The 41,766-nt window shown below is 74.8% G+C and carries 51 protein-coding genes and 2 pseudogenes; 24 read left to right on the top strand and 29 right to left on the bottom strand.

Annotated elements, in window-relative coordinates; genetic code table 11:
- The first annotated feature begins 153 nt into the window (after positions 1–153).
- The 3 genes from AB0O09_RS34455 (at position 154) to AB0O09_RS34445 (ending at position 2,371) form a co-directional block, all read left to right on the top strand.
- A complete protein-coding gene (locus AB0O09_RS34455) occupies positions 154–900 on the top strand; it encodes an alpha/beta fold hydrolase (protein WP_363548788.1) in 747 nt (248 codons plus the stop codon).
- Positions 901–954: 54 nt separating this feature from the next.
- A complete protein-coding gene (locus tag AB0O09_RS34450; RefSeq protein WP_363548787.1) occupies positions 955–1,551 on the top strand; it encodes a hypothetical protein in 597 nt (198 codons plus the stop codon).
- Positions 1,552–1,717: 166 nt separating this feature from the next.
- Positions 1,718–2,371, top strand: coding sequence for an HAD-IA family hydrolase (locus tag AB0O09_RS34445; protein ID WP_363548785.1), 654 nt, complete (start codon positions 1,718–1,720; stop codon positions 2,369–2,371).
- A 68-nt stretch (positions 2,372–2,439) separates the two neighbouring features.
- On the opposite strand, the gene AB0O09_RS34440 is transcribed toward AB0O09_RS34445, so the two are convergent.
- Positions 2,440–2,952, bottom strand: coding sequence for an NUDIX domain-containing protein (locus AB0O09_RS34440; RefSeq protein WP_363548784.1), 513 nt, complete (start codon positions 2,950–2,952; stop codon positions 2,440–2,442).
- Between the two features lie 381 nt (positions 2,953–3,333).
- On the opposite strand from AB0O09_RS34440, the gene AB0O09_RS34435 reads away from it, so the two are divergent.
- Complete coding sequence (locus tag AB0O09_RS34435) at positions 3,334–3,891, top strand: DUF3291 domain-containing protein (protein WP_363548783.1); 558 nt, start codon at positions 3,334–3,336, stop codon at positions 3,889–3,891.
- A gap of 35 nt (positions 3,892–3,926) precedes the next feature.
- On the opposite strand, the gene AB0O09_RS34430 is transcribed toward AB0O09_RS34435, so the two are convergent.
- The 3 genes from AB0O09_RS34430 to AB0O09_RS34420 are packed head-to-tail and all read right to left on the bottom strand — an operon-like array spanning position 3,927 to position 5,401.
- On the bottom strand, positions 3,927–4,427 hold the full coding sequence (locus tag AB0O09_RS34430; protein WP_363548781.1) for an NUDIX hydrolase: 501 nt from the start codon (positions 4,425–4,427) through the stop codon (positions 3,927–3,929).
- 22 nt (positions 4,428–4,449) lie between these two features.
- Positions 4,450–5,133, bottom strand: a complete 684-nt coding sequence (locus AB0O09_RS34425; protein WP_363548780.1) for an HAD family phosphatase — start codon at positions 5,131–5,133, stop codon at positions 4,450–4,452.
- 49 nt (positions 5,134–5,182) lie between these two features.
- A complete protein-coding gene (locus AB0O09_RS34420; protein ID WP_363548779.1) occupies positions 5,183–5,401 on the bottom strand; it encodes a hypothetical protein in 219 nt (72 codons plus the stop codon).
- Between the two features lie 91 nt (positions 5,402–5,492).
- On the opposite strand from AB0O09_RS34420, the gene AB0O09_RS34415 reads away from it, so the two are divergent.
- Together AB0O09_RS34415 and AB0O09_RS34410 are read left to right on the top strand one after the other, a co-directional pair.
- The gene (locus AB0O09_RS34415; RefSeq protein ID WP_344628237.1) at positions 5,493–5,849 is read left to right on the top strand and encodes a metalloregulator ArsR/SmtB family transcription factor; all 357 of its coding nucleotides are present in this window, start codon (positions 5,493–5,495) and stop codon (positions 5,847–5,849) included.
- Positions 5,850–5,958: 109 nt separating this feature from the next.
- Positions 5,959–7,329, top strand: coding sequence for an MFS transporter (locus AB0O09_RS34410; RefSeq protein WP_363548778.1), 1,371 nt, complete (start codon positions 5,959–5,961; stop codon positions 7,327–7,329).
- A 383-nt stretch (positions 7,330–7,712) separates the two neighbouring features.
- Here the strand turns inward: AB0O09_RS34410 and AB0O09_RS34405 are convergent, their stop codons facing one another.
- On the bottom strand, positions 7,713–8,216 hold the full coding sequence (locus AB0O09_RS34405; protein WP_363548776.1) for a DUF1203 domain-containing protein: 504 nt from the start codon (positions 8,214–8,216) through the stop codon (positions 7,713–7,715).
- Positions 8,217–8,446: 230 nt separating this feature from the next.
- Between AB0O09_RS34405 and AB0O09_RS34400 the strand changes: the two genes are divergently transcribed.
- Entirely contained in the window at positions 8,447–9,073 is a 627-nt protein-coding gene (locus AB0O09_RS34400; RefSeq protein ID WP_363548775.1) for a GPP34 family phosphoprotein, read from the top strand.
- A gap of 25 nt (positions 9,074–9,098) precedes the next feature.
- Here the strand turns inward: AB0O09_RS34400 and AB0O09_RS34395 are convergent, their stop codons facing one another.
- Both AB0O09_RS34395 and AB0O09_RS34390 read right to left on the bottom strand, forming a co-directional pair.
- Complete coding sequence (locus AB0O09_RS34395) at positions 9,099–9,434, bottom strand: hypothetical protein (protein ID WP_363548773.1); 336 nt, start codon at positions 9,432–9,434, stop codon at positions 9,099–9,101.
- 131 nt (positions 9,435–9,565) lie between these two features.
- Positions 9,566–9,790, bottom strand: coding sequence for a hypothetical protein (locus tag AB0O09_RS34390; protein WP_363548772.1), 225 nt, complete (start codon positions 9,788–9,790; stop codon positions 9,566–9,568).
- A gap of 485 nt (positions 9,791–10,275) precedes the next feature.
- On the opposite strand from AB0O09_RS34390, the gene AB0O09_RS34385 reads away from it, so the two are divergent.
- The 3 genes from AB0O09_RS34385 (at position 10,276) to AB0O09_RS34375 (ending at position 12,694) form a co-directional block, all read left to right on the top strand.
- Entirely contained in the window at positions 10,276–10,479 is a 204-nt protein-coding gene (locus AB0O09_RS34385) for a cold-shock protein (RefSeq protein ID WP_363548770.1), read from the top strand.
- Positions 10,480–10,794: 315 nt separating this feature from the next.
- Positions 10,795–12,258 (top strand): DEAD/DEAH box helicase, encoded by a 1,464-nt coding sequence (locus tag AB0O09_RS34380; protein ID WP_363548769.1) that lies wholly within the window; start codon positions 10,795–10,797, stop codon positions 12,256–12,258.
- A gap of 58 nt (positions 12,259–12,316) precedes the next feature.
- The gene (locus AB0O09_RS34375; protein ID WP_363548767.1) at positions 12,317–12,694 is read left to right on the top strand and encodes a CBS domain-containing protein; all 378 of its coding nucleotides are present in this window, start codon (positions 12,317–12,319) and stop codon (positions 12,692–12,694) included.
- Positions 12,695–12,990: 296 nt separating this feature from the next.
- On the opposite strand, the gene AB0O09_RS34370 is transcribed toward AB0O09_RS34375, so the two are convergent.
- Positions 12,991–13,302, bottom strand: a complete 312-nt coding sequence (locus AB0O09_RS34370) for a hypothetical protein (protein WP_363548765.1) — start codon at positions 13,300–13,302, stop codon at positions 12,991–12,993.
- A 273-nt stretch (positions 13,303–13,575) separates the two neighbouring features.
- Between AB0O09_RS34370 and AB0O09_RS34365 the strand changes: the two genes are divergently transcribed.
- Entirely contained in the window at positions 13,576–13,743 is a 168-nt protein-coding gene (locus tag AB0O09_RS34365) for a hypothetical protein (protein WP_363548763.1), read from the top strand.
- A 137-nt stretch (positions 13,744–13,880) separates the two neighbouring features.
- On the opposite strand, the gene AB0O09_RS34360 is transcribed toward AB0O09_RS34365, so the two are convergent.
- Positions 13,881–14,384 (bottom strand): GNAT family N-acetyltransferase, encoded by a 504-nt coding sequence (locus tag AB0O09_RS34360; protein ID WP_363548761.1) that lies wholly within the window; start codon positions 14,382–14,384, stop codon positions 13,881–13,883.
- 584 nt (positions 14,385–14,968) lie between these two features.
- Between AB0O09_RS34360 and AB0O09_RS34355 the strand changes: the two genes are divergently transcribed.
- Entirely contained in the window at positions 14,969–15,469 is a 501-nt protein-coding gene (locus AB0O09_RS34355) for a DUF5709 domain-containing protein (RefSeq protein WP_363548759.1), read from the top strand.
- A 45-nt stretch (positions 15,470–15,514) separates the two neighbouring features.
- On the opposite strand, the gene AB0O09_RS34350 is transcribed toward AB0O09_RS34355, so the two are convergent.
- The 6 genes and pseudogenes from AB0O09_RS34350 to AB0O09_RS34325 all read right to left on the bottom strand — a co-directional run.
- Complete coding sequence (locus tag AB0O09_RS34350) at positions 15,515–17,788, bottom strand: catalase (RefSeq protein WP_363548757.1); 2,274 nt, start codon at positions 17,786–17,788, stop codon at positions 15,515–15,517.
- Positions 17,789–17,870: 82 nt separating this feature from the next.
- Positions 17,871–18,353 (bottom strand): hypothetical protein, encoded by a 483-nt coding sequence (locus tag AB0O09_RS34345; protein WP_363548755.1) that lies wholly within the window; start codon positions 18,351–18,353, stop codon positions 17,871–17,873.
- Positions 18,350–20,833 carry a nitrate reductase gene (locus AB0O09_RS34340; protein ID WP_363548753.1) on the bottom strand — a complete coding sequence of 828 codons (2,484 nt, stop codon included), beginning with the start codon at positions 20,831–20,833 and terminating at the stop codon, positions 18,350–18,352. The genes AB0O09_RS34345 and AB0O09_RS34340 overlap by 4 nt, the downstream gene beginning before the upstream one ends.
- Positions 20,834–20,908: 75 nt before the next feature.
- A complete protein-coding gene (locus tag AB0O09_RS34335; RefSeq protein ID WP_363548789.1) occupies positions 20,909–21,277 on the bottom strand; it encodes a hypothetical protein in 369 nt (122 codons plus the stop codon).
- 45 nt (positions 21,278–21,322) lie between these two features.
- Positions 21,323–21,436: pseudogene (locus AB0O09_RS34330) on the bottom strand (hypothetical protein); the annotation flags it as partial.
- Positions 21,437–21,495: 59 nt separating this feature from the next.
- Positions 21,496–22,026: pseudogene (locus AB0O09_RS34325) on the bottom strand (PAS domain-containing protein); the annotation flags it as partial.
- Positions 22,027–22,334: 308 nt separating this feature from the next.
- Here AB0O09_RS34325 and AB0O09_RS34320 point away from each other — a divergent pair.
- Positions 22,335–22,955 (top strand): L-threonylcarbamoyladenylate synthase, encoded by a 621-nt coding sequence (locus AB0O09_RS34320; protein WP_363548751.1) that lies wholly within the window; start codon positions 22,335–22,337, stop codon positions 22,953–22,955.
- 72 nt (positions 22,956–23,027) lie between these two features.
- On the opposite strand, the gene AB0O09_RS34315 is transcribed toward AB0O09_RS34320, so the two are convergent.
- Both AB0O09_RS34315 and AB0O09_RS34310 read right to left on the bottom strand, forming a co-directional pair.
- On the bottom strand, positions 23,028–23,462 hold the full coding sequence (locus AB0O09_RS34315) for an SRPBCC family protein (protein ID WP_363548749.1): 435 nt from the start codon (positions 23,460–23,462) through the stop codon (positions 23,028–23,030).
- A 120-nt stretch (positions 23,463–23,582) separates the two neighbouring features.
- Entirely contained in the window at positions 23,583–23,915 is a 333-nt protein-coding gene (locus tag AB0O09_RS34310) for an STAS domain-containing protein (RefSeq protein ID WP_363548747.1), read from the bottom strand.
- A 126-nt stretch (positions 23,916–24,041) separates the two neighbouring features.
- Here AB0O09_RS34310 and AB0O09_RS34305 point away from each other — a divergent pair, with 126 nt between their 5' ends.
- Together AB0O09_RS34305 and AB0O09_RS34300 are read left to right on the top strand one after the other, a co-directional pair.
- Entirely contained in the window at positions 24,042–25,118 is a 1,077-nt protein-coding gene (locus tag AB0O09_RS34305) for an NAD(P)-dependent oxidoreductase (protein ID WP_363548745.1), read from the top strand.
- Positions 25,115–25,777 (top strand): hypothetical protein, encoded by a 663-nt coding sequence (locus AB0O09_RS34300; protein WP_363548743.1) that lies wholly within the window; start codon positions 25,115–25,117, stop codon positions 25,775–25,777. Before AB0O09_RS34305 ends, AB0O09_RS34300 begins: the two co-directional genes overlap by 4 nt.
- Before the next feature lie 78 nt (positions 25,778–25,855).
- Here AB0O09_RS34300 and AB0O09_RS34295 read toward each other — a convergent pair whose 3' ends face one another.
- The 3 genes from AB0O09_RS34295 to AB0O09_RS34285 all read right to left on the bottom strand — a co-directional run bounded on the left by AB0O09_RS34295 (position 25,856) and on the right by AB0O09_RS34285 (position 28,120).
- Positions 25,856–26,719, bottom strand: coding sequence for a glutathione S-transferase C-terminal domain-containing protein (locus AB0O09_RS34295; RefSeq protein ID WP_363548741.1), 864 nt, complete (start codon positions 26,717–26,719; stop codon positions 25,856–25,858).
- A gap of 98 nt (positions 26,720–26,817) precedes the next feature.
- Complete coding sequence (locus AB0O09_RS34290) at positions 26,818–26,976, bottom strand: hypothetical protein (RefSeq protein ID WP_363548739.1); 159 nt, start codon at positions 26,974–26,976, stop codon at positions 26,818–26,820.
- 151 nt (positions 26,977–27,127) lie between these two features.
- Positions 27,128–28,120, bottom strand: coding sequence for a TIGR03557 family F420-dependent LLM class oxidoreductase (locus tag AB0O09_RS34285; RefSeq protein ID WP_363548737.1), 993 nt, complete (start codon positions 28,118–28,120; stop codon positions 27,128–27,130).
- 192 nt (positions 28,121–28,312) lie between these two features.
- Between AB0O09_RS34285 and AB0O09_RS34280 the strand changes: the two genes are divergently transcribed.
- On the top strand, positions 28,313–28,783 hold the full coding sequence (locus AB0O09_RS34280) for an STAS domain-containing protein (protein WP_363548735.1): 471 nt from the start codon (positions 28,313–28,315) through the stop codon (positions 28,781–28,783).
- A 25-nt stretch (positions 28,784–28,808) separates the two neighbouring features.
- On the opposite strand, the gene AB0O09_RS34275 is transcribed toward AB0O09_RS34280, so the two are convergent.
- From AB0O09_RS34275 to AB0O09_RS34255, 5 genes are all read right to left on the bottom strand, one after another.
- Positions 28,809–29,081, bottom strand: coding sequence for a DUF4235 domain-containing protein (locus tag AB0O09_RS34275; protein ID WP_363548733.1), 273 nt, complete (start codon positions 29,079–29,081; stop codon positions 28,809–28,811).
- 261 nt (positions 29,082–29,342) lie between these two features.
- The gene (locus AB0O09_RS34270; RefSeq protein ID WP_363548731.1) at positions 29,343–29,486 is read right to left on the bottom strand and encodes a hypothetical protein; all 144 of its coding nucleotides are present in this window, start codon (positions 29,484–29,486) and stop codon (positions 29,343–29,345) included.
- 114 nt (positions 29,487–29,600) lie between these two features.
- Positions 29,601–29,855, bottom strand: coding sequence for a hypothetical protein (locus AB0O09_RS34265; protein ID WP_363548730.1), 255 nt, complete (start codon positions 29,853–29,855; stop codon positions 29,601–29,603).
- A 41-nt stretch (positions 29,856–29,896) separates the two neighbouring features.
- A complete protein-coding gene (locus tag AB0O09_RS34260) occupies positions 29,897–30,166 on the bottom strand; it encodes a hypothetical protein (RefSeq protein ID WP_363548728.1) in 270 nt (89 codons plus the stop codon).
- A gap of 173 nt (positions 30,167–30,339) precedes the next feature.
- Complete coding sequence (locus tag AB0O09_RS34255; protein WP_363548726.1) at positions 30,340–30,804, bottom strand: Lrp/AsnC family transcriptional regulator; 465 nt, start codon at positions 30,802–30,804, stop codon at positions 30,340–30,342.
- An 88-nt stretch (positions 30,805–30,892) separates the two neighbouring features.
- On the opposite strand from AB0O09_RS34255, the gene AB0O09_RS34250 reads away from it, so the two are divergent.
- The 3 genes from AB0O09_RS34250 to AB0O09_RS34240 all read left to right on the top strand — a co-directional run bounded on the left by AB0O09_RS34250 (position 30,893) and on the right by AB0O09_RS34240 (position 33,252).
- Positions 30,893–31,810, top strand: a complete 918-nt coding sequence (locus AB0O09_RS34250) for an SMP-30/gluconolactonase/LRE family protein (protein ID WP_363548724.1) — start codon at positions 30,893–30,895, stop codon at positions 31,808–31,810.
- Positions 31,811–31,863: 53 nt separating this feature from the next.
- Entirely contained in the window at positions 31,864–32,502 is a 639-nt protein-coding gene (locus tag AB0O09_RS34245; RefSeq protein WP_363548722.1) for an MBL fold metallo-hydrolase, read from the top strand.
- A 186-nt stretch (positions 32,503–32,688) separates the two neighbouring features.
- Positions 32,689–33,252, top strand: a complete 564-nt coding sequence (locus AB0O09_RS34240; protein WP_363548720.1) for a hypothetical protein — start codon at positions 32,689–32,691, stop codon at positions 33,250–33,252.
- 55 nt (positions 33,253–33,307) lie between these two features.
- Here AB0O09_RS34240 and AB0O09_RS34235 read toward each other — a convergent pair whose 3' ends face one another.
- Positions 33,308–34,630, bottom strand: a complete 1,323-nt coding sequence (locus tag AB0O09_RS34235) for an MFS transporter (RefSeq protein ID WP_363548718.1) — start codon at positions 34,628–34,630, stop codon at positions 33,308–33,310.
- Between the two features lie 53 nt (positions 34,631–34,683).
- On the opposite strand from AB0O09_RS34235, the gene AB0O09_RS34230 reads away from it, so the two are divergent.
- Positions 34,684–35,568: a winged helix-turn-helix transcriptional regulator gene (locus tag AB0O09_RS34230; RefSeq protein ID WP_363548716.1), complete on the top strand. Its 885-nt coding sequence runs from the start codon at positions 34,684–34,686 to the stop codon at positions 35,566–35,568.
- 57 nt (positions 35,569–35,625) lie between these two features.
- Here the strand turns inward: AB0O09_RS34230 and AB0O09_RS34225 are convergent, their stop codons facing one another.
- Complete coding sequence (locus tag AB0O09_RS34225) at positions 35,626–35,925, bottom strand: WhiB family transcriptional regulator (RefSeq protein WP_363548714.1); 300 nt, start codon at positions 35,923–35,925, stop codon at positions 35,626–35,628.
- Positions 35,926–36,093: 168 nt separating this feature from the next.
- Here AB0O09_RS34225 and AB0O09_RS34220 point away from each other — a divergent pair, with 168 nt between their 5' ends.
- The 3 genes from AB0O09_RS34220 to AB0O09_RS34210 are packed head-to-tail and all read left to right on the top strand — an operon-like array spanning position 36,094 to position 39,547.
- Positions 36,094–37,788, top strand: a complete 1,695-nt coding sequence (locus AB0O09_RS34220; protein ID WP_363548712.1) for a diacylglycerol kinase family protein — start codon at positions 36,094–36,096, stop codon at positions 37,786–37,788.
- Complete coding sequence (locus AB0O09_RS34215; RefSeq protein WP_363548710.1) at positions 37,788–38,756, top strand: YihY/virulence factor BrkB family protein; 969 nt, start codon at positions 37,788–37,790, stop codon at positions 38,754–38,756. Before AB0O09_RS34220 ends, AB0O09_RS34215 begins: the two co-directional genes overlap by 1 nt.
- On the top strand, positions 38,753–39,547 hold the full coding sequence (locus tag AB0O09_RS34210; RefSeq protein WP_363548708.1) for a phosphatase PAP2 family protein: 795 nt from the start codon (positions 38,753–38,755) through the stop codon (positions 39,545–39,547). The genes AB0O09_RS34215 and AB0O09_RS34210 overlap by 4 nt, the downstream gene beginning before the upstream one ends.
- A 315-nt stretch (positions 39,548–39,862) precedes the next feature.
- Here the strand turns inward: AB0O09_RS34210 and AB0O09_RS34205 are convergent, their stop codons facing one another.
- A complete protein-coding gene (locus tag AB0O09_RS34205) occupies positions 39,863–40,363 on the bottom strand; it encodes a DUF3618 domain-containing protein (protein ID WP_363548706.1) in 501 nt (166 codons plus the stop codon).
- Entirely contained in the window at positions 40,360–40,821 is a 462-nt protein-coding gene (locus AB0O09_RS34200; protein WP_363548704.1) for a phage holin family protein, read from the bottom strand. Before AB0O09_RS34200 ends, AB0O09_RS34205 begins: the two co-directional genes overlap by 4 nt.
- Before the next feature lie 438 nt (positions 40,822–41,259).
- Between AB0O09_RS34200 and AB0O09_RS34195 the strand changes: the two genes are divergently transcribed.
- The gene (locus tag AB0O09_RS34195; protein ID WP_363548702.1) at positions 41,260–41,715 is read left to right on the top strand and encodes a hypothetical protein; all 456 of its coding nucleotides are present in this window, start codon (positions 41,260–41,262) and stop codon (positions 41,713–41,715) included.
- Positions 41,716–41,766 lie beyond the last annotated feature (51 nt).

The raw sequence follows: 41,766 nt of genomic DNA, 5'->3' as shown, positions 1-41,766 counted from the left end.
CGAGGAGACCGCCGTCTCCGTCGCCGCCGAGATCGTCGCCCACCGCCGCGGCGGCAGCTGCCTGCCCCTCTCCACCGGCGACGGCCCCATCCACCGCACCACCCGCCCTGCCGCGCCGCCGGCGCCGCTCCGGCAGCTCGTCGGAGCCAGACCGTGAGACTCCTCGAACTGCACGCGCCGCACGCCCCCGAGCTGACCCTCGTCCTGCTGCACCACGCCGGCGGGTCGGCCGCCGGCTACCGCGACTTCCTCGGCCATCTGCCCACCCACTGGCGGGTGCTGGCGCTGGAACTCCCCGGCCGGGTGCACACCTCCAAGCAGCGCGGCTGCCGCTCGGCCGCCGAGGTGATGGAGTTGCTGCTGCCCGTCCTGGAGTCCGAAGTCGCGGGCCACTACGCGGTGTTCGGACACAGCATGGGGGCGCTCGTCGCCTTCGAACTCGTCCGCGTGCTGGAACGGCTGGGCCGGGCACCGCTCTGGCTCGGCCTCTCCGGCAGCCCCGCCCCGGAGACCGGCCCGCCGGCCACGGAGCAGCGCCACACCTGGCCGCACGAACGGCTGGTGCACTTCATGCGGCGGCTCGGCGGCACCCCGGAGGGCGTCTGGCACCACCCCGTGCTCGCCGAGCGGATGGTCCGCACCATGCGCTGGGACCTGGAGGTCGTCGACACCTACCGCCACCCCGGCGGCCACCCGCTCGCCACCCCCGTCTCGCTCTTCGCCGGCGAGGCCGACCCGCTCGTCCCGCCCGAGCGCATCCGCCGCTGGCGCGCCCACCTCCACAACGCCGTCGCCTTCCACAGCCTCCCCGGCGGCCACTTCTACCTCTTCGAGCACACCGCCGACCTCTGCCGCCGCATCGTCCACGACATCACCAGCAGCCGCCCCACGAGCTCCTGAGCGCCCGTCGATCTTGTACGATTCGCCACCGACCGAAGCGACCTGGGGGCGTACATGAACGGCCGGGGTGCCCGCACGACCGGAACGGCCGCCCTCGCGGCGGCCCTCCTCCTCGCCTGCGCCTGTTCCGCCACGGACGGCGGCGCAGCGAGGACCTCCGCGGCGCCCGCCGCCGTCACGGCGCAGACCCTGTGCGACGCGCTCCTCACCGCCCGGGACGTTCCCGCCGGCTTCCGGAGCCGGGCGGCCGGCTCCCCGTGCGACTTCGAGGACCCCGGCACCCGCGACGTCCTCCAGTCCGTCGCCTTCGACGGACGCGAGGACACCGAGGAGATCGACGAGGAACTCGAACTCCCGGGCACGGAGGCCGACGCCGTCTCCCGCTACCCCTCGTGGGTCGCCAACCTCAGCGAACACGGCCACCGGGTGTACGAGCAGAACGCCGCCCCGTTCCGCGACCTCGGGGACGACGTCCGGCACTTCCTCGTCCATGACACCGCACACGGGGCCGACGTGTACGTCAACCAGCTGTACGTCCGCCGCGGCCGGCTCCTGGTCTTCCTGAACGTCACGAGCCTCGGCGCCTTCCCGCCCGCCGACCTGCACCGCTTGGCGTCGAAGGCACTGGACCGCACCGCGGCCCTCAGGTAGCACCGGGCGCCGAGGTGCACGCACCACCAGCCGGTGACAACTCGGTCCGCGATGGACCTGGTCATTCTCGTCCGGCCTGCGGCAGGAAGATCGAATGACTCGTCTCCCTGCCTGCGGGCCTGAAGGCCCCGTCCGCACCAGGACCACTTCGCAGGCGCCGCCGCCCGTGCGGGCCGTCCTCTTCGACTTCTCCGGCACCCTGTTCCAGATCGGCACGTATGCGGACCGGATTCGAGCGGCGATGGCCGCACCCGTGGACGAGGCAGCGATGGACGTCATGCTGAGCGGGCTCGAAGCCGGCCTGTCGGACCCCGACGTGGTCGAGGCCCAGCGTGGCCGCGACGTGTCCTCACGAGCACACCGTCATGCCTTCACCACCTGGTACGCCTCGGTTCCCGAGCTGGCACCGGTCGCCGACGTGCTCTACGAGCAACTGCAGGCCCCCGAGCACTGGGTGCCTTACACGGACACCGAGTCCACACTGGTCCGGCTGACTCAGAGCGGTGTGACTCTGGGGGTGGTCAGCGATGTGGGTTGGGATCTGCGGGCCACCTTCGCCCATCACGGCCTTGACCACTACTTTTCGTCGTGGGTGCACTCCTACGAACACGACACCGAAAAGCCGGACCCGTTGCTGTTTCAGCATGCCTGTCGTGAACTGGGCGTCACCCCGGACGGGACGCTGATGGTGGGTGACCATCCCGCGAAGGATGGTGGCGCGGCCGGCGCGGGACTGCGCTCGTACGTACTGCCCGGTCGAGCCACCCCCGGTTCATGCCGCGGGCTGGATGCAGTGCTCCGCCTGGCCGATCTGGTGTGACCGAGCAGTGGGCCCGCACGGGCCCAGGCTTGCGTCACAACTTGCCCGACCTGTGCGGCCCGTTCGCGTCACGGCCCGATCCGGGGCAGGTCGTGGCGACGCTTGAGATAGCGATCGAACGCCTCCTGCCCGTCCGGAATGAAGCGCCACTGCCGCACGGCCTCCCGCAGCTCCGCCTCCGTCAGCCAACCGTGCCAGGCAACCTCTCTCGGGTCAGGCGTCACCTCGCCCGTGATCACGGTCTCATGCACACCGAGCCAGTAGGGACTGATCGCCCCCCGGCACAGGAACTTGAACAAGAAGCGCACTGGCACATGAATGCCCAGCTCCTCGGCCAACTCCCTGGCCGCCGCCTGCTCGTAGGACTCGCCCACGTCCACAGCGCCGCCGAACATCACCTCGTGGTGGCCGGGGAACCGGGGCAGGTTCTCGGGCCGCCGATAGACCAGAACCCGCCCCTGCTGATCACGGCAGACCGTCGTCGCGATGCGGTGGAGCCAGCCTCGACGGACCGCCTCACTGCGGTCCACCACCGCCAGCACCCGGTCCTGATCATCTACGCGCTCCACCAGTTCATCCACGGCACCCACGATCGCACGACCCCCGTCAGGAATCTCCCCCTGTCAAGACTCACGTTCCCGGCCGAGTCCCTACAAGCTCCCGAAGGCCGCAGCCCGCCGTCGCGCACCAAGTCGTAAGGGGTCGGCGCCGTGGATCCTTCCGGAGGTGTTCGCAAGGACCGGTGCAGGAGGCCACTTCGACCGGGAAAACGCAACTTCGACATGGCTCGCCGAGGCGGCTACCTTCAGCTGGTCTTCGGCGATCGCCCACGGTCGCACCGGAGTTCCTCCGGGCTGAACCGCCCGCGACGGAACGAACCGGTCACGCCCCACGAATCCTCGTTCCGTGCGCGAGCCACCGGACCGGGTCCACACCAGGCACCCCCGACCAGGGAGAGACGCATGCCCCGTCTTGCGCTGTACACGTTCGGCGTTCTGAAGTCACCCCTCGCCGATCCCGGACCTCTCACGCGCCAGCTCTACGACACTGGCGAGGCCGTCTACCGGAGGATCGGTCAGCACCCCGGGTACCTCGCGCATGCCGAACCGGCGGATGCCGACCGGGGCATGCTCTTCGGTGCGGACTGGGGTGCCTGGGGAGAGTTCGCCGTACCGACCTGGTACGGCAAGGGCCGGACGCCGGAAACCACCGCCCTGGCCGCGACCCTCTCGCTCTGGACCGACCTGCGCCCAGCCTTCGACGCCGTCTACACCGGTCTGCACCGTGCGGCGCTGAACAGGCGTCACGACTGGTTCGAGAGGACCGGACACCCGAGTCACGTGGTCTGGTGGGTCTCCGACGGCGTGATACCCACCTGGCAGGACGGGGTCTCCAGGCTGGAGCACCTCCACGACCACGGCTCCGCGCCGCACGCCTTCACCTTCCACCACTCGTTCGCCCCGGAGGGAACTCCGACCAGGACCGACGGCATCGGGACGAAGAGCGACCGGGTCCGCTGACGAGGAAGCCGGGGGCGTCGCCCGCCGGGGGCCGGTCAGCGCCAGCGGTAGGTCGTGTCCGTCATCGGCGGCAGCAGCACGGGCCGGGTCCGCGGGGCCGGGTCGGTGGCGGCCCGGGCGAGGGCGCCGCCGAGGGCCGGGTAGAGGTGCAGCCGGGCCGCGCGGGCCGGGTCGCACCACACCACGGCCGTCGGGTCCGCCGCGTCCAGTTCCACGGCGGCGAGTCCGTCCCGGGCCGTGGTCGGCAGGCGGAGGACGAAGACGAGGTGCCGCCGCCGGAAGACCCCGTCGCGGCCCGGGCGGGTACCGGCCTGGTCCTGCACCCATCGCAGCACCGGTGCCGCGGGGGCCGCGGTGGCGTCCAGCCCGAGTTCTTCGCTCAGTTCCCGGTGCAACGCCGAGAACGCGTCCTCACCCGCCTCGACGAGGCCACCGGGCAGTGAGTGCTGCACTCCGTCCGGCCGTTGCCGGCGGATCAGGCACACGGCGTCACCGGCGACCAGCAGTGCCCCCACCCTCACCTGCGCCCGTTGCACGGCTCCACCTCTCCTCTGCCGTTCAGCGGACGTTTCCGTGAGATCGGATCGGTCGGGCCACGTGGTCGAGGACCTGCCGGAGTTCGCCGATCAGCGCGGTCGCGCCGGCGGCGGCGAGGCGGTCGGCGGGCATCAGTGCGGTGTAGCCGAGGACGTCCATGCCCGCGGCCCGTGCGGCGAGGACGCCGTTGGGGCTGTCCTCGACGACCAGGCAGTCCTCGGGGGCCACGCCCATCGCCCGGGCCGCGTGCAGGAAGAGGTGCGGGGCGGGCTTGCCGATCCCGGCGACGTCCTCGGCGCTGAAGACCAGCGGGGCGGGCAGGTACGGGCGCAGGCCGGAACGGTCCAGGGTGAGGTCGATCCAGGCGTGGTCGGAGGAGGAGGCGAGGCAGTAGCGCAGCTCGCGCCGTTCCAGTTCGGCGAGGAGCTCGGCCGCGCCGGACGAGGCGTCGACGCCCTGCTGGAACGCGGCGAAGACGCGCTCGTGGCAGCGGCCGGTGAAGTCCTCCGGCAGGGTGCCGCCGTAGCGGTCGGCGACGACGGTGTGCACGTTGCGTCCGGCGTTGCCGAGGAAGTGGTGGAACGACTCTTCGAGCGTGGTCGGGTAGCCGAGCTCGGTCAGGTAGCCGGCGAGCACGCGGTGCGCGGTGTGCTCGCTGTCCACGAGCGTCCCGTCGTTGTCGAAGATCACCATCTGGTAGGCCACCCCGGCAGGTTACCGGGCGGGTACCGAGCCCCGATCACGTGACCCTCCGTCAGGCGTCGGCGCCACCCGGCCGCATCGGGTGCCGGACCCGGACGTCGGGTTCGACGTGGACCGCCCGGTCGTGGGCGAGGTCGACGTGCACGGGCACCGGCGCGTCGGTCACCTCGGCGGCGCCCGCGCGGTCGAAGGGCAGGCCGGTCCGCTGCCGCCACTGGTCGAGCGACCCGCCGACGGTCATGGACGCCGGCGCGGCCACTCGTTTCCGCATGCGTTTTCGCATTCGTTTTCCGCAGGCCGGCGCCGCACCATCCGCAACATGTGCGCACCTGCGCAAGGGCGGCTGCCCCTACGATGTCCCCATGGACTCACGCGCGCCGCTCGCAGATGCACACCGCTCGCAGCAGCACTCCGCGGGCGAGCGCCTGGAGGTGGCGGCCTCCGTCCTGGCCCTGCTGGCCGACCGCACCCGGCTCGCCCTGATGGAGCGGCTCGGCCGCGGCGAGGCGGACGTCACCACCCTGGTCGAGGCGACCGGGGCCGCCCGGCCGTCGGTCAGCCAGCACTTGGCGAAGCTGCGCCTCGCCGGGCTGGTGTCCACGCGCAAGGACGGGCGGCGGGTCGTCTACTCGCTGCGCCACGGCCATCTGCGGCGACTGGTCGACGAGGCGTTGAACGTCGCCGACCACCAGATCGGTTCGCTGGCTCCGCACGACTGACCGGCCCCGCGCCCGGTGCCGTCCCGCTCCACGAGCAACATGTGCGCGAGTACGCACATGTTGCTTATGATGGCCGGGTCGCACCACGCCGAGCGAGGGGCCGGGGCCGATGCTGTCCGTTCTGCGCAACCGCACCTACCGACACCTCTTCACCGCCCAGGTCGTCGCCCTGGCCGGCACGGGGCTGGCGACCGTGGCGCTCGCCCTGCTGGCGTACGACCTCGCCGGGGCCGATGCGGGCACGGTGTTGGGCACGGCCCTGGCGATCAAGATGGTCGCCTACGTGGCGATCGCGCCGCTCGCAGGAGCGCTCGCCGGACGGGTGCCGCGCCGGGCCCTGATGGCCGCCATGGACCTCACCCGGGCCGGCACGGCACTGGCACTGCCGTTCGTGGACCGGGTGTGGCAGGTCTACCTGACGGTGTTCCTGCTGCAGGCGGCCTCGGCCGTGTTCACCCCGACGTTCCAGGCGACGATCCCGCAGGTGCTGCCGGCCGAGCGGGACTACACCGGCGCCCTGTCCATGTCGCGGCTCGCCTACGACCTGGAGTCGCTGGTCAGCCCGGCGCTGGCGGCCGTGCTGCTGACCGCGGTGAGCTACGACTGGCTGTTCGCCGGTACGGCCGTCGGCTTCCTCGCCTCCGCCGCCCTGGTCGTCTCCGCCGTCCTGCCGAAGGCTCCCCCGGTCGAGCGCGCCGGGGGCGTCCGCGCACGGGCGGTGTTCGGCTCGCGGCTGTTCCTCGCCACGCCCAGGCTCCGCGCCCTGCTCGCCCTCGATCTCGCGGTCGCGGCGGCGGGGGCGATCGTCTTCGTCGACAGCGTCGTGGTGGTGCGCGAGCACTTCCACCGGCCGGCCGCGGACCTCTCGCTTGCGCTCGGCGCCTACGGTGCCGGCTCGATGGCCGCCGCCCTGCTGCTGCCCCGGGTACTGGCCCGGGTGGGCGACCGGACGGTGATGCTGCCGGCCGCGCTCGCCCTGCCCGCCGCGCTCGCCGCCGTCGCCGCGGTCACCGCCGCACCGCCCGGCGGATGGAGCTGGTCCACCCTGCTGGCGGCCTGGGCGCTGATCGGCGCGGCCGGCTCGGCGGTCCTCACTCCCGGCGGGCGCGTGATCCGCCGATCGGCGGCCGAGGCCGACCTGCCGGCCGCGTTCGCCGCACAGTTCTCCCTCTCGCACTCCTGCTGGCTGCTGACCTACCCGCTGGCCGGCTGGCTCGCCGCCGCGGCCGGCCTGCCGGCCACCGCCCTCACCCTCGGCGTCCTCGCGCTCGGCGCCACGGCGGCCGCCGCCGTGCTGTGGCCCCGCCGGGACCCGGACGCACTCCGCCACGAGCACACCGACCTGCCGGCCGGCCACCCCCACCTCTCCGGCGCCCACCCCTCCCGGGCCGGAGCCTGGAGCCACGGCCATCACTACGTCATCGACGAGCACCACCGTTCCTGGCCCCGCGCCGGACGCACCGGGGCCGCCGCACACTGACCTCCGCCGTCGGGACACGGCGAGCGGCGGGGCCAGTGGCAGGCGGCAGGCGGCAGCACTTGAGTCTCCCGTAGGTGGAGACGCCACGACGGGGCCATGAACGGCGACACGCTCCACGGCCGACCCGGTCGTCGCCGTGCTCGCGGCCGACTGCGCCCGGGGGGTGCGGCCGGCCCGACGACACCGGGCTCCGCCGTCGGCTGCTGCTCCGGCTGCTGCTCCGGTTGGAGAGCGTGAACGACCCGCGCGGGGAGCGCCACCTCCGCCTCCTCGCAGTGATCAACGGCTGGCCCGTGCAGGAGGGGCCGGCACCGGCGCTCACTTGGGCGGCCGAGGCGGTGCGGGCCCGCCTGCAGCCGTAGCCGCGCCGCGCCGACCGGCCGTCAGGGCCGGTCGACACGGAAGTGGTAGCAGCCGTACTCGACCGCCCGGACGTGCACCTGGGCGGTCCCCGGGTCGGCGAACGCCTCCGCGAGGGCACGGTCGAAGCAGGCGTCGGCGTCCTCGGTCAGCTCCACCAGGCGACCGCCCGTGATGTGCCCGCGGCCGTCGTAGCGGCGGAAGGCGCGCAGGGCGCCGGGGCGGGCCCACGGGTAGCCGGTGGAGTCCGCGTCCGGACCGCCGCAGTCCTCGGCGTGGATGAAGACCGGTCCCTGCTCGTCGTACGCCCCGGGCTCGGCGCCCGTCTCCGCCGCCCAGCGGCGCAGCGGGGCGTAGCTGACGAGGGCGATCCGGTCGCCGACGGCGCTCGGGCGCAGGCAGCAGCGGAGCGGGGAGCCGCCTTCGCCGTCCGGGTAGGGGGTCGTCGGGCGGCCCGCGTCGTCGCGGACGCGGAGCTGGTTCAGGGCGGCGGGGGTGATGGGCTGCGGTCGGTAGGTGTTGGTCATGTGCGTCAGCATCGCGCGGTGGGCCGGGGGGTTGCTGGCGGGAATCCGACGGCGCCTTCGGCCGTCCCGGGCGAGCGTGCGCGAGGGATGCTGGGCCCGGTGCCGGACGCGGCTCCCGGTGTGGCGCCGGCGCCGAAAATCGGCCCCCGGTGGGTGGCCGGGGAGGCAGACTGGCAGCAGGCACTGCACCACGCGCCGCACTCACCGATCCGCCGGACGTTGGGCCACCGATGGACACCACACCGCAGGACCTGCTGGTCGTCGCCGTCGAGGCGGGGGCCGGCCCCCGCCCGGAGCAGGGCGAGCTGTCGCTGGCGCTCGCGGGCGCGGAGCTGATCGACCTGCTCGACGTGCGGGCCGTCCAGCTGGACGACACCCGGATCCTGCCGGGCGGTCCGGTGGCCGTGGCGGACCGGTTGCTGGCCGAGGCCGCGGAGGCGGTCCTCCGGCAGCCGCCGTTCGAGTCGGTCGAGGACTGGCTGTGGCGCCGGGGCCGGGGGCTCGCGGCGGCCTACGCGGCCCTGCTCGGGACGGGCGGTCCGGTCCGGCGTCCGCGCTTCCACCGGGCGCACGGGACGCCGGAAGCGCAGGCCGGTGGCCCGGTGCCGGCCGAGTCCGCCGGTCGCCGTGCGGCGGTGGACCGTTGGGTGTCGCGCGAGCCCGTGCTCACCGCCCTCGCGGCGGCCGTCGACATCGGCGGGCTGCCCCCGGGCGAGCAGCCGGACATCGCCGACGACGACGTGGCGACCGTCCTCGCCGCGGTGAACGACGCGGTCCGGGAGCTGGACGCCGTGCGGCGGCGCCGCGCCGTCGAGGAGGCGGCGTTCAACAACATCTGGCGCGGTGCGGTCGGTTGAGGGGCCGCCCCGGCGTCACGGTGCGTCAGCGGGGCAGGGTGCGCAAACGCGCCTTGTGCAGGTCGAGGAACCGGTCGCACACCTCGCCGATCGGGCGGCCCTCGTGCTCGTGGCCCTCGCCCGTCGGGACGGCGTGCGCCAGTCGGTCGCCGAGGTTCGGCGCGTCGTAGCGGGCACGGTTCCACGGCTCGGCGGCGGGATCCCCGTCCGGCCGTTCCGGCCCGTCCTCGTCGCGGGTGTCCGCCACCGCCGCCGTGTCCTCCGACGCGTCGGCCGGCCGGACGAAGGAGCGCTGCAGCACGTCCGCGTTCTCGCCGAGGTCGGGGCCGTCCAGGCCCGGGCAGCTGCGGCGGTGCTCCATCGCGTACCGGTACCACGACGGTCGTCCAGGACCGCGTAACGCAGGCGGCCCGCGGGGTCCCGGACGGTGCCGGGTGAGGTCGAGGCGTTCCCACTGGTCGATTCGGGCGGCTTCCCGGGGGCGCGATGTGGTCAGAGTTTGTACATGGAGGTGTACGGAGGGGTGATCCGCTGCTGCCGCGACCCGAAGTCGACGAGGACAGCCGTGTCGCTGCCACCTTCGACGCCGATGACACGGCCGAGGCCGTGCGCGTCGTGGGTGACGCGGTCGCCGACGGCGAACCGCTTGGGCGGCGCCTCCGTCCGCGCCTTGAAGGGACTGGTGGGCAGGGGGCGGCGGGCTGCATATTCGGTCATTCCTTCGAGTATGACGAGGGGATGACCTGTTCGGAAGCACTCCGACACGCGAAATATCGCACTCATGGGGTGGATGCGGAAAGCCCCGGCGCGCCGACCGCGCAGGGCGCCGTGGCGAAACGGCGGCGACGTGGGAAGCGCCACACCCGTCGGCAGGCGCCTTTCGCGAAAAACCTCAGCTCGGGCGAGACCGCCATCCCGGCATCAACTGGCTTGCTCCGAAGGGACGTTGACGGATCCTGCGGTTGGGGATCAGAGGATGCGGCCGAGACCTCCGCAAAACCGGGGGCGAAATATTGACCCGCGACAGGCCTCCACCTGCTACAGTCGTTTTAGTTGCAGTAGTGGTTCCCATGAACTTTGTGTGCGCCTGCTGATGTATCGCAGGCGCATTTCTGTTTCCCGGCTCTTTCGGGTGGGCGCTCCGCGGCGACCCGACGCCCGCGTTGTGCGGGCTTCGAACAGCCCTTTTTAGGAGATTTTTTATGGCTAATGGCACTGTGAAGTGGTTCAACGCGGAGAAGGGCTTCGGCTTCATCGAGCAGGAGGGCGGCGGCCCGGACGTCTTCGCCCACTACTCGAACATCAACGCCAACGGCTTCCGTGAGCTGCTCGAGGGCCAGAAGGTCGAGTTCGACGTCACGGCGGGCCAGAAGGGCCCGCAGGCCGAGAACATCCGTCCGCTGTAGTTCTTCCTGCCACGGCACCCGCCCGGCAGCGAGGGGCCCGCACCGCGTACATGCCCGGTGCGGGCCCCTCGGCGTTGTCCAGGGGGCGTTCGCCCCACCCGTCCACGGCCGACGGCCGGTCCGGGTCGAGTGCGGTCTCCCTGGCCGGGGTTCGCCCGCGGTGACGCACGGGTGGGGGATGGTGCTCCCGGCGTCCCGGGACGCAGCACCTGCACGCCCCTCTCACGGTTCCGGCCTGTTGCCTTGCGGTCTTCGCCGGCGCGCCTGCGCCCCGCGGCCCTCTTCGTGGCTCGCCGCTCAGCAGAAGGCTTCCTCATGAACCGCTTTCCCGGCCCCTCCTCGTCGAGCACCCCGAGCCGGCCGCTCCAGCCGGCCGGCGGCCGACACTTCACGGAACGGGGCGGCCGTCCGGACATCCCCCCGCAGGGCGATCCCGCAGCGCACACCGTCCGGGCGGCACGGCCCGCCGTCGCGTCCTTCGACGAACTGGACCTGCCCAGGCCCCTGCTGACGGTACTGACCCGTCAGGGCCTCACCGCGCCGTTCCCCATCCAGGCCGCAACGCTGCCCGACTCACTGACCGGTCGCGACGTACTGGGACGGGGCCGCACCGGCTCCGGCAAGACCATCGCCTTCGGTCTGGCCGTCCTGGCCCGGCTCGCCGGAAGAAGAGCCCGCCCCCGCCACCCACTCGCCCTGGTACTGGTCCCCACGCGCGAACTCGCGCACCAGGTCGCCGAAGCCCTCACCCCGTACGCCCACGCCGTACGCCTGCGCACGGCCACCGTGGTCGGAGGGACATCGATCGGCCGCCAGTCCCAACGGCTCGGCCACGGCGCCGAGGTCGTCGTGGCCACCCCCGGCCGGCTGCGGGACCTCGTCCACCGCGGCGACTGCCATCTCGACGACGTCACCGTCACGGTGCTCGACGAGGCCGACCAGATGGCCGACATGGGCTTCCTCCCCCAGGTCACCGACCTGCTCGAACAGGTCGTCCCGAATGCCCAGACCCTGCTGTTCTCCGCCACCCTGGACCGCAACGTCGAACGCCTGGTGCAGCGCTTCCTGAAGGACCCCGTCACGCACTCGGTGGACCCGTCCACAGCCGCGGTCACCACGCTGCAACACCACGTGCTGCACATCCAGAACTTCGACAAGAGCGCCACCATCGCCCACATCGCCTCCCGCGACGGCAAGGTGATCATGTTCACCGACACCAAGCACGGCGCGGATCGCCTGGTCGACGACCTGCTCGCGAACGGGGTCAAAGCCGCCGCCCTGCACGGCGACAAGACCCAGCCCGAGCGTGTCCGCACACTGGAGCAGTTCCGCACCGGCCAGGTGACCGCGCTGATCGCCACCAACGTCGCCGCCCGCGGCATCCACGTCGACGGCCTCGACCTGGTCGTCAACCTGGACCCGCCGACCGACCCCAAGGACTACCTGCACCGCGGCGGCCGGACAGCCCGGGCCGGCGCGTCCGGCACCGTCGTCACCCCCGTCCTGCCCAAACAGCGCCGCCACATGGCGCGCACCGCGACCGCGGCCGGAATCACCCCCGTCACCACCAAGGTCCGCGCCGGCGACGACGAGCTGGCCCGCATCACCGGAGCCCGCGTCCCCAGCGGCGTGCCCGTCCTGATCGCCCGACCCGCCGGCCGACGACCGCGTCCGACCTCCTCCACCGCCGGCCGCGGCCGCCACTCCTCAACCCCCCGCCCACGCGCCACCAACAGCCCCCAGGAGGCCCAACCCAGGCACACCGCTCTCCCCGAGTAGGACAACGCCGAGCCCCGACCACCGTCACCGCGACGGACAGACGCAGAGGAGCCCGCCCATGCCCACCCTCATCGACCACCACCGAGCCCCCACCGTCCGAGACCGCATGCAACGACCGGAGCTGCAGATCAGCGACGACGCCATGGTCGACACCGCCCTGGACGTCCTGCGAAGCTCCGGCGCGGACCACCTCCTCGTCCGCGCCGACGACGGCCGCTGCGCCGGTCTGCTGACCCGCCTGCACCTCGCGCCGTTCCAGGCCCGGTCCTGGTACACCGAACGCACCCCCGTACGCGACATCGTCCTCGACCGTGCCCCGTTCGCCACCCCCGAGATGCCCCTCACCACGGCAACCGCCGCCATGCGCGCCCGCAACCTGGACGCCTGGCCGGTCGTGGACAACGACGGTCACGTCATCGGCCTGCTCTCCCTCTAGGCCCCGCTACCGGGCACGGGTTCGAGCCGGCGTACGGCGTGTCCCCCGGGCGTCGCACAGATGCAACCGCGCCCTGTCCCCTGTCTCCCCGCCCCTTCGAGCACCCGGCCGTCCGCTCAGTGCCCCACGGGTGCCGGCTCGCGAAGCCGAGCACCGGACCTTCCTCACCTCGCTTCCTCCACGAAGCGATGACCCGAAGGGCCCGGCGCCGTCTGAACGCGGAACCGGTCGTACGGGCGGGCTGACGGTCGCGGCCGTGGCGGCGTGCGGGGGCGGCTGCCGGCGGTGCTGTCGGATCAGAACGGAGCGGGGCCGCTGCCACGGATGGTGAGCGTTGCGGTCGGGCGGTCGAGGTCCTCGACGAGGAACGCGGCTTCGGGCCCGTCGACGACCAGGCCCGGGGCGTCGGCGTGCAGGACGGTTTCGGCGTCGGCGTCGGCGTCGAAGCGCAGACGTCCGGTCCACTGCTCCAGGCCGCCGGGACGGGATGCGCCGCCAGAGGTGCGGGTCTGGATCCGGTCGGTCCAGCAGCGCAGGTTCGCCCGGCAGCGGTAGACGTCCCCGTCGGCGTGGACCGTGGCGTCACCTTCGTGGAAGCGAGGTTCCATGGACCCCAGTCTCTGCCTGCCGGCCCCGGTCCGCCTTCCCGCTGCGGTGGGCCGGGCATCGACGGTTCGACCTGGCCTCGATCTTTCGTGACGGTCCGCCTCACCGGCGGGAGCACGCCGACCCGGCGTGGAACCCGACGTCCGAAGTCGGGGACGAAACGCCCGGTGCGGCACCGTTCCTCCGGCGGACCGACGGGGCCGGTTCTCCGTGTGGCGGCCGGGGAACGGGGCAGCCGCCCGGTAGCCCTGCTCGGACCAGGAGAGGACGAGGTCATGACCACACCCGATGACGACCGGGCGCACCCCGACGAGGAGACGCGGGAGCGTTCCGCGGAGGAGCGCAGCATCACGGCTCCCACCCCGGCGGACGTCCGGGCCAAGGGCGAGGACGACGACGGGGAGGAGCCCGAGCCGCCTGCCGCGGACGCCGTGGCACCGTAGCGACGACAGTCCGTTCCGCGTTCAACCAGCGGCTCGTCGCGGCGGCAGCCGCCCTGCCGGCGGCCGCCGCCACGAGCGCGGCCGCCGGTGGGCGCTGCGACACCGCCCGGCCCGGCGGTGGCGTCGTCGGCGGCGGCTCAGGGCGCGGCGAAGTCGTCGCGGTCCAGCGCGTGGACGGTGCAGGGGCGGCCGAGCACCACGTCCTCGCGGAGCGGCGCGAAGCCCAGGCGGCGGGCCACGGCGGTGGAGGCTTCGTTGCCGTGGTGGATCATCGCGGTGATCCGGGTGAGCCCGAGCGTGCCGAAGCCCCAGGCGAGGACGGTCCGCGCCGCCTCGGCGGCGTAGCCGTTGCCCCAGTGGCGGCGGGCGAAGGTCCAGCCGATCTCGGTCTCGCCGAACTGCTCCCACCAGTTGAGGCCGCAGCGGCCGATCGCTTCGCCGGTGCGAATGAGTTCGACGGCGCACAGGCCGTGGCCGCGTTCGGCCCACTGCCGCTGGATGTCGTGGAGGCGGGCGGCGGCCTGCTCGCGGGTGTAGGCGCCGACGAACCGGTTGACCTCGTCGTCGGCGTGCAGGCGCACCCACCAGTCGGTGTCGGCCTCGGTGAGGGGGCGCAGGCGCAGGCGCGGGGTGGTGAGCACGGTCGTCAGGTCCTCGGTATGCGTCAGGGCTTCGTCGGGGCTTCGTCGGGGACGGACTGCGAGGGCCGGACGACCGCGCCGGCCGGGTCGGTGCTCGGGACGTGCGCGGCCGCGGCGAGTCCGCTGTTCGCGGCCATGATCCCTCCCCGACGGAACGGTTCCAGTGACATCGCGGCGCCGTCAAGGCGAACACCCGCCACGGGCAACCGGGCTGGCGCGGCGTCAGCCGCGGGGACGGGGGCAGGACACGGGTACGGGCGTGGACCCGCCTCACGCGGACCGTGACGGACGGGCGCGGCGGCACATCCCCGAGCGGGTCCCCCGGGTGATCCCCGGCGGTTCCGCGGCCGGTCCGGCGCGGCCCGGGATCCGGGGACCGCGGGCCCCGCGTGTTTCGCTCCCGGGGCGACGGACGTACCGTCGAGGGACGGGACCGATCACGGGCCGGCCCCACACGCAGGCCGCCCGGACCGGAACCGCAGCAGGCGGCGGGCCCCGGCCCGGCCGTCGGCGCGGATGGCCCCGGCCGATGCGGGTACGAGGAAGCCGGACGGAGGGGCAACCGAGACGACCGGGAGGCCGTGATGACCGAGAGCGGCAGGGCGGACGAGGTCTACCAGCCTGCGGACACCGCCGACGACCAGGCCGATGCCTCCGCCTTGGACCTGCAGAACGCCCTCGACGAGCGGACCTACGACGATCTCCTCGACGAGGGGTGGTCACCGCCCGAGCGGCCGTTCGCCGTCCGGCAGGCCGGGACGACGGCCGGTGAGCAGCGGTCGGGCGAGTCGCTCGACCAGCGGCTGGCCCGGGAGCTGCCCGACCAGGAGCCGGACGCGGGCGACCGCATCGGCGACCTGGCCGGCGGCGACGGCGAGCCCGTCGACCGCGAGGCGGGCGCCGAGCGGGCCGGTCGCCTGGTCGCTCCCGACGAGGGCGCGCACGACAGGACCACCGAGCTCTACGCCGAGGACGTCGGCATCGACGCCGGCGCGGCCTGTGCCGAGGAGGCGGCCGTGCACATCGTGCCGGACAGCGCCCTGGACGGCTCCGACGACGCCGACGGCGAGGCCGCCTGGCCGTGACGGCCGGTGGCCGTCGGAGCCGTTCGGGTGACGCTCCCGCAACCGTCAGCCGGCCTCGGGCGGCGGTGCGGGGAACCGGTCCCAGACGCGGTGGCCGGCGAGGAGCTCGGTGATCCCGCTCAGCACGGACTCGCCGTCCTCGCCGAGGACGACGCCGGGGGCGTCGGCGGGGATGCCGGCGGCCCGCAGGGCGCGGTCGGCGCCGTCCCAGCCGCCGATGGCCTTGGCGTGGCGCCAGGCCTCGCCGAGCAGCAGGGTGACCCGGGGGTCGACCCCGCCGTCGGACGGGATTCCGGCCTTGGCGTCGCGGCCGCCGTCGGCGTCGGGGCCCGGCGCGGGTGCGCCGGCGAGCAGCACGGCGTCGAATTCGACCGACCGGGCGGTGGCGAAGGTCCGCTGGACGGCCACCGGGTCGGCGCCGTCCGCGGTCAGCCGCCCGCCGGCGGGGGCGACGACCAGCGGCACCATGTCCGCGGCGAGCACCGCCCGGCGGGCGGCGGTGAGCGCTTCGAGGTCGCCGTCCGGGCCTGCGACGATGCCGATCACCCGGCCGGCGGTCGGCCAGGTCCGACCGATCTGGGAGAGGGCGGGGCTCGGGGTCCCCGCGGCGTACCCGGTCGATTCCGGTGCGGGCAGCCCGAGCCCGTCGGCCACCTCGGCGCAGAGCCGCGGGTCGATCTCGGCGAGGACCCGGAGGCTGCGTTCCTTGACCGCCTGTTCGTGGCACTTGGCGAGTTCGAAGGTGTACGCGGCGATGATGTGCTCGCGCTCGGTCGGGCTCATGCTGGCCCAGAAGATCCGGGGCTGGCCGAAGTGGTCGTCGAAGGAGGCGGGCGCCTCGCGGACCTTCGCCGCGGCGGGCAGAGGAACGGGGTGCTCGATGAAGGCGTGCTCCGCGGTGCCGGCGAAGAACGGGCAGCCGCCGTCCAGGGAGTTCGGCTTGTAGGGCGCCACTCCGCTGTGCACGGCGTCCTGGTGGAAGCCGTCGCGGAGCATGTCGTTGACCGGGGCGTGGGTGCGGTTGACCGGGATCTGGGCGAAGTTGGGGCCGCCGAGGCGGGTGATCTGGGTGTCCAGGTAGGAGAACAGCCGGCCCGCCAGCAGCGGGTCGTCGGTGACGTCGATGCCCGGGACGAGGTGTCCGGGGTGGAAGGCGACCTGTTCGACCTCGGCGAAGAAGTCGGTCGGGTTGGCGTCGAGGGTGAGCAGGCCGACCGGCTGGACGGGGGCGAGTTCCTCGGGGACGAGTTTCGTGGGGTCGAGCAGGTCGATGCCCTCGAAGGTCTGCTCCGGGGTGTCGGGGAGCACCTGGACGCCCAGCTCCCACTGCGGGAAGGCGCCGGCCTCGATGGCGTCGTAGAGGTCGCGCCGGTGGAAGTCCGGGTCGGCGCCGGCGATCAGCTGTGCCTCCTCCCAGGCCAGCGAGTGGACGCCGAGCTTCGGCTTCCAGTGCCACTTCACCAGGGTGGTGCCGCCCTCGGCGTCGACCAGGCGGAAGGTGTGCACGCCGAAGCCCTCCATCGTCCGGTACGAGCGGGGGATGCCGCGGTCGGACATGTTCCACAGGGTGTGGTGGGTGGCCTCGGTGTGCAGCGAGACGAAGTCCCAGAAGGTGTCGTGGGCGGACTGCGCCTGCGGGATCTCCCGGTCCGGGTGCGGCTTGGCGGCGTGGACGACGTCCGGGAACTTGATCGCGTCCTGGACGAAGAACACCGGGATGTTGTTGCCGACCAGGTCGAAGACGCCCTCGGCGGTGTAGAACTTCGTGGCGAATCCGCGGGTGTCGCGCACGGTGTCCGCGGAGCCGCGGGACCCGAGCACGGTCGAGAACCGGACGAACACCGGCGTCTCGGCGTCACCGGCGAGGAAGGCCGCCGTGGTCAGGTTCGCCGCACTGCCGTAGCTGCGGAAGACGCCGTGGGCGCCGGCGCCGCGGGCGTGCACCACGCGTTCCGGGATGCGCTCGTGGTCGAAGTGGGTGATCTTCTCCCGCAGGTGGTGGTCCTGCAGCAGGACGGGCCCGCGCGGCCCGGCCTTGAGGGAGTGGTCGGAGTCCGCCGGGCGGGTGCCCTGCGCCGTGGTGAGGAACTCCCCGTTCTGGGCGCGCGCTCCGGGGTCCGAGCCGTCCGCGCGGCCGGTCGCGGAGACGGGCCGCGGGGCCGCCTGGTCGGGCTTCGGCGGCAGCGGGGGCCGCGGCTCGGTGGGCTCCTCCACCTGCGGGGGTTCGGGGCCGGGCGCGCCGGGCAACTCGGGCGGCGACTCGGCCAGGACCTCCTCCGCCTTGTCGACGATCTTCTTGATCGGTCCTCGGTCGTTCATCCCGTCCTCCGGGTTCCTGTGTCCTGTCGCGGGCCGACTCTGCGCCTACCCCGGGGGCCCGGACGAAACGGCGTCCCGGTCGTCACGCGCCGGCGAGCAGTTGCGGGGAGAGGGTTTTGATCACGGTGTCGGTCCAGCGCATCTGACGCAGGGTCTGCGGATGGCAGGCGGTGGCGAGGCCGAGCAGGCGGTCCTCGCGCGCGGCCTGCGCGAGTCGGGCGAGCATCTCCCAGTGGAGCGAGTTCCCGGTGGCGGCCAGGTGGAGGCCGCACAGGTCGTCCAGCAGGGGCAGGCCGGTTCCGGGGGCCTGCTCGGCCGGGTGCCGCCCGACGGGCGCCGATGGTCCCGCGCCGGGTTCGCCGGCCGGGCCCGGCAGGTCGAGACCGTAGTGCCGTGCGGTGCGGGCGATGCGTTCGGCGTGCTCGTGGGACCAGCGGGCGACGTCGGTGGCGACGTGGTGGACCTCGTGGTCGGCACGGTGCCGGTCGGCGGCGGCGAGCAGCTCGCGTTCCATGCGCCGCTCGCCGTCGTACAGGGCCCGCAGGATGATCGCGATGCCGTTCACGGTCCGTCTCCTTCCCCGGCCGGTACGGCTCCGGAGGTCTGGGTGGCCACGGCGTCCGGTCCTCCGGTGGTCGGCGGCGCGGAGCGCGGGTCGACCGGGGCGGAGGCGGTGGTGGTGGGCGCCGGGGAGACGGCTCCGCCGGCCCGCTCGACCAGCGTGAGCCGGGCGGCGGCGGTCTTGAAGACCGGCTGTTTGGAGACCGGGTCCCAGTCGGTGATCGTCGTCTCGTTGGCGGCCCGGCCGCTCCGGCCGTCCGGCCGGTGGCCGCCGGGGGTGTCCCAGTAGCCGTAGTGGAAGGGCAGGAAGACCATGCCGTCGCGGATGCCGGTGATCCGCAGCCGACCGCGCACCGATCCCCGCGGACTCGCGACCTCGACCAGGTCGCCCTCCGCGACGCCGTGCCGCTGCGCCTCGCCCACGGAGAGCTCGACCCACACCTCGGGGGCGGCGGCGTTCAGCTGCGGGACGCGGCCGGTCTTGGTGCGGGTGTGGAAGTGGTACAGGGTGCGGCCGGTGTTCAGCTGCAGCGGGTACTGCGCGCTGGTGTCCTCGTGCGGCGGCAGGTACTCGGCGGCCTTGAGCACCGCCTTGCCGTCCGGGTTGAGCGCCCGGTACTCGGTCTCGGAGACGGCGGCCCCGGTGACCAGGTCCTTGCCGTAGCTCTCGCAGTCCTCCGCGGCGGCCCAGGTGATGCCGTCGGTGTAGAGCCGCTCGGTGCCGTCCGGCACGTCCCCGGTGCACGGCCACTGGATGCCGCTGCGGCCGCGCAGCCGGTCGTGGCTGAGGCCGGTGTAGTCGCAGGGCCGGCCGCGGCTGCACTCCTTCCATGCCTCGAACGCCGAGTCGGCGTCGTGCCAGCCGACGAGCGGACCGCCGTCCTTGTCGCGGAAGTCCATCCGGCGGGCGAAGTCGAGCAGGATGTCCAGGTCGGGACGGGCCGCGCCGGGCGGGTCGACGGCCTTCTCGGAGAGGTGGACGGTGCGGTCGGCGTTGGTGAAGGTGCCGGTCTTCTCGCCCCAGGTCGCGGCGGGCAGCACGACGTCCGCGAGTTGCGCGGTCTCGGTGGGGTACAGGTCCTGGACCACGGTGAACAGCCGTTCCTGGCCGAGGACGTCGCGGATGCGGTGCAGCTCGGGCAGCGAGACGGCCGGGTTGGTGCCGGAGATCCACAGCATCCGGATCGAGCCCTGCTCGGCGTAGCGGAAGATCTGCATCGCCGGGGTGGGCGGCCCGTGGTGCGGGATCCGTGCGGGTTCGACGTTCCACACCCTCGCGAGGTCGGCGACGTGCTGCTCGTTCTCCCAGTTGCGGAATCCCGGCAGGTCGCCGTCGGCGCCGCACTCGCGGGTGTTCTCGGCGGTGGGCTGGCCGTTCATCTGCAGGACGCCGCAGCCCGGCCGTCCGAGCATGCCGCGGATCAGCTGCAGGTTGTTGACCTGGACGGCGGCCGCGGTCGCCTGGTGGGACTGGTAGACGCCCTGCAGCACGGTGGACAGCAGCCGCTCGGCGCCGCCCAGGACCTCGGCGGCCCGCTCGATGTCCCGGGCCGGGACGTCGCAGATCCGCGCCGCCCACGCCGGTGTGCAGTCGGCGACCTGCTCGGCGAGTTCGTCGAAGCCGACGGTGCGGGCCTCGACGAAGGCGCGGTCGACGCGGTCGGTGCGGACGATCTCGTGCAGCAGGGCGTTCAGCAGCGCCACGTTGGTGCCGGAACGGGGGGCGAGGTGCACGGTGGCGCGGCGGGCCACCGGGGTGGGCCGCGGGTCGACGCACACCAGCCGCGGCGGGTCGGACCCGGCGAGGCGGTCCAGGACGCGCATCCACAGCACCGGCTGGGTCTCGGCCGTGTTGTGCCCGAACAGCGCGATGACGTCCGCGTGGTCGACGTCCGCGTACGAGCCGGGCTGGCCGTCGCTGCCGAAGGTCTCCTTCAGCGCCTCGCCGGCGGTGGCGGTGCACAGCCGGGTGTTGCCGTCCAGGTGGCTGGTGCCGATCCCGGCCCGGGCGATCACCGCGAGCGTGTAGTACTCCTCCAGGAAGAGCTGCCCGCTGGTGTAGAAGCCGATCGAGCCGGGACCGCGCTCGCGCAGCAGGCCCTTCGCCTCGGTGACGACGCGGGACATGGCGGTGTCCCAGTCGCAGGCCTCCAGCCGGCCGTCCCTGCGCACCAGCGGGGTGGTCAGCCGGTCGGCGGCGTGGTTGGCCTGCCAGCCGAAGAGGTCCTTCGGTCCGAGCCGTCCCCGGTTGACCCGGTCCACGGCACGGCCGCGCACGCCCACGATCCGCCCTCCGGCGACCGCGATGTCCATGGCGTCCCCGTCGGAGTGCAGCAGCGACGCGCTCTGCGCCCACCGCTCCACCCTGTCCGCGGTGGTGCCGGGTGCCAGGAAGGAGTCGACGCGCACCGGCCACGGCTGCCCGCGCCCGTAGGGGGTGCGGTCGCCCCAGGGCTGTGCGATCCGGTCCAGTGCTGGTTCCATGGCCGGCCTCCGTGCTCACCGGTGTCCGTCCCGGTCCGTGACGGTCGTGGCCGCGTGTACCCGGCCGGTCGGCGGCTACGCGGGCTGCGCGCACCCTCCGGCTGCCGCTCGGCGGGGGTGCGCGGGGCCGCTGTCGGCGCGCTCACGGGCGGCCGGCCGCCGGGGTGGGCAGGACGCGGGCGATGAGCAGGGCGACGTCGTCGTCGGTGTCGGGGCGGCGCAGCGCGGCGAGCAGGAGGTCGCAGGTGTCGTCGAGGGTGCGGCGGGGTCCGGCAGGTCGACGGCGGCGGTGTCGGCGACCTCGGGCACGGTGACGTCCGCGAGTTCCCGGGCGGTCGCCGCCACGTCCAGGGTGGTGCCGACCCGCATCGAGGCGTCGGCGACCAGTGAGAGCCGGCGGCGGGCGCGGGAGGCCTCCTGGGCCTGTTCGTGCTCGGCGGTCACGTCCGTCACCGTGACGGCCAGCCCCAGTACGTCGCCGGTCCGGTCGTCCAGCCGGTAGTAGGAGGAGGTCCAGGCGTGTTCGCGGCCGAAGTCGGAGAGCGGGCGCCCGGTGGCGAACTCCTCCAGCACCGGCTCCCCGGTGGCCAGGACCTGCCGCATCCGTTCCTCGATCGCGGCGACGTCCAGGTGCCCGAGGACCTGGCCCGGGTGCGGCCGAGGTGGTCCGCGGCGGGCACGCCGTTGATCCGCTCCAGCGCCTCGTTGACGAGGACGTAGCGCAGCTCGGTGTCCAGGACGGCGAGGCCGATCGGCGCCTGTCCGACCATCCGCGCGGACAGCGCCAGGTCCCGTTCCAGCCGGGCCAGCGTCCGCCGCTCGGAGGTGATGCCGAGGACGCACCACTGCCCGGCCCCGGCCTGCAGGCGCATGGTGCGGAACTCGACCTCCACCGTGCGCCCGTCCTTGTGCCGGGCGGGGAACGCGCCCGCCCGGACGCCGCCGTCCGCCGTCGCCCGGGTGAAGTCCTCCCACGCCCGGCCGGGGCGGGTGCCGCCGACCAGCAGGTCGAGCGCGTCCTGCCCGAGGGCCTCCGCGCCGGTGTGGCCGAACAGTGCCTCGGCCGGCGGGCTCCACAGCGCGATCCGGCCCCGGCCGTCGAGGACGACGGCCGCGACGCCCAGCACGTCCAGCAGTCCGCCCGGGGCCGTCGCGGGACCCTGCGGGCCGGGCCGCTCGCCGTCCGCCGCCATCGTGACCACCTCCCGCGCGCGACCGGGTGCCGCACCCGCCGGTGCCGGTGCGGACCGTTCCTCCCCCGGCGTCTGCCCGATCGCCGCCGCCCGCCACCTGTCGATTCCGCGCCGGCCGCCGATCGCGCCGGCCGGTCCCGCCGTCCGGTCCTGCGGGGCGTTCGCCGCCCGGGACTTCGGCGCCGCCGACGGGGGCGCCACGCCCTCGACCGCACCGGGTGCCGGACCTCCGGGACGGTCCGGTCCGGTGCGCCGGCGGGGTCGGCGCGTCCCGCCCGGGCCCCGGGCGGATGCCGTAAGTTTGGCCAATGGCAAAGTACTTCGACGTGCACCCGCAGACCCCTCAGGCGCGCACCATCGGCACCGTCGCCGACAGTCTCCGCTCCGGGGCGCTGATCGCCTACCCCACCGACTCCTGCTTCGCGCTCGGCTGCCGACTGGACAACCACGACGGTCTGGAGCGGATCCGGTCGATCCGGCGGCTGGATGACCGCCACCACTTCACGCTGGTGTGCGAGAACTTCGCGCAGCTGGGCCAGTTCGTCCACATCGACAACGACGTGTTCCGCGCGATCAAGGCGGCGACCCCGGGCAGTTACACCTTCATCCTGCCCGCGACCAAGGAGGTGCCGCGCCGGCTGCAGCACCCGAAGAAGAAGACGGTGGGCGTCCGGATCCCGGACCACACCGTCGCCCGCGCGCTGCTCGCCGAGCTCGGCGAGCCGCTGGTCTCCAGCACCCTGCTGCTGCCCGGCGAGGAGGAGCCGATGACGCAGGGCTGGGAGATCAAGGAGCGGCTCGACCACGTGCTGGACGCCGTCGTGGACTCGGGCGACTGCGGCACCGAGCCGACGACGGTGGTCGACTTCTCCAGCGGCGAGGCGGAGATCGTCCGGCGCGGGGCCGGCGATCCCGCGCGGTTCGAGTGAGTGGGGTTCCCGGTGGAACCTCCAGCCGGCTGCCGCCCGGGGCGGCCTCGGTGGAAGGCGTCAGCGGGGGCGTCAGCGGGCGGCGAGGACCTGCGGCAGCCGGTCCGCGACGCCGTCCGCGAGTTCCTCGAACGCGCCCCGGAGGAACGGTGCGGCGAGCCTCGCCACGCCCTTGAAGCGCAGCTGCGCCCGGTAGTCGACGACCGCGCCGCCCCCGTCGGTCGGCCGGACGGTGATGTCGTCGGTGGCGGTGACCGTTCCGTTCTCGCCCACGAACAGCAGGCGGTCCGGTTCCCGGCGGACGAGCCGGTACTCCAGTTGGGTGGTGCGTCCGCGGAAGCGTGAGGTGTTCGTCCAACGCGACCCCTCCGTCACGGGGCCGGTGTCGGTGCGGACGCAGCTGACCGTGCCCGGGTCCCACTCGGGCGTGTGGCCGAAGTCCGCGAGGTAGCGCAGCACGTCCTCGGCGGGCCGGCCGACCGGGATCCGGCGTTCGACGGTGACCACGGGGTCTCCTCCCTCGGGCGGCGGGCGGTTCGGTGTCCCCCGCTCGTCCCCATTCGGAGCCGGCGGTCGTTCGGACTGGTCCGGGCCGGTCGAGCCGTTCCCGGTCCGCGCCGCGGGATCTCAGTCGGCCCCGCGGGCCGGTGGCAGCAGCAGTTCCGCGGTCGCGGTGACGGTGAGCAGGCGCGCCACCTGCGGGGAGGGACGCGCCACCTGCACGGCCACGCTCCGCCGGTCGGCCCGGGCCCTGGCCTTCAGCAGGGCGTTGAGGCCGGAGGAGTCGCAGAACTCCACCTGCGCCATGTCGACCGTGACCGGCGCACCGGGCGGGCAGAGGTCCACCGCGTCCTCGAGCGCCTCGGCGAGTGCGGGGACGCTGTAGAGGTCCACCTCCCCGTCCAGGAAGAGCACGGGGCCCTGCGGCATCGATCCCCTGGTCACCGTGAGTCCGGCCATGGCCGACCACTCCCCTTCCGTCCTGGCGGCAGATGCGTCTACCCAGCGGCGGCGGGCTCCGAACACGGGGATTTCCGCTGCCACCGGCGGGCCGCATAAGGTCCGGGTCCGGAGAAGGGGGTGGGTGTGGGGCGGATCCTGCTGGTGGACGCGGCTCCCGGGGCACTGCTCGACCGCGAGGTGGAGCGACTGGTCGGGCACGGTCTGGCCGTCACGCTGAACCTGCGGCGGGTGGCCGACCGGGCGTCCGCGGTGGCGGCGTGGGCGGACCGGGTCGAGTTCACCGATGTCGACCCGTTCGACGAAGCGGCACTGATCGGCGAGGTGGTTCGGGGTGGGCGCGGCTACGACGCGCTGAAGTCCCGCGCGGGGGTCCCGCTGCGGGCCGCCTTCCTCGCGGCGGCGACCGACGGGGCGCTGGCCCACCGGCTCCGGGTGATCGGCCGGGCCGGGGCGGGCACCGACCACGTCGACCTGGCGGCCGCGGCCCGGCACGGTGTCGCCGTCACCCACACGCCCGGCTCCAACGCCAACGCGGTGGCCGAGTTCGCGCTGGCCCAGTTGCTCTCCCTGACGCGCGACCTGGTGGCGCACAACGGGGCGGCGCACCGGGGCCGCTGGAGCGCACCGTCCGCGCCCGCGGTCGAACTGGGCGACCTGACCCTGGGCATCGCGGGACTCGGCCGGATCGGTCTGGCGCTGGCCGAGCGGGCCCGCCTCCTGGGCATGGCCGTCCAGGGGTGGTCGCGGAGCCCGGCCGGGCCACCGGTCCGCCGGGTGGAGTCCCTCGCCGCGCTGCTCGCCACCAGCGACGTGGTGTCCCTGCACCTGCCGCTCACCGCGCACACGGCGGGGCTGGTGGGCCGGGCGGAGCTGGCGCTGATGCGGCCCGGGTCGATCCTGCTGAACACCTCGCGCGGCGGCATCGTCGACGAGCAGGCCCTCGCCGACGCCCTGCGCGACCCGGCCCATCCGCTGTCCGCGGCCGCCGTCGACACCTTCGCCCACGAGCACGCCGCGTTCGCCTCTCCGCTGTTCGGCCTCCCCCGGGCCCTGCTCACCCCGCACGTCGCCGGCATGACCGGACGGGCGATGGCCGAGGCGGCCCTGCGCTGCGCCGACCACGTCGCGGCCCTGCTCGCCGGCCGGCCGGACGGCATTCCGGTGGCGGTGCCGCCCGCACCGGCGGGGAGCGCGTGGTGAGGCGCGTACCGGACGACGATCCGCTGGGCGGCATGCGCCGGCGGCTGGAGGAGGACCTGCTCGGCCACGAGCCCCGGGAGGGGTTCGCGGACCGCTGCTGGGTGCTGCACACCGCCTACGAGGGGCGGCGGCGCCTGCACTGGGGCGACCTGCTGGCGAGGACCGGCAGGCGTCTGGAGGACTGGCGGTACACGCCCTCGTGGCGTGTCTTCACGGGGCTGCCGGTGCCGGAGGGCTTCGATCCGTCGCTCGGGGAGATCGACCGGGAGTGCCTCGGCCGCCTCGTCGAGGTGGTGGCGCGGCACAGCGCCGACGGGCTGCGCACGGAGTGCTACTGGGCGCAGGCCGCGATCGAGGACGCCTGCGCGCCGGTGCCCGTCCGCCGCGGCCGGCTCGACGAGGCGGTCGCCCACCACGACGCCGGTCCCGGCCGCGGGGGGATCCACAGCACGCAGTTCCCGGCCCACTGGTGGCCGCCGGACCGCTCCTGGTTCGTCGTCACCGACTGGGACCTGAGTGCCACCGAGGTCTTCGGCAGCCGTGCCCTGATCGCCGATCTGCTCGCCGACGACACCCTGGAGGCGGTGCGCCACCCGAGCGTCGCCGAGGTGTGGGGCGGCGAGCCGGGGTGGCGCGACACCGGGCACCCCTCCGTCTGAGGGCGGGAGCGCCGCGTCCGCCGGCACGACCGGGCCCGGCCGGGCCGCGGGAGGGGCCGGCCGGTCCGCGGGGGCCGTTCAGCCGGACACGGGGGTCCGTGCCCGCGCGTACTGCGCCCAGTCCACGATCGGCATCGCCGCGCCCGCGTCCTCCTCGCCCCGGCAGTGGGCGCGGTGGCGGAGGCCGGTCCCCTCCAGGTCGAGGTGGCGGCCGAAGGCGGGGTGTCCGGCCAGTCGCCGGGCGTAGGCCCAGACCCTGGGGTGGTCGGCGACCCGGTCGACGGCGGCGGCGTGCAGGTGCCAGCGGTGGACGGTGTCCAGTTCCACGAGGCTCACCCAGACGTGGACGTCCGCGAGGGTCGGTCCCCCGTCCAGCAGGTGTTCGCGGTCGGCCAGGCGCTGCTCGATCGCGCCGAGCCCGGCGAGCAGGCTCCGCAGGGCCGCCTCGCGCTCGGCCGGGGCGGTGCCGGCCAGGCCGGCCCGCTGGGCGGCCGCGTCGAGGCCGCGTTCGCAGAGCAGGGCCACCGCCTCGACGGCGGTTCCCGCCCCGGCCGGCCGGAGGTTCCTGCCGTCCCGGTCGAAGCGGTGGGCCAGGTCGGTGAGGATCTCGCCGCTGTCGGTGCTGACGATCCGTCCGCTCCAGTCGTCGCTGAGCACCGGGGCCGCGGCCGGTCCGCGGTGCCGGTGCGAGGTGGCCTCGTACAGTGGCCGCAGGGCCAGGTACCCGCCGTCGCCGTCGTCGGGCAGCGCCGGCAGCCAGCCGATCGGCAGCACGTCGTCGAGGGCGAGGAGGCTGTGGGTGACGGCGATCCGGAGACAGTCCGGACAGGAGCGGGCGAGGTGGAGCCGGTAGCGGTGCGGCACGGCGCTGTAGCCGCTGCGGGCGTCGCGCCCGATCCTCCCTCGGAAGGAGGGCACGGCGGACGGGGACGATGCGGGCATGAGGGTCTCCCAGACTGCGCGGGCACGCGCACGCGTGCCGGTATCCGGCGGGGAAGCGGGGGACGGCCGGCGGGCCGGAGAAGGGACCTGGCGCGACGTCAGGCGGCGGCCACCGGGCCGCGGCCGCCGCGGAGGCGGGGTCTGCCTGCCAGGCTGCTGCACACCCGCAGCAGGTCGATGTGGCGACGGGACGTCAGGACGGGCAGCAGCCGGACGGCGTGCGCCACGCCGCCGGTGACCGGCTCCGTCTGCCCCACGACCCCTCCGCCCGCGTTCGAGGACTCCCCTGCCGGAGTGTCGACCCGCGCGCCGACCCCGTCAAGGGCGCCTGCCCCGGGAGGCCCATTCGTCTCGCCCCTCGGACGGGAACGGCCCGCGATCCGGGATCGCCTCCTCCGGCGCCGACGGTCACGTGCGCCCCTCGCGGCGATCGGGGAACGCCTCCCGCAGGGCCGGCAGCAAGGTCCCGCCGGCCCACTCCAGGAAGGCGGGCTGGCTGTCGCCGCCGATCTGGATGAGGGCGACCTCGCCGAAGCCCGCCTCGGCGTACGGGCGGACGGCGTCGACGAAGTCCTCGACCCGGTCTCCGCAGGGGACGGATCCGGCGACGTCCTCCGGGCGGACGAACCGGCTCGCCGCGGCGAACCCCGCGGTGCCCGGAAGTTCGGCGTTGACCTTCCAGCCGCCGCCGAACCACCTGAACTGCTCGTGGGCCCGCCGTACCGCGGCCCCGCGGTCCCGGTCCCAGCAGACCGGCAGCTGGCCGACGGCGGGCTTCCCCGCCCCGCCGTGCGCCGCGAACCCGGCGATCAGGGCCGCGTCCGGCTCGACGGCGATCACCAGGTCCGCCAGTCGCCCGGCGAGTTCGCAGGAGGCGGGCCCGGACACCGCGACGCCGATCGGCGGCGGCCGGTCGGGCAGGTCCCACAGCCTCGCGCCGTCGACCGTGAAGTACCGGCCGTGCCGGGTCACGTACCCGCCCCCGAAGAGTGCCCGGACGATGCCGACCGCCTCGGCGAGCATGGCGTGGCGCACCGCGACCGCGGGCCAGCCGCGGCCCGCCACGTGCTCGTTGAGGTTCTCGCCGCTGCCCAGGCCGAGCCGGAACCTGCCCTCGGACAGCAGTTGGAGCGTGGCCGCCTTCTGCGCGACCACCGCCGGGTGGTAGCGGAAGGTCGGGCAGGTGACGTAGGTCATCAGCGGGAGTTTCGAGGTGGCCTGGGCGGCGGCGCCGAGCACCGCCCAGGCGTACGGGGCGTGGCCCTGTTCGTCGAGCCACGGGAAGTAGTGGTCCGAGATCACGGAGAAGTCGAAGCCCGCCCGCTCGGCGTCCACGGCGTCGGCGACCAGGGCCCGCGGGGCCCGCTGCTCGGTCATCATCGTGTATCCGATCTGCACCATGGGGGGCGCCTGCCCGGCCTGCGGCATCCGCACCGCTGCGGCGGTGCCGGGCCGGTCGTGTCCGTCGGCTTCGCCCGGTGACCTGGGCGGATCACCGGACTTCGCCCGGAGGGCTGCGGCGGCACGGCCGGTGCGTTCAGGCTTTCAGGGCAGGACCGTCCGACGCAGGCACCCGATCGACAGGAGGCCGACGTGCAGCCCGTGCTCCGCATCGCCCATCGCGCCGGCCCGGGGGGTGTGCGGGTGGTGGAGGTCCTCGGCGAGGCCGACATGGACACCACCGGCCAGTTGCAGGCGGCGCTGCGCAAGGCGGTGGCCGCCCGGCCGGCCCCGGCCGCCGTGGTGGTGGACTGCAGCGGGCTGGAGTTCTGCGCCGCGGCCGGGCTGAACGCGTTGCTGCGCGGCCGGGAGGCCGCCCTCGAGGTCGGCGTCGCCTTCCGGCTGGCGGCCCCGCGCCGGCAGATGCGCCAGTTGCTGCGGCTGACCGAGACCGACCGGGTGTTCACCGTCGACCGCGCCCGCCCGGCCGCCGTCGTCGCCGTCGCCGCCGACGGGTCGGGTGCGGCTGCGGACGGCGCGCCACGGGCGAACGGCCGGCCGCACCGGGCGGGCGCCCCGACCCCGGGAAGTCCGGGAGCGGCGAGTCCCGTCCGCCGGTGGTGACCGTCGCGGCAGCGGCTCGGGCGGCTCACCCGTCCCCGGGCCAGTGACCGGTCACCCGGTGGACGGCTGCCGCACCACCGCGGTCCAGTGCCGCTCTCACCAGCGCGAACACCGCGCCCTGCAGGGCTGCGGCGAGCAGCACCTCACCCCAGCTGCGGTCCCTGTCGGTGGCCTCCGGCGCGTCCTCCCCGTGCCCGGCGAGCTTCCAGACCTGCTTGAACACGGCGCCGGCCAGCAGGCCGCCGAGGGCGCCCACCAACATGCCCACCGGCTTGTAGACGATCTTGACGAGACTCATGCCCGATCCGCCTCCCGGAACCATCGTGGAAGAAGGCCGCGAGCTCGCGGTCGCCCGCGCTCCCGGCGTCTCGCACCTGCCGGCCCGTCGTGCCCCGCGTTCGGTGCGTGGCACTGACCGGCGATCAGATCGAGGGCGACATCACCGAACCCGGTCTCCGCGGTCACCATCGCCGTTCCCTTCCGGTCGGACGCGGTGCCCGGCACACGCCCGGGGACGCCGGCCGCCGGACACCTGCGGAATCCGCGCTGCGGCCCGAGGTCATCCACGGGCCCGGCCGGCCGGCCGGGCCCGGCGGGCGGGGGCGGAGGCCAGACGGCCCGCCAGCCCCACCGCGGCGACCGCCAACCCCAGTCCCGTCCCGAAGAGCATGACCGCGAACGCGAACAGTCCCGCTATGGCCACTGCACCGACCTCCCCTGTGTCCGCCGGACGGTCCGTCCGGCCCTCGCGGGGCGCGTCTGCCCCCGGTGCGGGCCGCCATCCCGGCGCACACGACCTCTTCACCGCGGCCCCGCGTCACCGTTCGCCGGACCGTTCCTGCTCGGGGCCGCGGGTCCGGCGGAGGGTGCTCGCGGCGTCGGCGGTCGCGTCGTACCCCTCGCGCAGGTCGTCACCGTCCGCGGGCCGGCTCCGCGGCGGCGACGGGTCCGTGGCGGACGCCCGGTCGCCGTAGGAGCGGTCGCCGACCGCCTCGTCGCCCGGTTTCACCGTCCGCTGCGGGTGCGGGCTCGCGCCGCGGGTGTCGGGCGGGTCCTGCTCGTGCCCCTTCATGTCTGCTCCTCCTGACGGTCGGGCAGTCGGCCGGTGGACGGTCACGCCGGCGCGCTGACCCGCGGGTCGTCGGACCACAGCGGGTTGTCGGCCCCGACGCTCTCGTACCGGGCGAGGGCGAGTCCGAGGCAGAAGAAGGTCGGTGCCCACTCGCCGACGAAGATGCCCCATCGGTCCGCCCGGTCGATCCCGGACCGCTCCATCTTCGCCGAGGCCGTCCACGACATGAACGACAGCCCGATCGAGGCCACGGCGGCCAGGTAGGCGTGCTCGGACCTGAGGCCCGCCTCGTGCAGCTTCCTGATGATCATCACGCTCTCCTCTCCCGTGCCCGGCGCCTTCGCGCGCGGGCACGGCCGCGCCTACCCGTCTGCCGCCGGACCAACGGAGGAACGGCCGACCACCTGCCGACGCATCGACTGCGCATCGGTGGCCCTCGCGCAACGGGCGGGGTCACGCCGGGCGGCGCGCCCGTCCCCGGCGCTCAGACGGGCGGGATGGCGGGGGACGGCGGGCGTTCGAAGAAGGTCTCCAGCGAGACCGTGGCCTGGGTGCCGTTGACGCCCTCGACGGCGTAGAGGCGGCGCAGCACGTCCTGGAGCTGTTCGGTGGTGGCGGTGCGGACCTTCACCAGGACGGAGGCGCTGCCGGCGATGATGTGGGCCTCCTCGATCTCCGGGATCGCGGCGAAGGCCTCGGCGGAGTCGCCCATCCAGGCCGAGGACTCGACCATCACGAAGGCGAGGACGCCGAGGCCGAGCGCCTTGGGGTCGACCTCGACGGTGGTGCGGCGGACGACACCGCGCTCGCGGAGTTTGCGGACGCGCTCGTGGGCGGCGCCCGCGGACAGCCCGACCGCCCTGCCCAGGGCCGCGTAGGCCCGGCCGGCGTCCTGCTGCAGCAGTGCGATCAGTGCGCGGTCGGTCTCGTCGAGGTTCTCCGATGCCATGGTGGAACCATATCGGCTTCTGTCATACTCATCCATCACCGAATGACATTCGGCCATACGCAACAGAGGGATGATGGTGTCCAGCGATATGAACCACGGCCTGTACGAGATTCTGGACGACCGCTTCCGCACCGGGCGGTGCGCCAACGGCGACGTCCGCCTGGAGAAGCTGCACGGGGACTGCCGCTGGGCGGAGGGCCCGGTCTACCTGCCGGCCTGGCGTCAGCTGATCTGGAGCGACATCCCCAACGACCGGATGCTGCGCTGGGACGAGGCCACCGGCGCGGTCGGCGTCTTCCGCTCCCCCGCCGGCCACAGCAACGGCAACACCCTGGACGGCCAGGGCCGGCTCGTCAGCTGCGAACAGGGCAACCGCCGGGTGACCCGCACCGAGCACGACGGGTCGGTCACCGTGCTCGCCGACCGCTACCGGGGCCGCCGGCTCAACTCGCCCAACGACGCCGTGGTGCACTCGGACGGCTCGGTCTGGTTCTCCGACCCGGACTTCGGCATCACCAGCGACTACGAGGGCCACCGCGCCGAGGCCGAGATCGGCGCCTGCAACGTGTACCGGATCGACCCGGGCAGCGGCGAGGTGCGGCTCGTCGCGGACGGCTTCGAGGGCCCCAACGGGCTGGTCCTCTCCCCCGACGAGCAGCGGCTCTTCGTGGCGGACAGCCGGCAGCGCCACATCCGCGTCTTCGACGTGCGCGAGGACGGCACGCTCTCGGACGGCGAGGTCTTCGCGAAGTCGCCGGAGAGCGGCTTCGACAACATCCGCTTCGACGACGGCGGCCGGCTCTGGGCGGCGGCCCTGGAGGACGGCGTGCACTGCTACGACCCGGACGGCACGCTCATCGGCCGCCTGCGCGTCCCGGAGCCCGTCTCCAACCTCGCCTTCGGCGGGCCGAAGAACAACCGCCTCTTCATCACGGCGACGACCTCGCTGTACTCCCTCGTGATGGCGGTGACCGGAACGTCCCGGGTCGCCCGGGCCCGGGCGTAGCCGGCCGGCCCATGTCGCCGATGCCGAGCGGCTCGTGACGGTAGGTTGGCCGGATGCGTCTGACGAAGTACGGCCACGCCTGTGTGCGCATCGAGGACGGCGACCGGGTGCTCGTGATCGACCCGGGCACCCTCTCCGAAGCGGAAGCCCTCTCCGGTGCCACCGCCGTGCTCATCACCCACGAGCACGCGGACCACCTCGACCTCGGCAAGCTCGCCGCCGCCCGGAAGGACAACCCCTCACTGACCGTCCACACCCATCCGGCCCTGGCCGCGGCCCTCGGCGACGGCGCGACCGCCGTCGCGGCGGGAGACGCCTTCACCGCGGCCGGGTTCACCGTGCGGGCCGTCGGCGGCGAGCACGCCGAGATCATCGACGGCCTGCCCGGCTGCCCCAACCTGGGATTCGTCGTCGACGGTCTCTACCACCCCGGGGACTCGTTGCACGTTCCCGCCGAACCGGTCGACACCCTGCTCGTCCCGGCCTCCGGTCCGTGGCTGAAGCTCCGCGAAGCGATCGAGTTCGTCCGCGCCGTGCGGCCGGCCCGGGCATTCCCCATCCACGACGCCAACCTCAGTGCCGTCGGCATGGACAACTTCGACGGCTGGCTGCGGGAGGAGCACGGAACCGACTACGCCCGCATCCCGCCGGGCGGGTCGGTCGACCTGGAGGAGCCCGGCAGCCGGCGGTGATGCCGGCCTCCCGGACGCCCCCGGGCCGGCTGCGCCCGGCGGGGCGGCGGGGGTGACGCGCGCCATGCCGTTCCCGGCCCCGGCCTGCCTACACTGGCATGCCACCCGCGGGGCAGCGCCGCCCCGTGCAGCCACCGGCTCCCGCCGCCCTCCGGGTAGCGGCCGGTACGCGTCCGAGGACCGCCCATGCCCACCGATCCGGCCCCCGTCGTCGCGGCCCCCGTCGTCGCCGCCTGCGCCCGCTGGCTGCTCACCGCCTTCCCGCCGGCTCCCGGCGCCTTCAGCCGGGCCACCGCCGAGGCCCAGGCACAGCAGGCCGCCACCGTCGCCGCGGCGCTGCGCCACCCGACCACGCTCGACGCCGAACTCCTCGACCTCCTCGGCCCGGGCGGCAGCGGCCGCCTGGACGAACTGACGGGCCGCCACCCGGACGATGCCGACGCGGACTGGCGCACCTGGGTCGACGAGACCGTCGTGAGCTGGGCGGCCTGCCTCCTCGCCGACCCCGCACTGGCGGTGCGCGCCCACCGGGCCGTCGCGGCGACCGAGCACGCCGGCGTCGCCGGGGACCCGCGCCGCCTGGTCGTCCCGGCGCAACGCGACACGGACGCCGCGCCCCTGCTGCGCCACCCTGACCTGGTGGAGCCCGTCGCCGCCCTCCACCGCGACGGACTCCTCGCCGTCCTCGCCGACCTGTCCGGCGCCCTCGGCCCGTCCGGTCTCCCCGCCGAGGCCGGTCCGCTGTCCTGAGCGGCCGGGCCGCCCGCGGACCGGCCGCCCGGGGGGCCCGGCCGACGGCCCCGGCTCAGGCCAGGTCGCGCATCCGGCGGACGGGGCTCGCCAGGATGATCGCGGGGCTCGCCACGCTGCACACCGCGAGCAGCAGCAGCGCCGTACGCGCCCCCCAGGCCTCGGCGGCGGCCCCGGCGGCGAGCGCGCCGACCGGGATCGCACCCCAGGAGACGAACCGGACGGTGGCCATCACCCGGGGCAGCAGCTCCGGCGGGGTCTGCGTCTGCCGGTGGGTGCGGGTCACGATGCTCGTCACCACCACGGCGGCGGAGAACCCGGCGTTGCCGACCGCGAACACGAGCGCGGCCCAGCCGGAGCCGGCCAGCGGGAGCAGGAAGGCGAAGACGGCGGCGACCGCGGCGGCCCGGCGCAGGGCGCGGCCGCTGCCGAGCCGGGCGACCAGCCGGGGCGTGGCGGCGGCACCGAGCAGGCTGCCCAGACCGGCGGTGGCCATCAGGGCGCCGACCACGGCGGCCGGGGCGCCCAGGGTGCGGACCAGGAAGACCGGGGTGAGGGTCATCAGCCCGCCGCAGACGAAGTTGACGGCCGTGGCGTCGGCGGCGCACGGCCCGATCACCGGGTGCCGGGTGACGTACCGCCAGCCTTCGCGGATCTGCTCCCGCATCCCGGCCGCGTGCGGCCGCCCGCCGGCCGGCTGCCCGGCGTACGGCAGGCTGCGCAGCAGTGCGGCCGAGGCGAGGTAGCTGAAGGCGTCCAGGAGCACCGACGCGGCGCCGCCGAGGAACTGCACCAGCACGCCGCCGAGCGAGGGCCCGGCGAGTTCGGTCGCCGCGGAGCTGCCGGAGACCAGGCTGTTGCGGGCGGTCAGCTGCTCCTTGGCGACGATCGAGGGCAGGAAGGTGGCGTTGCCGACGTCGAAGACGACGCTCGCCAGTCCGACCACCAGGGCGACCGCCACCAGGTGCGGCAGGCCCAGTACGCCGAGGGCGGCCGCCAGGGGCACCGAGGCGACGGCGGCACCCCGGACGAGGTCCATCGCGACCTGGGTGCCGCGCAGCGGCAGCCGCTGGACGAGGACGCCGGCGGGCAGCCCGATCAGCAGCCAGGCGACGTAGGCGGCGCCCGTGATCAGGCCGACCTGGACGGCCGTCGCGTGCAGGGTGACCACGGCGAGCAGCGGCAGCGCCACCGCCGTCACCTGGTCGCCGAGCCGGCTGACCGTCGAGGCCGTCCAGTAGCGCCAGAACGCCGCCGCGTCACCGCCCGGCCCGCTCCCGCCGACAACCTGACCGACCTCGCCGACCTCGCCGACCTCGCCGACCTCGCCGACACGGGCTGCCCCGTCCTGCGGCGGGTCCACCGTCTCCGTCGTCACGTCCACCCCTTGGCAAGTGAGTCTCTTTAGGGAACTCACTATAATCGGTGATCATGCGGCACACCGGAGCGGCTGACCCCGACTGCGCGATCTCCCAGGCCCTGACGGTCGTCGGGGACGCCTGGACCCTGCTCCTGATCAGGGACGTCGCCGGCGGCACGCACCAGTTCGACGCGCTGCAGGGTGCGCTCGGCATCAGCCGGAAGGTCCTCACCGAACGCCTCAAGGCCCTGGTCGCCGACGGCGTGCTGGAGAAGCGGCTCTACCACCCGCACCCGCCGCGCTACGAGTACCACCTGACGGAGACCGGACGCGGCCTGCTGCCCGTCCTGGTCGCCCTGCAGGACTGGGGCGGGCGGTACGTCCTGGGCGACGGCTCGCTCTCCGGCACCAGTACCGCCGACTCCGCCGAGACCCGCCGGGTCATGGCACTGACCGGCCGCCGGCTGCCCGCGTTCGACCTCGCCGCGGCCTCCGGCGGCCGGGTCGACCCGGTCGCCGCCGACCGGGCCTGGACGGTGCTGTACTGCTACCCCGGCGCCTACGCACCGGGCGGCCTGGACTACCCGCCGGGCTGGAGCGCCGTCCCGGGCGCCGCGGGCTGCACCCTGGAGTCCTGCACCTACCGCGACCGGATGGACGAGTTCGCCGCCCGCGACGCCGCCGTGTACGGCGTCAGCACCCAACGCCCGGACCAGCTGGCCGCGTTCGCCGAGCACGCACGGATCCCGTTCCCCCTGCTGTCCGACGCCGACCTGCGGCTGGCCGCCTCGCTGCGGCTGCCCACCTTCCGCGCCGCCGGCGTGGACCGCCTCAAGCGCCTCACCCTGGTCCTCGACTCCGCCCGCACCGTCCGGGGCGTGCTCTACCCCGTCAGCGACCCGGCCGGCTCGGTCGAGGACGCCCTCGCCCTGCTCGACGGCCTGTCGGCCACCTGACCGCCCCGGCGGGCACGAGGTTCCACCGGGCACGGAGTTCGGCCGGGCGCACCGCCGTCAGGCGGTCCGGCACGCCCTGCGCCGCGCCGGCCCCATGAGGGCCCGGCGCTCGTCCTCGCCCATGCCGCCCCAGACGCCGTACGGCTCGCGGACGCTCAGCGCGTGGGCGAGGCATTCGGCGCGCACCGGGCAGTCCCCGCATATCCGCTTGGCCGCCTCCTCCCGCGCGTCGTGGGCCCGCCCGCGTTCTCCCGACGGATGGAAGAACAGCCGTGCGTCGGACCGGCGGCAGGCACCCTGCAGCTGCCAGTCCCAGCGCTGGTGGAGCGGACCGGGCAGTCGGGAGATCATGGCCACGACATCGTTCCTCTCGTTCCGGCCGGCGGCGACAACACCCCACCGGCACGCCTGATGTGCGACGCCTTGCCGGAAATGACCGGCTCACACGTCCGAATGCCGCGCGGCCCCGGACGCGGCTCGCGGCGGGCACGGATACCGCCGGCCGCTCGGGGGACACGGGCAGGCATGACGACTCGTGATGGCGGACGGCTCGCCCGTCGGGTGCTGGGGCCGATGGCGGTGCAGGCCGCACTACTGGTGTTGCTGGGCGTGCTGATCGTCCATCCGCCGTTCGGCCTGTGGGACCCCCGGGAGCCGGCGGTGACGACCTGGCTGGCCGCGCACCGCGGGGCGGCCCTCACCACCTGGAGCGGGTGGCTGTCGGCGGCCGCCTTCACGCCCGCGGTCGTGGCGGTCACCGCCCTCACGGTGCTCGTCCTGCTCACCGTCAGCCGTCTGCGGCGGTGGCGGGAGGCCGTCTTCCTGGCGGGAGCGGTGACGGTGCAGGCCGTGCTGTTCGTGGCGGCCACCGCACTGGTGGGCCGCCCCCGGCCGGACGTCGTCCGGCTGGACGGGGCGCTGCCGACCTCCAGCTATCCGTCGGGGCACGTCGGCGCCGCGACCGCGCTCTACGGCGGGCTGGGCGTCCTGGTCCTGCTGCTGGTACGCGGGCGGTGGCGGTACGCGGTGTGCGCGCTGCTCTGGCTGCTGCCGCCGCTGGTCGCGGTGAGCCGGCTGTACCGGGGCATGCACCATCCCAGTGACGTGCTGGCCGGGCTGGTGAACGGCGCTGCGGCGCTGTGGGTGATGCACCGGGCGGTGCTCGCCGACCGCTCCCCCGCCGCGACCCCCGCCGCGGCCGGGCTGCCCCGGCTCGTCGACCGCGCCCCGGACCGGGCCGTGCACCGACTGGTGGACCGGGTGGTGCTGTTGGTGAATCCGGTGGTCGCACGTGCCGCAGTGGTGTCCGAGGTGCGCGCCGTGCTCGCGGCCCGCGGCATCGCGGTCGCCTCGACGGTCGAGACCGCCGCCGAGGACGCGGGGCGGTCCGCGGCGGCGAACGCCCTCGCGGCAGGCGCCACGCTGCTGGTGGTGTGCGGAGGCGACGGCACCGTGACGGCCTGCGCCGGGGCCCTCGCCGGGACGGCGACGACGCTCGCCGTCGTCCCCTGCGGTACCGGCAACCTGCTCGCCCGCAACCTGGGCCTGCCGGCGGCGCCGGGGCCGGCGCTGGCGGCCGCCCTCGACGGAGCGCCGCGCCGGCTCGACCTCGCGGAGGCCACCGGCGACGGCATGGACGGGGCCGTGGTCACCGCGATGGCCGGCATGGGCCTCGACGCGGCCGTGATGGCCGCTACCGGACGACGGCTCAAGCAGCGGCTCGGCTGGCCGGCCTACGCCGTCGGCGCGGCCCGCCACCTGCGGGACCGCCCCGTCCGTCTGACCGTCCGTCTCGACGGCGCGGCGCCCTTCGAGCGGCGGGTGCGGATGGCCGTGGTCGGCAACGTCGGCTCGCTCCAGGGCGGCATGCGCCTGCTCCCGGACGCGGAGCCGGACGACGGCGTCCTGGACCTCGTCCTGCTTCACCCCCGCGGGGCCGCCGGCTGGCTCGCCGCCGTGGCCGCCCTGCTGACGGGCCGTGGCAGGGGCCGTACGGAACGCGGACCGGACGGGCCGTTCGAACACTTCCGGGCCCGCAGCGTCGACCTGGTCGCCGACCGGCCCTGCCCGCGCGAGCTGGACGGCGACCCGGTGCCGGAGGGACGCGGCCTGCGGCTGGGCGTCCGTCCCGGCGTGCTCACCGTGCTGGCACCGGCAGCGCCGGCGGCGGCGCCCGCGACGACCGGCACGGGGGACCGCCAGGAAGGAGCGGCGGCCTGATGGGAACCGCCACCCGGGTGCAGGACGGCGGTGGCACGCTCGCCGCCGACGAAGCGGTCGCGACCCTGCGCGACCACGGCCGCTGGTCCCTCTTCCGCGACGCCTTCGTGCGCTTCCGGTACGCCGACGGCTTCAGCCACGCCCGCGCCCTCGCCTTCCAGACCGTGCTGGCGCTGGTGCCCTTCGCCATCGCCGTGGTCGGCCTGTCGTCGGTGCTGCCCACCGGGCGGCTCGGCGACGTGCTCGGGGCGAGCCTGGAGCGCCTCGTGTCCGGGGCCAGTGCGGACCTCGTCCACGAGGTGCTCGAACGCAGCCGGCAGCGGGCCGGCGACGGCGGCGCGGTCGCGCTCTGGTCCGGGGCGGTGTTCTCCCTCGTCAACCTGGTGACCGGGCTCTGCCAGATCGAGCGCGGAGCGAACCGGATCTACGGCATCGAACGCGACCGGCCCTTCCACCGCAAGTACGGCCGGGGCATCGTGATGGCCGCGACCGCCGGCCTGCCGCTCGGGATCGGCTTCGTCGTCCTGGTGGCGGGCCGGCAGGTCGGCGCCGCCGTCGCCGAGGTCTACGGCCTCGGGCCGGGGGCCGCGGCGGCCTGGGCGGTCCTGCGCTGGCCGGCGGGCGTGGTGCTGGCCGTCGTGGCGGCCAGCGTCGTCTTCCGCCGGGCGCCGCGCCGACGCCAGCCCGGCTACAGCTGGCTGGCCTTCGGCGCCGCCTTCTACCTCGTGCTGTGGGTGGCCTCGACCTGGCTGCTGGGCGCGTTCCTGCGCCTCAGCGGCTCCTTCGACGCCGTGTACGGGCCGCTCAGCGTCGTCTTCTCGCTCCTCGTCTGGTCCTACCTGACCGCGATCGCCCTCTTCCTCGGCATCGCGTTCGCGGCGCAGCTGGAGGCGGACCACGCGGGCCGGCCCGCACCCGCCGGACCGGACCCGGACGCGATACCGGACCGGCGGGGAGCACGGTCGTGAGCCGCCGCGAGGGCGGGCGTCCCCGGTGGCCGACCAAGGCCGCACTGCGGACGGCGGACCTGCACCTGGGCGAGCGCATGGCCGCGGCCTCGGCGGCGTTCCTGGTCGCCTCCGTGCCGGCGGGGGTGCTGCTCGCGCTCATCGAGCTCCGGTGGACGCCGCTGCGGGACTTCGACTCCGGCGCGGCCGGGCGGCTGCACGCCGTCGTGCTGCGGCACCCGGGCCTGCTGAAGATCCTCGACGTGCTCAGCAACGGGGTGTGGGATCCGCTGACGATGCGTCTGGCCGTCGCGGCGGCCGTGCTCTGGCTGCTGTGGCGCAGGGCCTGGCGGCTGGCCGCGTGGGCGGCCGCCACCGAGACCGCGGCCGGGGTGATCGGGCTGGTGACGAAGACGGCGGTCGCACGGGTGCGGCCGCACCTGGACGCGCCGGTTTCGCAGGCGCCCGGATTCTCCTTCCCGTCCGGGCACGCCCTGACGGCGACCGTGTCCTGCGGGATCCTGCTGCTGGTGACGGCGCCGCTGGTGCCGCGTGCGCTGAGGCCGGCGGCATGGGCGCTGGCCGCGCTGTCCGTGGCCGGGGTGGGGTTCACCCGGGTCGCGCTGGGGGTGCACTGGGCCAGCGACGTCCTCGGCGGGTGGCTCGTCGGCGGCGCGCTGGTCGCGGCCGCCGCCTGGGCCTTCGACGCCTGGCGACACGAACTCGGCCTGGGCGTTCCGCCGGCGACGGAGGGCCTGGAGCCGGAGTTGGCGTCCCCGCGGGCCGCTCCGCCGTCCCGGCCCGAACACTGACCCGGCCCGAACGCCGTCCCGAATCACACGCCGGCCCGAACCGGACGGCTGTTCCGGACCGGACGCGGTCCCAGCCCGGACGCTGAGCCGGACGGACATGGGCCGAACCGCACGCCGTCCCGGACCGGTCACCGAGCCGGAGCGTCGGGGTCGGGAGGGAGCCCGCTTGCGGCGGCGGGTTCCGTGCCCCGCCCGGCCGCAGCGCGAAGCGCCCGCCGACGCCCCGCGGAGGCTGCCGCAGGGATCCTGGTGAGGAGTGCTGCGGCAACTCGGGCGGGGAGCCGGCGGGCGTTCCGGGCGGGGCGGGGCCGCTCGTCACCGCCGGTGGCGCATCAGGGCCAGGACGGCCGCCGTCCCGAGCATGGCGCCGCCGAGCGCGGCCAGCAGCGGCGCACCGTACCTGGCCGACTGGAGGACGAGTTCGCGGGCGGAGGTCTCCGGGTGCCGGCCGACCGCCGCTCCGGCCGTGTCGCCGACGCCGGCGGCGAACCGGTTCAGGTGGGAGGTGCCGGCGCGCAGCCGGTGGGCGGCGTCCCCGGCCCGGGCCTCGACGGCGTGGCGGGCGCGGTCTCCGGTGCGGCCGACCCCGTCCTTCAACCGGCCTCCGGTGCGGCCGATCCGCCGCCTGGCGCGCTCGGCGGCCTGACCGGCGCTGTCCCGTGCCTGTTCGGCGGCGTCGCGCACCCGGGCGCCGACGTCGGCCTTGGCGGCGAGTTCGCCGACGGTGTCGGCGAGGCGGTCGCGGGTGTCGGCGATCTGCGAGGTCAGTTCCGCCACGCTCGGGGCGGCCTCGTCCGTGCTGTGCCTGCGGGTCATCGGTGTGCACGCTCCTTGATCACGTCGATGTCGGTCCGGCTGGTCGCGACCGCCCGCTCGGGGACGGGCGACCCTGCCTTCCTCAGCTGTCCCCGGCCGGTCAGGGCGAGCAGGCCGGCGGTGACTGCCAGGACGCCGCCGGCCACGAGGGCGGCGGCCCAGAGCGGCATCACCAGCGCCAGGCCGGCTATCGCTGCCGCCACGAAGGCCTGCAGGCCGATGACGGCGAGCAGCCCGGCGCCACCGAGGAGGCCGCCGCCGCGGCCGGCCCGTCTGCCCTTGGCACTGAGTTCCGCACCGGCCAGCCGGAGCTCCTGGCGCACCAGGTCCGCGGCCAGGTCCGCGGCCTCGTGGACCAGTTCGTTGACCGGTCGCGGGTGGCCGTCCGTGCGCTGTCCTGCGGCACCTGCCGGCCTCGCCGTCGTGGCGGGCCGGCTGCCGTTCACGCTCGACTTCACGTCGCCGCTTCCCTTCGTGCGGTTGCTCGGGCTCCCCCCTGGTGCGACTGACCGGAAGGGCCGTCCGCAAACCCCCGCGCCCGCCACCGGGCCCTCGACGGACGGAGGCCGCCCCGGTCGGCCGGGCCGCCCCGGCTTCGTTGCGGCTTCGTTCCGCGGCCTGCCGCCCTGCCGGAGGTTCGCTGTGCGGGCTGCGGCCGGCGCTCCGGAGCGGCGAGAGTCATGGGCGACACAAGATCGGCGCGCCGCGCCCGTACCCAGGGGGAGACACAGCGACGTGCACCCGCACACCGCAGGCGACACCGGGACACCGCCCGGCACCGACGTCCCGCCCGCGGCCGGCCCGGCCGACCCCGCCGGGTCGCGGCACGGCACCCGGGCCGCCGCGTGACGGCCCACGGCGGGCGGCCGCCGTCCCCGGAGCCCGACGTCCGGGGGATGTCCCTCCAGATAGAGGTCCTGGCCGCGGAGGCGGAACGGCAGATCCACGACGGGCTGTGGGAATTGGCGCCGGGCGATGCGGCGCTGGCGCTCAAGACCGCGTCGGGTCTGGCGGAGGCGGTGGGTCCGGACTCCGGCCGGCCGCCGCTGCCGGACATCGAGCGTCTGGAGTGCCTGCGCGAGGCGCTCGCCGTCCTCGCGATCGGCATCGCCCGGACGCACGGGCGGCTGGCCTGGTTCCTCGCCGGGGCCAGCACCGCACTCGCGCCGGTCCTCCACTGGAGGGTGCTGCCCGCCGCCCACGGGCTGTCCTTCGGCACGGTCGTCCCGACGCCGGACGAACTCGCCGACGCCGAGAACGCGACCCGCCGCCTGCACGCGGTGCTCGCCGGCATAGGCGCCGACGCGGCGCGGTCGCCGGCCGAGGACGTCGAGCCGGGGCCCGTCGGGTGACCCGCCGGGGCCGGTCGGTGGGCAGGAACCCGTGGGGGGTTCCTGCCCACC

It is taken from the genome of Kitasatospora sp. NPDC093679, assembly GCF_040683455.1.
GTDB lineage: Bacteria > Actinomycetota > Actinomycetes > Streptomycetales > Streptomycetaceae > Kitasatospora > Kitasatospora arboriphila.
This window is presented reverse-complemented; position numbering and strand designations above follow the sequence as displayed.

Coding starts and splice junctions, on each gene's coding strand:
- AB0O09_RS34450 (WP_363548787.1), top strand. CDS start 955: ATGAACGGCCGGGGTGCCCGCACGACCGGAACGGCCGCCCTCGCGGCG.
- AB0O09_RS34435 (WP_363548783.1), top strand. CDS start 3,334: ATGCCCCGTCTTGCGCTGTACACGTTCGGCGTTCTGAAGTCACCCCTC.
- AB0O09_RS34420 (WP_363548779.1), bottom strand. CDS start 5,401: ATGCGGAAACGAGTGGCCGCGCCGGCGTCCATGACCGTCGGCGGGTCG.
- AB0O09_RS34415 (WP_344628237.1), top strand. CDS start 5,493: ATGGACTCACGCGCGCCGCTCGCAGATGCACACCGCTCGCAGCAGCAC.
- AB0O09_RS34410 (WP_363548778.1), top strand. CDS start 5,959: ATGCTGTCCGTTCTGCGCAACCGCACCTACCGACACCTCTTCACCGCC.
- AB0O09_RS34405 (WP_363548776.1), bottom strand. CDS start 8,216: ATGACCAACACCTACCGACCGCAGCCCATCACCCCCGCCGCCCTGAAC.
- AB0O09_RS34400 (WP_363548775.1), top strand. CDS start 8,447: ATGGACACCACACCGCAGGACCTGCTGGTCGTCGCCGTCGAGGCGGGG.
- AB0O09_RS34395 (WP_363548773.1), bottom strand. CDS start 9,434: ATGGAGCACCGCCGCAGCTGCCCGGGCCTGGACGGCCCCGACCTCGGC.
- AB0O09_RS34390 (WP_363548772.1), bottom strand. CDS start 9,790: ATGACCGAATATGCAGCCCGCCGCCCCCTGCCCACCAGTCCCTTCAAG.
- AB0O09_RS34385 (WP_363548770.1), top strand. CDS start 10,276: ATGGCTAATGGCACTGTGAAGTGGTTCAACGCGGAGAAGGGCTTCGGC.
- AB0O09_RS34380 (WP_363548769.1), top strand. CDS start 10,795: ATGAACCGCTTTCCCGGCCCCTCCTCGTCGAGCACCCCGAGCCGGCCG.
- AB0O09_RS34375 (WP_363548767.1), top strand. CDS start 12,317: ATGCCCACCCTCATCGACCACCACCGAGCCCCCACCGTCCGAGACCGC.
- AB0O09_RS34370 (WP_363548765.1), bottom strand. CDS start 13,302: ATGGAACCTCGCTTCCACGAAGGTGACGCCACGGTCCACGCCGACGGG.
- AB0O09_RS34365 (WP_363548763.1), top strand. CDS start 13,576: ATGACCACACCCGATGACGACCGGGCGCACCCCGACGAGGAGACGCGG.
- AB0O09_RS34355 (WP_363548759.1), top strand. CDS start 14,969: ATGACCGAGAGCGGCAGGGCGGACGAGGTCTACCAGCCTGCGGACACC.
- AB0O09_RS34350 (WP_363548757.1), bottom strand. CDS start 17,788: ATGAACGACCGAGGACCGATCAAGAAGATCGTCGACAAGGCGGAGGAG.
- AB0O09_RS34340 (WP_363548753.1), bottom strand. CDS start 20,833: ATGGAACCAGCACTGGACCGGATCGCACAGCCCTGGGGCGACCGCACC.
- AB0O09_RS34320 (WP_363548751.1), top strand. CDS start 22,335: ATGGCAAAGTACTTCGACGTGCACCCGCAGACCCCTCAGGCGCGCACC.
- AB0O09_RS34310 (WP_363548747.1), bottom strand. CDS start 23,915: ATGGCCGGACTCACGGTGACCAGGGGATCGATGCCGCAGGGCCCCGTG.
- AB0O09_RS34295 (WP_363548741.1), bottom strand. CDS start 26,719: ATGCCCGCATCGTCCCCGTCCGCCGTGCCCTCCTTCCGAGGGAGGATC.
- AB0O09_RS34285 (WP_363548737.1), bottom strand. CDS start 28,120: ATGGTGCAGATCGGATACACGATGATGACCGAGCAGCGGGCCCCGCGG.
- AB0O09_RS34275 (WP_363548733.1), bottom strand. CDS start 29,081: ATGAGTCTCGTCAAGATCGTCTACAAGCCGGTGGGCATGTTGGTGGGC.
- AB0O09_RS34265 (WP_363548730.1), bottom strand. CDS start 29,855: ATGAAGGGGCACGAGCAGGACCCGCCCGACACCCGCGGCGCGAGCCCG.
- AB0O09_RS34260 (WP_363548728.1), bottom strand. CDS start 30,166: ATGATCATCAGGAAGCTGCACGAGGCGGGCCTCAGGTCCGAGCACGCC.
- AB0O09_RS34255 (WP_363548726.1), bottom strand. CDS start 30,804: ATGGCATCGGAGAACCTCGACGAGACCGACCGCGCACTGATCGCACTG.
- AB0O09_RS34250 (WP_363548724.1), top strand. CDS start 30,893: ATGAACCACGGCCTGTACGAGATTCTGGACGACCGCTTCCGCACCGGG.
- AB0O09_RS34245 (WP_363548722.1), top strand. CDS start 31,864: ATGCGTCTGACGAAGTACGGCCACGCCTGTGTGCGCATCGAGGACGGC.
- AB0O09_RS34240 (WP_363548720.1), top strand. CDS start 32,689: ATGCCCACCGATCCGGCCCCCGTCGTCGCGGCCCCCGTCGTCGCCGCC.
- AB0O09_RS34230 (WP_363548716.1), top strand. CDS start 34,684: ATGCGGCACACCGGAGCGGCTGACCCCGACTGCGCGATCTCCCAGGCC.
- AB0O09_RS34220 (WP_363548712.1), top strand. CDS start 36,094: ATGACGACTCGTGATGGCGGACGGCTCGCCCGTCGGGTGCTGGGGCCG.
- AB0O09_RS34215 (WP_363548710.1), top strand. CDS start 37,788: ATGGGAACCGCCACCCGGGTGCAGGACGGCGGTGGCACGCTCGCCGCC.
- AB0O09_RS34205 (WP_363548706.1), bottom strand. CDS start 40,363: ATGACCCGCAGGCACAGCACGGACGAGGCCGCCCCGAGCGTGGCGGAA.
- AB0O09_RS34195 (WP_363548702.1), top strand. CDS start 41,260: ATGTCCCTCCAGATAGAGGTCCTGGCCGCGGAGGCGGAACGGCAGATC.